This window comes from Enterobacter sp. CFEC122 (assembly GCF_052983755.1).
The window spans coordinates 1-56,813 of record NZ_JBRIQR010000029.1 but is presented as its reverse complement, the minus strand read 5'-3'; the positions used below and the strand labels follow the sequence as shown (position 1 = coordinate 56,813).

Annotated in this window: 54 protein-coding genes (1 of these 54 running past the window's edge); 34 read left to right on the top strand and 20 right to left on the bottom strand. The window is 56.1% G+C overall.

Going from position 1 to position 56,813, the window contains the following annotated elements:
- The 9 genes from ACVCAM_RS18675 to trmL form a co-directional block, all read left to right on the top strand.
- Positions 1 to 1,759, top strand: partial view of a PTS mannitol transporter subunit IICBA gene (locus ACVCAM_RS18675; protein ID WP_023294817.1) — the 3' portion only. 149 nt of this gene lie to the left of the window's left edge; only the last 1,759 of its 1,908 coding nucleotides appear in the window; the start codon falls outside the window, past its left edge; the stop codon is at positions 1,757 to 1,759.
- 100 nt (positions 1,760 to 1,859) lie between these two features.
- Positions 1,860 to 3,008, top strand: coding sequence for a mannitol-1-phosphate 5-dehydrogenase (mtlD, locus tag ACVCAM_RS18670; protein ID WP_025910554.1), 1,149 nt, complete (start codon positions 1,860 to 1,862; stop codon positions 3,006 to 3,008).
- Positions 3,005 to 3,595 carry a mannitol operon repressor MtlR gene (gene mtlR, locus ACVCAM_RS18665; protein WP_008502725.1) on the top strand — a complete coding sequence of 197 codons (591 nt, stop codon included), beginning with the start codon at positions 3,005 to 3,007 and terminating at the stop codon, positions 3,593 to 3,595. Before mtlD ends, mtlR begins: the two co-directional genes overlap by 4 nt.
- Before the next feature lie 58 nt (positions 3,596 to 3,653).
- Positions 3,654 to 4,016, top strand: a complete 363-nt coding sequence (locus tag ACVCAM_RS18660; protein WP_008502724.1) for a YibL family ribosome-associated protein — start codon at positions 3,654 to 3,656, stop codon at positions 4,014 to 4,016.
- Positions 4,017 to 4,287: 271 nt separating this feature from the next.
- The gene (lldP, locus tag ACVCAM_RS18655) at positions 4,288 to 5,943 is read left to right on the top strand and encodes an L-lactate permease (protein WP_025910565.1); all 1,656 of its coding nucleotides are present in this window, start codon (positions 4,288 to 4,290) and stop codon (positions 5,941 to 5,943) included.
- Positions 5,940 to 6,713: a transcriptional regulator LldR gene (gene lldR, locus ACVCAM_RS18650; RefSeq protein WP_407222940.1), complete on the top strand. Its 774-nt coding sequence runs from the start codon at positions 5,940 to 5,942 to the stop codon at positions 6,711 to 6,713. The genes lldP and lldR overlap by 4 nt, the downstream gene beginning before the upstream one ends.
- Complete coding sequence (gene lldD / locus ACVCAM_RS18645) at positions 6,710 to 7,897, top strand: quinone-dependent L-lactate dehydrogenase (protein WP_008502721.1); 1,188 nt, start codon at positions 6,710 to 6,712, stop codon at positions 7,895 to 7,897. Before lldR ends, lldD begins: the two co-directional genes overlap by 4 nt.
- Before the next feature lie 181 nt (positions 7,898 to 8,078).
- A complete protein-coding gene (locus ACVCAM_RS18640) occupies positions 8,079 to 9,419 on the top strand; it encodes an MFS transporter (RefSeq protein ID WP_025910569.1) in 1,341 nt (446 codons plus the stop codon).
- A 45-nt stretch (positions 9,420 to 9,464) separates the two neighbouring features.
- Positions 9,465 to 9,938, top strand: a complete 474-nt coding sequence (trmL, locus tag ACVCAM_RS18635) for a tRNA (uridine(34)/cytosine(34)/5-carboxymethylaminomethyluridine(34)-2'-O)-methyltransferase TrmL (RefSeq protein ID WP_021242431.1) — start codon at positions 9,465 to 9,467, stop codon at positions 9,936 to 9,938.
- Here trmL and cysE read toward each other — a convergent pair.
- From cysE to ACVCAM_RS18610, 5 genes are all read right to left on the bottom strand, one after another.
- Entirely contained in the window at positions 9,935 to 10,756 is an 822-nt protein-coding gene (gene cysE / locus ACVCAM_RS18630; RefSeq protein WP_008502718.1) for a serine O-acetyltransferase, read from the bottom strand. The two genes, trmL and cysE, sit on opposite strands and share 4 nt — an antisense overlap.
- A 74-nt stretch (positions 10,757 to 10,830) precedes the next feature.
- Complete coding sequence (gpsA, locus tag ACVCAM_RS18625; protein WP_025910572.1) at positions 10,831 to 11,850, bottom strand: NAD(P)H-dependent glycerol-3-phosphate dehydrogenase; 1,020 nt, start codon at positions 11,848 to 11,850, stop codon at positions 10,831 to 10,833.
- Entirely contained in the window at positions 11,850 to 12,317 is a 468-nt protein-coding gene (secB, locus tag ACVCAM_RS18620; protein ID WP_008502716.1) for a protein-export chaperone SecB, read from the bottom strand. Before secB ends, gpsA begins: the two co-directional genes overlap by 1 nt.
- Positions 12,318 to 12,349: 32 nt before the next feature.
- Entirely contained in the window at positions 12,350 to 12,601 is a 252-nt protein-coding gene (gene grxC / locus ACVCAM_RS18615; RefSeq protein ID WP_008502715.1) for a glutaredoxin 3, read from the bottom strand.
- Between the two features lie 11 nt (positions 12,602 to 12,612).
- Positions 12,613 to 13,044, bottom strand: coding sequence for a rhodanese-like domain-containing protein (locus tag ACVCAM_RS18610; protein ID WP_008502714.1), 432 nt, complete (start codon positions 13,042 to 13,044; stop codon positions 12,613 to 12,615).
- A gap of 247 nt (positions 13,045 to 13,291) precedes the next feature.
- On the opposite strand from ACVCAM_RS18610, the gene gpmM reads away from it, so the two are divergent.
- From gpmM to ACVCAM_RS18595, 3 genes are read left to right on the top strand one after another with little or no spacing between them, the layout of a single operon-like run.
- Positions 13,292 to 14,836 (top strand): 2,3-bisphosphoglycerate-independent phosphoglycerate mutase, encoded by a 1,545-nt coding sequence (gene gpmM / locus ACVCAM_RS18605; RefSeq protein WP_023294812.1) that lies wholly within the window; start codon positions 13,292 to 13,294, stop codon positions 14,834 to 14,836.
- A gap of 33 nt (positions 14,837 to 14,869) precedes the next feature.
- Entirely contained in the window at positions 14,870 to 16,129 is a 1,260-nt protein-coding gene (gene envC / locus ACVCAM_RS18600) for a murein hydrolase activator EnvC (RefSeq protein WP_025910576.1), read from the top strand.
- A 3-nt stretch (positions 16,130 to 16,132) separates the two neighbouring features.
- Positions 16,133 to 17,065 (top strand): divergent polysaccharide deacetylase family protein, encoded by a 933-nt coding sequence (locus tag ACVCAM_RS18595; RefSeq protein ID WP_025910578.1) that lies wholly within the window; start codon positions 16,133 to 16,135, stop codon positions 17,063 to 17,065.
- Positions 17,066 to 17,098: 33 nt separating this feature from the next.
- On the opposite strand, the gene ACVCAM_RS18590 is transcribed toward ACVCAM_RS18595, so the two are convergent.
- From ACVCAM_RS18590 to kbl, 6 genes are all read right to left on the bottom strand, one after another.
- Entirely contained in the window at positions 17,099 to 18,019 is a 921-nt protein-coding gene (locus ACVCAM_RS18590) for a capsular polysaccharide synthesis protein (protein ID WP_240520118.1), read from the bottom strand.
- A gap of 15 nt (positions 18,020 to 18,034) precedes the next feature.
- Complete coding sequence (locus ACVCAM_RS18585) at positions 18,035 to 18,883, bottom strand: glycosyltransferase (protein ID WP_025910583.1); 849 nt, start codon at positions 18,881 to 18,883, stop codon at positions 18,035 to 18,037.
- Between the two features lie 71 nt (positions 18,884 to 18,954).
- A complete protein-coding gene (locus tag ACVCAM_RS18580) occupies positions 18,955 to 20,217 on the bottom strand; it encodes an O-antigen ligase family protein (protein WP_309487306.1) in 1,263 nt (420 codons plus the stop codon).
- A 63-nt stretch (positions 20,218 to 20,280) separates the two neighbouring features.
- Positions 20,281 to 21,861: a sulfatase-like hydrolase/transferase gene (locus ACVCAM_RS18575; RefSeq protein ID WP_025910586.1), complete on the bottom strand. Its 1,581-nt coding sequence runs from the start codon at positions 21,859 to 21,861 to the stop codon at positions 20,281 to 20,283.
- Positions 21,862 to 22,038: 177 nt separating this feature from the next.
- Positions 22,039 to 23,064, bottom strand: coding sequence for an L-threonine 3-dehydrogenase (tdh, locus tag ACVCAM_RS18570; RefSeq protein ID WP_021242426.1), 1,026 nt, complete (start codon positions 23,062 to 23,064; stop codon positions 22,039 to 22,041).
- Positions 23,065 to 23,073: 9 nt separating this feature from the next.
- A complete protein-coding gene (gene kbl, locus ACVCAM_RS18565) occupies positions 23,074 to 24,270 on the bottom strand; it encodes a glycine C-acetyltransferase (protein WP_407222939.1) in 1,197 nt (398 codons plus the stop codon).
- 215 nt (positions 24,271 to 24,485) lie between these two features.
- Here kbl and rfaD point away from each other — a divergent pair, with 215 nt between their 5' ends.
- Genes rfaD through ACVCAM_RS18540 form a run of 5 tightly spaced genes read left to right on the top strand, consistent with a single transcriptional unit; the run spans position 24,486 to position 29,665 of the window.
- Positions 24,486 to 25,418: an ADP-glyceromanno-heptose 6-epimerase gene (gene rfaD, locus ACVCAM_RS18560; protein ID WP_008502707.1), complete on the top strand. Its 933-nt coding sequence runs from the start codon at positions 24,486 to 24,488 to the stop codon at positions 25,416 to 25,418.
- 2 nt (positions 25,419 to 25,420) lie between these two features.
- Complete coding sequence (gene rfaF / locus ACVCAM_RS18555; protein WP_045352774.1) at positions 25,421 to 26,467, top strand: ADP-heptose--LPS heptosyltransferase RfaF; 1,047 nt, start codon at positions 25,421 to 25,423, stop codon at positions 26,465 to 26,467.
- Positions 26,468 to 26,470: 3 nt separating this feature from the next.
- A complete protein-coding gene (gene rfaC, locus ACVCAM_RS18550) occupies positions 26,471 to 27,457 on the top strand; it encodes a lipopolysaccharide heptosyltransferase RfaC (protein ID WP_407222938.1) in 987 nt (328 codons plus the stop codon).
- The gene (rfaQ, locus tag ACVCAM_RS18545) at positions 27,450 to 28,559 is read left to right on the top strand and encodes a putative lipopolysaccharide heptosyltransferase III (RefSeq protein ID WP_407222937.1); all 1,110 of its coding nucleotides are present in this window, start codon (positions 27,450 to 27,452) and stop codon (positions 28,557 to 28,559) included. Before rfaC ends, rfaQ begins: the two co-directional genes overlap by 8 nt.
- A complete protein-coding gene (locus tag ACVCAM_RS18540; RefSeq protein ID WP_248261806.1) occupies positions 28,556 to 29,665 on the top strand; it encodes a glycosyltransferase family 4 protein in 1,110 nt (369 codons plus the stop codon). Before rfaQ ends, ACVCAM_RS18540 begins: the two co-directional genes overlap by 4 nt.
- Here ACVCAM_RS18540 and ACVCAM_RS18535 read toward each other — a convergent pair.
- A complete protein-coding gene (locus tag ACVCAM_RS18535; protein WP_407222936.1) occupies positions 29,644 to 30,747 on the bottom strand; it encodes a glycosyltransferase family 4 protein in 1,104 nt (367 codons plus the stop codon). The two genes, ACVCAM_RS18540 and ACVCAM_RS18535, sit on opposite strands and share 22 nt — an antisense overlap.
- Before the next feature lie 157 nt (positions 30,748 to 30,904).
- Between ACVCAM_RS18535 and ACVCAM_RS18530 the strand changes: the two genes are divergently transcribed.
- The 4 genes from ACVCAM_RS18530 (at position 30,905) to coaD (ending at position 34,482) form a co-directional block, all read left to right on the top strand.
- Positions 30,905 to 31,888: a glycosyltransferase gene (locus ACVCAM_RS18530; RefSeq protein WP_447093641.1), complete on the top strand. Its 984-nt coding sequence runs from the start codon at positions 30,905 to 30,907 to the stop codon at positions 31,886 to 31,888.
- Positions 31,889 to 31,954: 66 nt separating this feature from the next.
- Positions 31,955 to 33,229: a lipid IV(A) 3-deoxy-D-manno-octulosonic acid transferase gene (gene waaA, locus ACVCAM_RS18525; RefSeq protein WP_025910600.1), complete on the top strand. Its 1,275-nt coding sequence runs from the start codon at positions 31,955 to 31,957 to the stop codon at positions 33,227 to 33,229.
- Positions 33,229 to 33,999 (top strand): glycosyltransferase family 2 protein, encoded by a 771-nt coding sequence (locus tag ACVCAM_RS18520; RefSeq protein ID WP_025910602.1) that lies wholly within the window; start codon positions 33,229 to 33,231, stop codon positions 33,997 to 33,999. The genes waaA and ACVCAM_RS18520 overlap by 1 nt, the downstream gene beginning before the upstream one ends.
- Before the next feature lie 3 nt (positions 34,000 to 34,002).
- A complete protein-coding gene (gene coaD / locus ACVCAM_RS18515) occupies positions 34,003 to 34,482 on the top strand; it encodes a pantetheine-phosphate adenylyltransferase (protein WP_008502695.1) in 480 nt (159 codons plus the stop codon).
- A gap of 2 nt (positions 34,483 to 34,484) precedes the next feature.
- On the opposite strand, the gene mutM is transcribed toward coaD, so the two are convergent.
- The 4 genes from mutM to radC form a co-directional block, all read right to left on the bottom strand.
- Entirely contained in the window at positions 34,485 to 35,294 is an 810-nt protein-coding gene (gene mutM / locus ACVCAM_RS18510; protein WP_008502694.1) for a bifunctional DNA-formamidopyrimidine glycosylase/DNA-(apurinic or apyrimidinic site) lyase, read from the bottom strand.
- A gap of 72 nt (positions 35,295 to 35,366) precedes the next feature.
- On the bottom strand, positions 35,367 to 35,534 hold the full coding sequence (rpmG, locus tag ACVCAM_RS18505; RefSeq protein WP_003024094.1) for a 50S ribosomal protein L33: 168 nt from the start codon (positions 35,532 to 35,534) through the stop codon (positions 35,367 to 35,369).
- Between the two features lie 22 nt (positions 35,535 to 35,556).
- Positions 35,557 to 35,793 (bottom strand): 50S ribosomal protein L28, encoded by a 237-nt coding sequence (gene rpmB / locus ACVCAM_RS18500; protein WP_002436699.1) that lies wholly within the window; start codon positions 35,791 to 35,793, stop codon positions 35,557 to 35,559.
- Between the two features lie 218 nt (positions 35,794 to 36,011).
- Positions 36,012 to 36,680, bottom strand: coding sequence for a RadC family protein (gene radC / locus ACVCAM_RS18495; protein WP_008502693.1), 669 nt, complete (start codon positions 36,678 to 36,680; stop codon positions 36,012 to 36,014).
- A 172-nt stretch (positions 36,681 to 36,852) separates the two neighbouring features.
- Here radC and coaBC point away from each other — a divergent pair, with 172 nt between their 5' ends.
- From coaBC to slmA, 3 genes are all read left to right on the top strand, one after another.
- Positions 36,853 to 38,064, top strand: coding sequence for a bifunctional phosphopantothenoylcysteine decarboxylase/phosphopantothenate--cysteine ligase CoaBC (coaBC, locus tag ACVCAM_RS18490; RefSeq protein WP_025910617.1), 1,212 nt, complete (start codon positions 36,853 to 36,855; stop codon positions 38,062 to 38,064).
- On the top strand, positions 38,042 to 38,500 hold the full coding sequence (gene dut / locus ACVCAM_RS18485; protein WP_008502691.1) for a dUTP diphosphatase: 459 nt from the start codon (positions 38,042 to 38,044) through the stop codon (positions 38,498 to 38,500). The genes coaBC and dut overlap by 23 nt, the downstream gene beginning before the upstream one ends.
- A 120-nt stretch (positions 38,501 to 38,620) precedes the next feature.
- Complete coding sequence (gene slmA / locus ACVCAM_RS18480) at positions 38,621 to 39,217, top strand: nucleoid occlusion factor SlmA (protein ID WP_008502690.1); 597 nt, start codon at positions 38,621 to 38,623, stop codon at positions 39,215 to 39,217.
- Between the two features lie 82 nt (positions 39,218 to 39,299).
- On the opposite strand, the gene pyrE is transcribed toward slmA, so the two are convergent.
- Together pyrE and rph are read right to left on the bottom strand one after the other, a co-directional pair.
- Complete coding sequence (gene pyrE, locus ACVCAM_RS18475; protein ID WP_025910619.1) at positions 39,300 to 39,941, bottom strand: orotate phosphoribosyltransferase; 642 nt, start codon at positions 39,939 to 39,941, stop codon at positions 39,300 to 39,302.
- Between the two features lie 67 nt (positions 39,942 to 40,008).
- A complete protein-coding gene (rph, locus tag ACVCAM_RS18470) occupies positions 40,009 to 40,725 on the bottom strand; it encodes a ribonuclease PH (RefSeq protein ID WP_006812424.1) in 717 nt (238 codons plus the stop codon).
- A gap of 125 nt (positions 40,726 to 40,850) precedes the next feature.
- Here rph and ACVCAM_RS18465 point away from each other — a divergent pair, with 125 nt between their 5' ends.
- The 3 genes from ACVCAM_RS18465 to ACVCAM_RS18455 all read left to right on the top strand — a co-directional run bounded on the left by ACVCAM_RS18465 (position 40,851) and on the right by ACVCAM_RS18455 (position 44,304).
- Complete coding sequence (locus ACVCAM_RS18465; RefSeq protein ID WP_025910622.1) at positions 40,851 to 41,714, top strand: YicC/YloC family endoribonuclease; 864 nt, start codon at positions 40,851 to 40,853, stop codon at positions 41,712 to 41,714.
- A gap of 206 nt (positions 41,715 to 41,920) precedes the next feature.
- On the top strand, positions 41,921 to 42,538 hold the full coding sequence (locus ACVCAM_RS18460; RefSeq protein ID WP_008502677.1) for a trimeric intracellular cation channel family protein: 618 nt from the start codon (positions 41,921 to 41,923) through the stop codon (positions 42,536 to 42,538).
- A 113-nt stretch (positions 42,539 to 42,651) separates the two neighbouring features.
- Positions 42,652 to 44,304 (top strand): phosphoethanolamine transferase, encoded by a 1,653-nt coding sequence (locus ACVCAM_RS18455; RefSeq protein WP_008502676.1) that lies wholly within the window; start codon positions 42,652 to 42,654, stop codon positions 44,302 to 44,304.
- On the opposite strand, the gene ligB is transcribed toward ACVCAM_RS18455, so the two are convergent.
- Positions 44,301 to 45,971, bottom strand: a complete 1,671-nt coding sequence (gene ligB / locus ACVCAM_RS18450; RefSeq protein ID WP_025910625.1) for an NAD-dependent DNA ligase LigB — start codon at positions 45,969 to 45,971, stop codon at positions 44,301 to 44,303. The two genes, ACVCAM_RS18455 and ligB, sit on opposite strands and share 4 nt — an antisense overlap.
- Positions 45,972 to 46,222: 251 nt before the next feature.
- Between ligB and gmk the strand changes: the two genes are divergently transcribed.
- Genes gmk through recG form a run of 5 tightly spaced genes read left to right on the top strand, consistent with a single transcriptional unit; the run spans position 46,223 to position 52,089 of the window.
- Positions 46,223 to 46,846 (top strand): guanylate kinase, encoded by a 624-nt coding sequence (gene gmk, locus ACVCAM_RS18445; protein ID WP_008502674.1) that lies wholly within the window; start codon positions 46,223 to 46,225, stop codon positions 46,844 to 46,846.
- Positions 46,847 to 46,900: 54 nt separating this feature from the next.
- Positions 46,901 to 47,176, top strand: coding sequence for a DNA-directed RNA polymerase subunit omega (rpoZ, locus tag ACVCAM_RS18440; RefSeq protein WP_000135058.1), 276 nt, complete (start codon positions 46,901 to 46,903; stop codon positions 47,174 to 47,176).
- A gap of 19 nt (positions 47,177 to 47,195) precedes the next feature.
- Positions 47,196 to 49,310: a bifunctional GTP diphosphokinase/guanosine-3',5'-bis pyrophosphate 3'-pyrophosphohydrolase gene (gene spoT, locus ACVCAM_RS18435; RefSeq protein ID WP_008502673.1), complete on the top strand. Its 2,115-nt coding sequence runs from the start codon at positions 47,196 to 47,198 to the stop codon at positions 49,308 to 49,310.
- Between the two features lie 4 nt (positions 49,311 to 49,314).
- Positions 49,315 to 50,004, top strand: a complete 690-nt coding sequence (gene trmH, locus ACVCAM_RS18430; RefSeq protein ID WP_021242410.1) for a tRNA (guanosine(18)-2'-O)-methyltransferase TrmH — start codon at positions 49,315 to 49,317, stop codon at positions 50,002 to 50,004.
- Positions 50,005 to 50,007: 3 nt separating this feature from the next.
- Positions 50,008 to 52,089: an ATP-dependent DNA helicase RecG gene (recG, locus tag ACVCAM_RS18425; protein ID WP_181368073.1), complete on the top strand. Its 2,082-nt coding sequence runs from the start codon at positions 50,008 to 50,010 to the stop codon at positions 52,087 to 52,089.
- A gap of 2 nt (positions 52,090 to 52,091) precedes the next feature.
- Here recG and gltS read toward each other — a convergent pair whose 3' ends face one another.
- Positions 52,092 to 53,294 (bottom strand): sodium/glutamate symporter, encoded by a 1,203-nt coding sequence (gltS, locus tag ACVCAM_RS18420; protein ID WP_023293746.1) that lies wholly within the window; start codon positions 53,292 to 53,294, stop codon positions 52,092 to 52,094.
- Between the two features lie 225 nt (positions 53,295 to 53,519).
- On the opposite strand from gltS, the gene xanP reads away from it, so the two are divergent.
- Both xanP and ACVCAM_RS18410 read left to right on the top strand, forming a co-directional pair.
- Positions 53,520 to 54,911, top strand: a complete 1,392-nt coding sequence (gene xanP / locus ACVCAM_RS18415) for a xanthine/proton symporter XanP (protein WP_306699788.1) — start codon at positions 53,520 to 53,522, stop codon at positions 54,909 to 54,911.
- A gap of 119 nt (positions 54,912 to 55,030) precedes the next feature.
- On the top strand, positions 55,031 to 56,725 hold the full coding sequence (locus ACVCAM_RS18410; RefSeq protein WP_262158178.1) for an AsmA family protein: 1,695 nt from the start codon (positions 55,031 to 55,033) through the stop codon (positions 56,723 to 56,725).
- Positions 56,726 to 56,813: the final 88 nt, after the last annotated feature.

The following is a 56,813-nucleotide window of genomic DNA, read 5'->3' as shown; positions in this document are numbered from 1 at the left end:
ACTTGTTGGCCCAATGATTACCTATCTCCTGCCGCTGCTCATCGGTTTCACCGGGGGTCGTCTGGTGGGCGGTGACCGTGGTGGCGTCGTGGGTGCCATCACAACCATGGGTGTTATCGTCGGTGCGGATATGCCGATGTTCCTCGGGGCGATGATTGCCGGTCCTCTGGGCGGTTGGGCGATTAAGAAATTCGACGTCTGGGTTGATGGTAAGATCAAATCCGGCTTCGAAATGCTGGTGAACAACTTCTCTGCGGGCATCATCGGGATGATCCTCGCCATTCTGGCGTTCCTCGGCATTGGTCCTGCGGTTGAAGTGCTGTCTAAAATTCTGGCGGCAGGCGTTAACTTCATGGTGGCGCACGAGATGCTGCCGCTGGCGTCTATCTTTGTTGAACCGGCGAAAATCCTGTTCCTGAACAACGCCATCAACCACGGTATCTTCTCGCCGCTGGGTATTCAGCAGTCTCACGATCTCGGCAAGTCCATCTTCTTCCTGATTGAAGCCAACCCGGGTCCGGGTATGGGCGTACTGCTGGCGTACATCTTCTTTGGCCGTGGCAGCGCAAAACAGTCAGCTGGCGGTGCGGCGATCATCCACTTCCTGGGCGGTATCCATGAAATTTACTTCCCATACGTGCTGATGAACCCACGTCTGATCCTGGCCGTTATCCTCGGCGGTATGACCGGCGTGTTCACGCTGAGCGTCCTGGGCGGTGGTCTGGTTTCTCCGGCCTCTCCGGGTTCTATCCTGGCGGTACTGGCGATGACGCCAAAAGGCGCTTATTTCGCGAACCTCGCAGCTATCTTTGCGGCAATGGCCGTCTCCTTCGTGGTCTCTTCTATCCTGCTGAAAACCAGCAAAGTGAAAGAAGATGATGACATCGAAGCCGCAACCCGTCGTATGCACGATATGAAAGCCGAATCCAAAGGCGCAACGCCACTGGCAGCAGGTGATGTTTCTAACGACCTGAGCCACGTGCGTAAAATCATCGTTGCCTGTGATGCCGGTATGGGTTCCAGCGCAATGGGTGCAGGCGTGCTGCGTAAGAAAGTGCAGGATGCAGGCCTGACCAACATCTCCGTGACCAACAGCGCCATTAACAGCCTGCCGCCGGATGTTGACCTGGTGATCACGCACCGCGATCTGACCGAACGCGCCATGCGCCAGGTGCCGCAGGCACAGCACATTTCGCTGACCAACTTCCTCGACAGCGGCCTGTACACCAGCCTGACCGAACGTCTGGTTGCCGCGCAGCGTCACGAAGACAACGAAGTGAAAGTGCGCTCCAGCCTGCAGGACAGTTTTGACGAGAGCAACGCCCACCTGTTTAAGCTGGGTGCGGAAAACATCTTCCTCGGTCGTACCGCGGCCACCAAAGAAGACGCGATTCGCTTTGCCGGTGAGCAGCTGGTGAAAGGCGGCTACGTTCAGCCTGAATATGTCGACGCGATGCTGGAACGCGAAAAACTGACGCCAACCTATCTGGGCGAATCCATCGCGGTGCCGCACGGTACGGTTGAAGCGAAAGATCGCGTCCTGAAAACCGGCGTCGTATTCTGTCAGTACCCGCAGGGCGTGCGCTTCGGTGAAGAAGAAGATGACATCGCCCGTCTGGTAATTGGTATCGCCGCTCGCAACAACGAGCACATTCAGGTGATTACCAGCCTGACCAACGCGCTGGATGACGAAACGGTTATTGAGCGTCTGGCGAACACCACCAGCGTTGAAGAAGTTCTGGCTCTGCTTAACAAATAACGGTACTCCTCCCTCTCCCCCCGGGGAGAGGGCTAGGGTGAGGGGAAAACGTTCCTCACCCCAGCCCTCTCGGGTAAAAACATTGATGAAGGTTAACACTATGAAAGCATTACATTTTGGCGCAGGTAATATCGGTCGTGGTTTTATCGGTAAACTGCTGGCAGACGCGGGCATTACCCTGACATTCGCCGATGTGAATCAGGTCGTCCTGGATGCCCTGAATGCCCGTCATAGCTATCAGGTCCATGTGGTGGGCGAAAACGAGCAGGTTGAGACAGTATCTGGCGTCAACGCGGTCAGCAGCATCGGCGACGACGTTATTGATCTTATCGCCAGCGTCGATCTGGTCACCACCGCCGTGGGCCCGGTTGTGCTTGAGCGCATCGCCCCTGCGGTCGCGAAAGGCCTGGCAAAACGTAAAGCGCAGGGTATCGACACCCCGCTGAACATCATCGCCTGTGAAAACATGGTGCGCGGCACCACGCAGCTGAAAGGCCACGTTCTCAACGCTGTGGCAGATGAAGACAAAGCCTGGGTGGAAGCGCACGTCGGTTTTGTGGATTCCGCCGTGGACCGCATCGTTCCGCCGTCAGAATCTGCCACCAACGACCCGCTGGAAGTGACCGTGGAAACCTTCAGCGAGTGGATCGTTGATAAAACCCAGTTTAAAGGCGACTTGCCTACTATTCCGGGAATGGAATTAACCGATAACCTGATGGCATTTGTCGAACGCAAACTCTTCACGCTGAACACCGGGCATGCTATAACCGCGTACCTCGGAAAATTGGCCGGTCATCAGACCATTCGTGATGCGATCCTCGATGAGAAGATCCGCGCGGTGGTAAAAGGGGCAATGGAAGAGAGCGGCGCGGTGCTGATCAAACGCTACGGTTTTGATGCTGAGAAACACGCAGCATACATCCAGAAAATCCTCGGTCGCTTTGAAAACCCGTATCTGAAAGATGACGTTGAGCGCGTGGGCCGCCAGCCGCTGCGTAAGCTGAGCGCGGGCGACCGCCTGATTAAGCCGCTGCTGGGCACGCTGGAATACGGTCTGCCGCACGCCAACCTGGTGAAAGGAATTGCCGCCGCGATGCACTACCGCAGCGAGCAGGACCCGCAGGCGCAGGAACTGGCTCAGCTGATTGATACCCAGGGCGCGCAGGCTGCGCTGGCGCAGATTTCCGGTCTGGACGCCAACAGCGACGTGGTTGTGGAGGCGGTTAACGCATACAACGCAACCAAATGATGCAGAATGCGGCGCAGGTAATCCTGCGCCCTGATTACAGATTGTCAGATATGCAGGCAATAATGGAACAAACCCAGGCCTTTGAAAATCGTGTGCTTGAGCGTCTGAATGCTGGCAAAACCGTACGAAGCTTCCTGATTGCCGCCGTCGAGCTGTTAACCGAGGCGGTGAATATCCTGGTGCTTCAGGTGTTTCGCAAAGACGACTACGCGGTAAAATATGCTGTAGAACCGTTACTGGACGGAGACGGACCGCTGGGCGATCTATCCGTGCGTCTGAAGCTGATTTATGGTCTTGGCGTGCTGAACCGACAAGAGTATGAAGATGCGGAGCTGCTAATGGCGTTGCGCGAAGAACTCAACCATGACGGTAACGAATACACCTTTACCGACGATGAGATCCTGGGGCCGTTCGGCGAGCTGCACTGCGTCACCGCGCTTCCTCCGGCACCGCAGTTTGATAACAGCGACCCGGAGCTCTACGCGATGCAAAAGCTGCGTTATCAACAGGTTGTCCGTTCTACGATGGTCCTTTCCCTGACTGAGCTGATTTCCCGAATCAGCTTAAAAAAAGCGTTTCAGAAGTAAGCCTGCTCACATTGGTGTATCCTTCCCTGTAAATTCCCCGTTTTCAGAGTTATTTGTCATGAAAGAAGTCGAAAAGAACGAAATTAAACGCCTGAGCGACCGCCTGGATCTCATCCGCCACCAGATGGCGGGCCTGTCGCTGGTCGACTCCGCCGAGAAGTACGCCGAGCTTGAGAAAGAGACCGCGAAGCTGGAAGCGGAGATCGAGCGCCTGCGCGAGGTCAAAGGCCAGAAGCTGAGCAAAGAAGCGCAGAAGCTGATGAACATGCCGCACCGCCGTGCGATCACCAAAAAAGAGCAGGCCGACATGGGCAAGCTGAAGAAAAGCGTCCGTGGTCTGGTGGTGGTTCACCCGATGACCGAGCTTGGCCGCGAAATGGGCCTGAAAGAGATGACGGGTTTTTGTAAGACGGCGTTCTGATTTCATGCCGGGTGGCGCTGCGCTTACCCGGCCTACTCTTTTCCCCTTCGCGTGAATTGGTCCAACCAATAGCGCAATCAATCCTCCCCCGGTTCACAATTCCATTATTTCCGCTCACAAAACCATTGCTAGCTCATAACATCTGGTTAACCATTCATTGTCATTAACCCTACAACACAACATTGGCAGGACCACTTTTACACAGACTGTGACGCAGAGATGAGCGGAGACTCACCCGCAGCGCAGGCTGTCTGGTCCCCAGGAGACCTGCATGAGCCTCTGGCAACAAAACTACGACCCGGCCGGAAATATCTGGCTGTCGAGCCTGATCGCATCGCTGCCGATCCTGTTCTTCTTCTTTGCGCTGATTAAGCTCAAGCTGAAGGGCTACCTTGCCGCGACGTACACCGTCGCCATCGCCCTGATGGTGGCGCTGTTCTTCTACAAGATGCCGGTCGATCGCGCACTGGCCTCCGTCGTCTACGGTTTCTTCTACGGCCTGTGGCCGATTGCGTGGATCATCATCGCGGCGGTCTTCGTCTATAAAATCTCGGTGAAAACCGGGCAGTTCGACATCATCCGCTCGTCGATTCTCTCCATCACGCCGGACCAGCGCCTGCAGATGCTGATTGTCGGCTTCTCCTTCGGGGCGTTTCTGGAAGGCGCGGCAGGCTTTGGCGCACCGGTGGCGATCACCGCCGCGCTGCTGGTGGGGCTGGGCTTTAACCCGCTGTATGCCGCGGGCCTGTGCCTGATTGTGAACACCGCGCCGGTGGCGTTTGGCGCGATGGGTATTCCGATTCTGGTGGCGGGCCAGGTGACCGGTCTGGACAGCTTTGAGATTGGCCAGATGGTTGGCCGCCAGCTGCCGTTCCTGACCATTATCGTCCTCTTCTGGATCATGGCGATTATGGACGGCTGGCGCGGCGTGAAGGAGACCTGGCCTGCGGTGATGGTGGCGGGCGGTTCGTTCGCGATTGCCCAGTACCTCAGCTCGAACTTCCTTGGCCCGGAGCTGCCGGACATCATCTCTTCGCTGGTGTCGCTGGTCTGCCTGACGCTGTTCCTGAAACGCTGGCAGCCGGTTCGTATTTTCCGCTTCGCCGACATGGGCGCTTCGCAGGTCGATCAAACGCTGGCCCGCACCGGCTACACCGCAGGCCAGGTGATCCGCGCCTGGTCGCCGTTCCTGTTCCTGACCGCCACGGTTACGCTGTGGAGCATCCCGCCGTTTAAAGCCCTGTTCGCCCCGGGCGGCGCGCTGTACGACATGGTCATTAACGTTTCTGTCCCGTTCCTCGACAAGATGGTCGCCCGTATGCCGCCGGTGGTGCACGCCGCCACGCCGTATGCCGCGGTCTATAAATTCGACTGGTTCTCCGCCACCGGGACCGCCATCCTGTTTGCCGCTATTCTTTCCGTGGTGTGGCTGCGCATGAAACCTGCGGCTGCGGTACAGACCTTTGCGGCGACCGTTAAAGAGCTGATGCTGCCGATTTACTCCATCGGCATGGTGCTGGCGTTCGCGTTTATCTCGAACTACTCCGGTCTGTCATCAACGCTGGCACTGGCGCTGTCCCATACCAGCCACGCCTTCACCTTCTTCTCGCCGTTCCTCGGCTGGCTGGGGGTGTTCCTGACCGGTTCCGATACCTCGTCTAACGCCCTGTTTGCCGCACTGCAGGCAACGGCGGCCCAGCAGATTGGCGTGTCGGACGTCCTGCTGGTGGCCGCAAATACCACCGGCGGCGTGACCGGGAAAATGATCTCCCCGCAGTCCATCGCCATTGCCTGTGCGGCGGTGGGACTGGTCGGTAAAGAGTCGGATCTGTTCCGCTTTACCGTGAAACACAGCCTGATATTCACCTGCATGGTCGGGGTGATCACCACCCTGCAGGCCTATGTCTTAACCTGGATGATCCCATGATAGTGATGCCCAGACGCCTGTCCGACGAGATTGCCTCTCGCGTGCGGGCGCTGATTGAAGAACAACAGCTGGAAGCGGGCATGAAGTTGCCCGCCGAACGCCAGCTCGCCGCCCAGCTTGGCGTGTCGCGCAATTCACTGCGCGAGGCGTTGGCAACGCTGGTCAGCGAAGGGGTGCTGGTAAGCCGTCGCGGCGGCGGCACCTTTGTACGCTGGCAGCATGACGACTGGTCCGAGCAAAACATCGTTCAGCCGCTGAAAACGCTGATGGAGAACGACCCGGACTACAGCTTCGACATCCTTGAAGCGCGTCACGCCATCGAAACCAGTACCGCCTGGCACGCGGCCATGCGGGCAACCGAGGCCGACAAAGAGAAACTCATCGCCTGCTTTGAGGCCACGCAAAGCAGCGACCCGGATATCGCCTCCCAGGCGGACGTGCGCTTTCACCTGGCGATTGCCGAGGCGTCGCACAACGTGGTGCTGCTCCAGACCATGCGCGGGTTCTTCGACCTGCTGCAATCCTCCGTGAAGCAGAGCCGCCAGCGGATGTATCTGGTTCCGCCGGTGTTTGCCCGGCTGACCGAACAACACGAGGCGGTGCTCAACGCCATTCTGGCCGGCGATGCCGAGGCCGCACGCAAAGCGATGATGGCGCATCTCGGTTTCGTGCACACCACGATTAAACGATTCGATGAAGACCAGGCCCGACAGGCGCGTATTACCCGTCTGCCTGGCGACAGTGATATTTCCAGGGAGAACAAAGGATGATTATTTCAGCAGCCAGTGACTATCGCGCCGCGGCGCAGCGCATTTTGCCCCCGTTCCTGTTCCACTACATTGACGGAGGGGCGTATGCCGAATACACCCTGCGCCGCAACGTGGAAGACCTGTCGGAGGTGGCGCTGCGCCAGCGCGTGCTGAAGAATATGTCTGACCTCAGCCTTGAGACGAAACTGTTCAACGAAACGCTCTCCATGCCGGTCGCGCTCGCGCCTGTCGGCTTATGCGGCATGTACGCCCGCCGTGGTGAAGTGCAGGCCGCCGCGGCGGCGGATGCCAAAGGCATTCCGTTTACCCTCTCTACCGTCTCGGTTTGTCCGATCGAAGAGGTCGCCCCGACCATCAAGCGCCCGATGTGGTTCCAGCTGTACGTCCTGCGGGATCGCGGCTTTATGCGTAACGCGCTCGAGCGCGCCAAAGCGGCGGGCTGCTCCACGCTGGTCTTTACCGTTGATATGCCGACCCCCGGCGCGCGCTACCGCGATGCCCACTCCGGCATGAGCGGCCCAAATGCGGCGCTCCGCCGCTACTGGCAGGCGGTAACGCATCCACAGTGGGCGTGGGACGTCGGCCTGAACGGTCGTCCACACGATCTGGGGAATATCTCGGCGTATCTGGGTAAACCCACCGGGCTGGAGGATTACATCGGCTGGCTGGCGAACAACTTCGATCCGTCCATCTCCTGGAAAGACCTGGAGTGGATCCGCGAATTCTGGGACGGCCCGATGGTGATCAAGGGGATCCTCGATCCGGAAGATGCCCGCGACGCGGTCCGCTTTGGCGCAGACGGGATTGTGGTCTCTAACCACGGCGGACGCCAGCTCGACGGCGTGCTCTCTTCCGCCCGCGCCCTGCCGGCCATTGCCGATGCGGTGAAAGGCGATATTGCCATCCTGGCCGACAGCGGGATCCGCAACGGGCTGGACGTGGTGCGCATGATTGCGCTGGGTGCCGACAGCGTGCTGCTGGGCCGCGCGTATCTGTACGCCCTGGCGACGGCGGGCCAGGCGGGCGTGGCGAATCTGCTTAACCTGATCGAAAAAGAGATGAAGGTAGCGATGACGCTGACCGGTGCAAAAACGATTAGCGAAATCAGCAGGGATTCTCTGGTTCAGGAGTTAAGCAAATTACCGGCAGCGCTGGCTCCGCTTGCTCAGGGAAACGCGGCCTGAATTACCCCTCGTTAACACCTCTTCTCACGCGTCCGATCTCCCCCTCGGGCGCTTTTTTACGCCAAAAATAACATCCAGATAACATATTGGATAAGAAAATTTGACATCTACCTGTCGCCCGCAATTGTATAGACAAGCAAAGACAAGAACACAAAAACAACATCACATCAGAGGGGAGCGTATGACCTATTCAGGTAAGGTGGATATTCAGCAGGTGATCGACGTTAGCCGCTTTTCAGGGTTTCACTGGCTGCTCATTGTGCTGGGCTTTCTGGTTCTGGCGATCGATGGCTTTGATACGGCGGCGATGGGCTACATCGCGCCCACGCTGTCGGCAGAATGGGGGATCCATAAGCAGGATCTGGGGCCGGTGCTGAGCGCGGCGCTGCTGGGGCTGTCGCTGGGCGCGCTGATTGCCGGTCCGGTATCGGACCGGATGGGACGCAAGCGCGTGCTGGTCTTCTCCTGCCTGTTCTTCGGCCTCGCGAGCCTGGGGACGGCCTGGGCGCAAAGCCTGAATACCCTGACGCTGTGGCGCTTCCTGACCGGCCTGGGGCTCGGTGCCGCCATGCCGAACGCCATTACGCTGATCTCCGAGTTTGCCCCCCAGCGCTGTCGCGCGATGGCGATCAATACCATGTACTGCGGCTTCCCTCTGGGTGCGGCGGGCGGCGGCGCGATCTCGTCCTGGCTGATTCCCCACCACGGCTGGCGAAGCGTGCTGCTGACCGGGGCAATTGCGCCGCTGATTTTAACGCTGCTGCTGGCGCTGCTTTTACCGGAGTCGGTGAAGTTTCTGGTGCAGCGCGGGAAAGATGTCATGCAGATCCGCCGTATCGCCAGCCGGTTCTCGCGCAGCACGCTGGAGGGCGTCACGGGCTTTTTCCTGGCGGAGGAGAAGGTCGCGTCTAAAAAAGGGAGCGTGTCGCAGCTGTTTTCCATGCCCTGGCTACCCGGCACCCTGATGCTGTGGATCACCTACTTTATGGGACTGGTGATTTATTACGTACTGCTGAGCTGGATGCCGACGCTGATGCAGGGGATGGGCTATGCCCTGGCGGAATCCGCATGGCTGACTTCGCTGTTCACCTTCGGCGGTACCGCGGGGATCCTGCTCGCGGGCTGGATGATGGACCGCTGGGAAGCGCACAGGGTGGTTGCGTGTGGTTTCGTCCTGACGATGGGCCTTATTCTGTTACTGGGCATTGAGCATAACCATATCGCCCTGTTTGGCGGGCTGATCTTCCTGATGGGGATCGCGATGAACGGTGCGCAGTCGGGCATGCAGACCCTGGCCGCCACCTTTTACCCTACCGAGTGCCGCGCGACGGGCATCGCCTGGATGCAGGGCATCGGCCGCTTTGGCGGCGTGGCGGGAACCATGACCAGCGCCCAGCTTCTTTCCATGCAGTGGCAGGCAGACAGTATTTTAATGATCCTCAGCGTGCCCGCTCTGGTGGCCGCTGCGGCAATCGTCTACAAAATGCTGTACAGCCGCTCGCAGGAACCCGGCGTCGCGTAGTTCCTCTCTTTTCTGCTATTCTGCCCCCGCAATTAAGGGGGCAGCATGCTTAACATCGTTTTATTCGAACCAGAAATTCCGCCGAATACCGGCAATATTATCCGCCTGTGTGCCAACACCGGTTTTCGTCTGCACATTATTGAGCCGATGGGCTTTACGTGGGACGACAAACGCCTGCGTCGCGCAGGGCTGGATTATCATGAATTTACCGCCGTTATTCGTCACCATGATTACGCCGCGTTTCTGGAAGCAGAGCAGCCGCAGCGCATGTTCGCCCTGACCACTAAAGGCACGCCAGCGCACAGCGCCGTAAGCTATCAGGCAGGTGACTATCTGATGTTTGGCCCGGAAACCCGCGGCCTGCCGGCCACGATTCTGGATGCCCTGCCCGCTGAGCAGAAAATCCGTATTCCGATGATGCCGGACAGCCGCAGCATGAACCTGTCGAACGCGGTGTCGGTGGTGGTGTATGAAGCATGGCGCCAGCTGGGATATCCGGGCGCCATTCTCAGAAGTTAAATGCCGTCACCATACTCGAAGGTATGGTGAATGCCGTTGAAGTGCTGATCCATATCCATGGACGGCTTATCGCTGTCTGGCTTACCGACGATGCGCGCCGGTACGCCAGCGGCGGTGGTGTGCGGCGGCACCGGCTGGAGCACCACGGAGCCTGCGCCGATCTTCGCGCCGCGTCCGACTTCGATATTGCCGAGGATTTTAGCACCCGCGCCAATCATCACCCCTTCACGAATTTTCGGATGGCGATCGCCGCTGGTTTTCCCGGTACCGCCCAGGGTAACCGACTGCAGGATCGAGACGTCGTCTTCAATCACCGCCGTTTCCCCGACAACGATCCCGGTGGCGTGGTCGAGCATGATCCCGCGGCCAATCTTCGCCGCCGGATGAATATCAACCTGAAACGTCACGGAAACCTGGTTTTGCAGGAAGATCGCCAGCGCGCGGCGGCCTTCATTCCATAGCCAGTGGCCGATGCGGTAAGCCTGCAGGGCGTGGAAGCCTTTCAGGTACAGCAGCGGCGTAGAATATTTATCGACCGCCGGGTCACGCGTGCGCACCGCCTGGATATCACAGGCGGCAGAGGCGATCATTTCCGGGTCAGCGGCGTAAGCCTCTTCCACCACCTCACGAATCGCAATCGCGGGCATGATCGAGGACGCCAGCTTGTTGGCGAGCATATAGCTCAGCGCGCTGCCGAGGTTTTCGTGCTTGAGTAGCGTTGCGTGGTAGAAACTGGCCAGCATAGGCTCACAGTCGGCCAGCGCCCGGGCTTCGGCTTTAATGTTATTCCAGACGATATCCAGTTCTTCACACGGCATTGCTTACTCCAGACGATAGTTAATGACCAGCCAGTTCTGCGCTGGCTGGGTCATTCAGGTGACAACGGTTCCGACTAGTTACTGCTGCGCTCGTCCTTGCGCGCACGACCTAATAAGGTCAATGCTGCCTCGCGCGCATTTTTTCCGCAATACAATACCTGATAAATTTCCTCGGTTATTGGCATTTCGACACCGAAACGGTGCGCCAACTCGCGGACTTCTTTGGTATTGCGGTAGCCTTCCACCACCTGGCCAATCTTCTCCTGCGCGCTTTTTACATCGCTGCCCTGTCCGAGCATCATGCCAAAGCGGCGGTTACGAGACTGGTTGTCGGTACAGGTCAGCACCAGATCGCCCAGGCCAGCCATCCCCATAAAGGTGGCCGGATCGGCACCCAGCGCTTCGCCCAGGCGGGACATCTCGGTCAGACCGCGGGTGATCAGCGCCGTACGGGCGTTGGCACCAAAACCAATGCCGTCGGACATCCCGGCGCCAATCGCAATCACGTTCTTCACCGCGCCGCCCAGCTGCACGCCGATAAAATCGGGGTTGCTGTAAACGCGGAAGCTCTTGCCGCAGTGCAGCAACTGCTGGAGATCGTCGGAGAAGGCCCGATCGGTGGAGGCCAGTGAAATCGCCGTCGGCAGGCCAGCGGCCAGCTCTTTGGCAAAGGTCGGGCCGGAGATGACCGCCAGCGGGATCGCATCACCCAGCGCTTCGCGGGCAACGTCCTGCAGCAGGCGTCCGGTTTCGGCTTCCAGTCCTTTCGTCGCCCAGACAACGCGCGCATCCGGGCGCATCAGCGGCTTAATCTGACGCAGCACGTCGCCAAAGACATGGCTCGGGACCACAATCAGAATGTTGCGGCTGGCCGCCAGCGCGGTCGCAAGGTCGCTTTCAAGGTGCAGGGTGTCAGGGAACGGAACGTCCGGGAGAAACGCCACGTTACAGCGGTCGCGCTGTAGCGTCGCGATATGTTTTGGGTCGTGGCCCCACAGGACCACATCGTGACCATTTCTTGCCAGCGTGATGGCAAGAGCGGTGCCGTATGAGCCGGCACCGATCACAGTCATTGACGCATTAACAGTGCTCATCAGGCATCCTGATGTTGTTCAGCACCTTCGCCAGCTTGCTGCTGCAGATAGTTCATGAACAGCGCATCAAAGTTAACTGGCGCAAGGTTCAGTTGCGGGAATGTACCGCGAGAAACCAGGCTGGTGATGCATTCACGTGCATACGGGAACAGAATGTTCGGGCAGTACGCACCCAGGCAATGCGCCATCTGGTTGCCTTCGATACCGCCGATGGAGAAGATACCGCCCTGCTGTACTTCACACAGGAAAGCAGTCTCTTCGCCCAGAGAAGCGGTCACGGTCACACGCAGTACGACTTCATACACGTCATCAGCCAGTTGGGTTGATGCGGTATCCAGATCAAGTTTAACCTCTGGCTGCCAGTCTTTCTGGAAAACGTGCGGCGCATTTGGCGCTTCAAAAGAGACATCTTTGGTGTAGATGCGCTGGATCTGGAAAATCATTTCATTATTGCTTTGTTCTGACATGGAAATACCCTTTTTAATTGTCCTAAAGTCTCTTAGCTCAGCAGCGGATCGAGTCCACCACGGGCATCGAGCGCATACAAGTCATCACAGCCGCCAATGTGCTGCGCATCAATAAAAATCTGTGGAACCGTCGTACGACCACTACGTTGGATCATCTCTTCGCGTTTAATCGCGTCACCGTCAATCGGCAGTTCCTGGAACGTGACGCCTTTGCTGTTCAGCAGCGCTTTCGCACGGTGGCAGAACGGGCACGTCGCTTTGGTGTAGATCTCAATATGGGCCATGACTGAACTCCTTATTTACCGCGTACCAAAGGAAGATTTTCCCCGCTCCAGCCGGAAATGCCTTCTTTCAGCACAGATACGTTTTCGAAGCCTGCTTTATGTAGCAGGCTGGCGGATTCCTGCGCCTGCATGCCGGTACCGTCAACAACGATAATCGGCTGGGCTTTATGCTTCTCAAGCTCGCCCACGTTGTTCGCTTTGATTTCAGCAGGCAGCAGGTTAATCGCACCTGCAATGTGCCCTTTGCGGAAATCGTCACGCTGGCGCAGATCGACCACGACAGCATCTTCTTTGTTAATCAGACGCGTCGCTTCACCACGGGTGATAACCTTAATCTTAGACGTCAGGCTCTTAAATGTGGTGAACAGCACAGCAGCCAGCAGGCCAATCCACGCGATGCTCAGAACCGGATGGCGGCTAACGAATTGCATAATTTCTTGCATGGAGGGTAACTACTCCCGACTTAGTGATTAAAAAAACCAGGACAGGAGTATACCTGTGCGTTCTGGCAAATACAGCCAGCGACCCTAACCTAATCCATTTTCTGCGGCATGCCACCTAAAAAAATGCCTCAAAATGGTCTGGCGAGTACCTTGCCCCTGCGCTTTCTTTGATCTTCTGCGGCTATTTGATCGATTCAGCTGTAGTAAAATTACGCAAATTTTGACTCTTGAGCATGAGGTTGTCGCAATGTCGGTTTCTAAAAAACCTATGGTACTGGTGATTCTGGATGGCTATGGCTACCGTGAAGACAGCCAGGATAACGCTATTTTCAACGCCAAAACCCCGGTCATGGATGCCCTGTGGGCAAAACGTCCGCATACGCTGATTGACGCGTCTGGCCTGGAAGTGGGCCTGCCGGACCGCCAGATGGGCAACTCCGAAGTCGGTCACGTTAACCTGGGCGCCGGGCGTATCGTGTATCAGGACCTGACGCGTCTGGACGTTGAAATCAAAGAACGCACCTTCTTCTCCAACCCAACGTTGTGTGGCGCGGTTGATAAAGCCGTTGCTGCTGGCAAGGCCGTTCACATCATGGGTCTGCTCTCTGCTGGCGGCGTTCACAGCCACGAAGATCACATCATGGCAATGGTTGAACTGGCCGCTGAGCGCGGTGCGGAAAAAATCTATCTGCACGCCTTCCTGGACGGTCGCGACACGCCACCACGCAGTGCGGAAGGCTCCCTGAAAGCCTTCGAAGACAAATTCGCCGCGCTGGGTAAAGGCCGCGTGGCCTCCATCATTGGTCGTTACTACGCCATGGACCGCGACAACCGCTGGGATCGCGTTGAACAGGCCTATGACCTGCTGACCCTGGCAAAAGGGGAATTCCAGTTCGCGACCGCCGTTGAAGCGCTGGAAGCGGCTTATGCACGCGATGAAAACGACGAATTCGTAAAAGCGTCCGTGATTCGCGCTGAAGGCCAGGCCGATGCCGCCATGGAAGACGGCGACGCGCTGATCTTCATGAACTTCCGCGCTGACCGCGCGCGCGAAATCACCCGTGCGTTCGTCAACAGCGACTTCGACGGTTTTGCCCGTAAGAAAGTGGTAAACATCGACTTCATCCAGCTGACCGAATACGCGGCAGACATCAAAGCGCCGTGCGCATACCCACCGGCCTCGCTGGCAAATACCTTCGGTGAGTGGATGGCGAAGAACGACAAAACGCAGCTGCGTATCTCCGAAACGGAAAAATACGCGCACGTGACCTTCTTCTTTAACGGCGGCGTTGAAGAGCCGTTCAAAGGCGAAGAACGTATTCTGATCAACTCCCCGAAAGTCGCCACCTACGATCTGCAGCCAGAAATGAGCTCTGCAGAATTGACTGAAAAATTGGTTGCGGCCATCGAGAGCGGCAAATACGACACCATCATCTGTAACTACCCGAACGGCGACATGGTCGGTCATACCGGGGTGATGGAAGCGGCAGTGAAAGCGGTTGAAGCGCTGGACCACTGCGTTGAGCAGGTGGCGAAAGCGGTTGAATCCGTTGGCGGCCAGCTGCTGATCACCGCGGATCACGGTAACGCTGAACAGATGCGCGACCCGGCGACCGGACAGGCGCACACCGCCCACACCAACCTGCCGGTTCCGCTGATTTATGTGGGTGATAAATCAGTGAAAGCCGTAGAAGGCGGCAAGCTTTCTGACATCGCGCCAACCATGTTGTCGCTGATGGGGATGCCGATCCCTGAAGAGATGACTGGTAAGCCGCTGTTCATCGTGGAATAATCGCTCCCCATGAGGGGAAAGGCGATTTTTTCAATCACATGGGTCGTGAAGCCGCTTAGGTTATCAGTCAGACCTCTGTTTTACGCCAGCGCACTCAGCGCTGGCGTATTGCTGTGCGCCGCATCCGCCCACGCGGATGACCGCGACCAGTTGAAATCCATTCAGGCCGATATCGCCGCCAAAGAGCGTGCGGTACGCCAACAGCAGCAACAGCGCGCCGCCCTGCTCGCCCAGCTTAAGCAGCAGGAAGAGGCCATCTCCGCTGCCACGCGTAAACTCCGTGAAACGCAAAACACCCTTGCCCAGTTGAATAAGCAGATCGACGAGATGAACGCGTCGATTGCCAAACTGGAGCGCCAGCGCGATGCGCAGGAGCGCAACCTTGCCGCACAGCTTGATGCCGCATTCCGCCAGGGTGAACATACCGGACTCCAGCTGATCCTCAGCGGCGAAGAGAGCCAGCGCGGCCAGCGCCTGCAGGCCTACTTTGGCTATCTGAACCAGGCGCGTCAGGAGACGATCGCGCAGCTGAAGCAGACGCGCGAAGAGGTCTCCACGCAAAAAGCCGAGCTGGAAGAGAAGCAGAGCCAGCAGCAGACGCTGCTCTACGATCAGCAGGCCCAGCAGGCAAAGCTTGAGCAGGCACGCAACGAGCGTAAGAAAACCCTGGCCGGTCTCGAGTCCTCGATTCAGGAAGGGCAGAGCCAGCTGAGCGAAATGCGCGCCAACGAATCGAAACTGCGCAACAGCATCGCCCGTGCTGAAGCCGCAGCGAAAGCGCGCGCCGAAAAAGAGGCTCGCGAGGCGCAGGCCGTTCGCGACAAGCAGCAGGAAGCCTCCCGCAAAGGGACCACCTACAAGCCAAGCGAAAGCGAACGTTCCCTGATGTCGCGTACCGGCGGCCTCGGCTCTCCTCGCGGTCAGGCTTTCTGGCCCGTTCGCGGTTCAATTCTGCATCGCTATGGCGAACAGCTGCAGGGTGAGCTACGTTGGAAAGGGATCGTTATCGGTGCGTCTGAAGGTAGCGAAGTGAAAGCCATCGCCGATGGCCGCGTGATTCTGGCCGACTGGCTGCAGGGTTACGGGCTTGTGGTAGTGGTCGAGCACGGTAAAGGCGACATGAGTCTTTACGGCTACAACCAGAGCGCGCTGGTCAGCGTCGGCACGCAGGTGCGCGCTGGCCAACCCATCGCCCTTGTGGGCAGCAGTGGCGGTCAGGGCCGCCCGTCACTCTATTTCGAAATTCGTCGTCAGGGTCAGGCGGTCAATCCACAGCCGTGGTTGGGAAGATAAGTTTTGCTTCAATTTCGTCGAATCGTTTTCTCCGTCGTCAGCGCGCTGGCGCTGGCTGCACCGGTATACGCCGGTAAGCTCGCTATCGTGATTGATGACTTCGGTTATCGCCCACATTATGAAAACCAGGTGCTGGCGATGCCGTCGGCCATCTCCGTTGCCGTCCTGCCGAATGCCCCCCACGCGCGTGAGATGGCGACCAAAGCCCACAGCAGCGGGCATCAGGTTCTCATCCACCTGCCTATGGCCCCGCTCAGCAAGCAGCCGCTGGAAAAAGATACCCTGCGCCCGGATATGAGCAGCGAGGAGATCGAGCGCATCATCCGCGACGCCTACAACAAGGTGCCGTATGCCGTAGGGCTGAACAACCATATGGGCAGCGCGATGACGTCGAGCCTGTACGGGATGCTCAAAGTGATGCAGGCGCTGGAGCGCTATAACCTCTACTTCCTCGACAGCATGACCATCGGCAACAGCCAGGCAATGCGCGCCGCTCAGGGAACGGGCGTAAAGGTGATTAAGCGCAAGGTGTTCCTGGATGATACCCAGAACGAAGCCGATATTCGCGTGCAGTTTAATCGCGCGGTACAGCTGGCCCGCCGCAATGGTTCGGCCATTGCCATCGGTCACCCCCACCCGTCTACCGTCCGCGTCCTGCAGCAAATGCTGCCGACCTTACCTTCCGATATCACGCTGGTGCGCCCGAGCGATCTGCTGAATGAGCCGCAGGTGGATAGCTCTACGCCGAATTCTGCGCAGCCCACCCCGACGGCGCCGCGTAATCCGTTCCGCGGCGTGAAGCGCTGCGTACCGAAGCAGCCGCTAGAACCGGTCTACGCGACCCGCTTCTTCTCTGTCATCGGAGACAGCATCAGTAACAGTACGCTGGTGAAATACGTCCAGCAGCAGTGGCAGGGATGGGGTAAGAAAGCCTGACGATAATAAGCCACCGTCATGGTGGCTTTTTTCTCACTTTAGTTCGAAAGTGCCATCAAGGATCAGGCTATATATTGTCGGCTGGCCGTTGTTTGAAGTACGGTAAGACCCTTTATAAGACAATTTATATATGCCTATAGGGTCTTCCATAAATTGTTTTTGTATTTCCAGTGAGAAATGCTCATTCATACTATTTTTTAGTAAAAAACGATTTTCACCGAGCACAGGTTGAGATAAAATAATTTCTCTTGAGTGGCTATCGTTTTCAAAATAATAAGAAAAGATATAATCCATTAAAAAATAGTCTATGATTTTATCATGCTTTTGCCAGTATTCTAAAAGCACATTCATTACATTACCGATTAAATAGCCATTTTTCTCGGAAACCAAAAAATAAGTTGTCCAGAAACCGTTGCTAATACTCCCAGAGCAATCTGCTGGAGTGAAACGCAAAGAACAAAATGAGGAATTGGCAAGGTAGGAAGGTAAATCATGAGCCATAAATATGGTAGAGTCAAGCCATACACCGCCATATTCATACAATAAACAGCAACGTAATAAATCAGAGAAGTGAGCTTTACCGATCAATTCAGAATTATATTTCTCAATAATCACATCAGGTAGTGTGATATAATCCGAGAAATTATCTTCAGTAATAATTATAATCTCATATCCATTTGAGTGTTTATAAACAGAGTCGACACAGTGTTTAACTAACTCAGGCGCGTTATCCAGCCCCTGGAACCAGCAGATCCAGATAATGTTTGATTGCATCGGTTCCGCTGTGTGCGAATCGTCAGGTTGAACCTTGAGATCATCAATAATGCTAAAAATCGCTTCTTTTTTCTTCCGCTCAAAATGGCAAGCAGCACGCTGAAAAAGAGAAAAACCCGTTTTGTTGTGCCAGCGCCGGGTTTTCTTGATGAGCTTATTCGTTGCATTGAGATTCATCATTTCACCTAATTAAATTCAGAATAGCTCTTTTAGCGTACGGCGAAACAGTTTCATTTTTAATTTAGCGTCTTTTTTACGCCCGCGTAATAAGAAATTCATGCGCGATGATGTAAAGCCACGAAACGACATAAGTTGGAATAAATTATTACTGCGGGTCACTTCAGACATGTGCCGACGGTATTTAAAATAGAGTTTCCGATACGCATTGTATTTTTTAACCTGCGACGTAATCCGATCGCTCCCGTGTTCAGCATCCACCATCGCAGTACTGAAACTGTATTTGATTCCTGGACCATACTTCAGAATTAATTTAATCCACACATCGCGATCTTGCTGCTGTTTAATTTCAGGGGAAAATCCGCCTACGCCTAACAGTTTTTCTTTTGTGGTCAATACCTGATTGCCAACCACGTTTTCACACAGAATATCCTGCAGCTCAATGATTCGTTTGTCATCAGTTTCCGGATAGGTACGGTGGGTTTTGTCCAACCTGGCGGGCGTGTCCGTCACGAAAGCATACTTATCATCATACCGCTCAGCGAGCTTCTTCAAACGCTCTGGCAGGAAATAATCGTCGTCATCAAGCCCCGTTACAAACACGCCGTGCGAAAGCGCATAGCCCCGGTTACGGCTGAAGTTAGAACCGCTGTTCTTTTCGTTACGCTCGTAGACGAAATGTACAAAGCGCGCCTCACACTCAGCGCGCATACGCTCGATAAGTTGAGGGGTTTTCTCATTGGAGCAGTCATCAACAATAACCAATTCTACTGCGGGATATGTCTGAGCAATAACTGAACGAATTGCGCGTTCCAGCAACGCCTCTCTGTTGTAGGTGGTGATGATGACTGAAATCAGTTCGTTCATGGGATACTCGTCTGGTAAAAGGTATTTCTCCCTCGGAAGAATACCTTTTTCCCGAGGGAGAATCAAAACGGTTACTTAATGACAGTACGATGTTTGTTTTGTTCCAGGAAAACAATCGACATTATCAGCGTCAACATCCACGCAACAGGGGTTGTTTTAGAATAGAACATCACACCACCTACGCCGAACATAACAATCGAAACCAGGAACGCGAAAAGTATAATACTTTTACGTTTACGTAATGCATACCAGCCAAGCGATATCACAAACAGAATATAAAGAAGAACGCCTGAAGGTCCTTTCACTGAAAGCGTTTCGACGATTTCATTATGAAGATGACCGCGGATGTGATCCAGCGCGCCTGACAAGCTTGGGTCTTTATTAACCTCGGCAATTATCTTTGCGTTTCGCTCATCTGTCGACTGCCATAAATAATTATTTTTAGACGCAGCTAATCCCGTTTTCCACATAGCAAAACGAGCCCCAACAGAAGTGGCACTGTTCGCTTTATCATAGGAAACAATGTCATTGTTAAAGTCGTTATAACGCTTTATCAGGCTGTCTTTCATCATAAATGCACCAGCCAGCAACGCGATCAGGAAAACCACAACTCCCTTCCATGGGATATGCTTTTCCTTGTAGAACTTCACTACCAGCAATGCGAAGAAAATAATCGGATAGGTCAGAATGGCTGCTCGAGTTTCTGTCGCCACCAGTACCAGGAAAGTGATAAAAAAATGCCCGAGTACAAACAACTCTTTCCATCTACTTAAACTGTGCTGAAGCACCAGAATCGTGTAGAACGAAATAAATGAAATGGTATAAGCGGCCCCTGTCGCATCCGCCCCACCGGCAAGAGAAAACGTAACCCTTTGGTTACCAAGAAAAATATTTTGGTATCCTGCATAGACAATAATCATCACCTGCAGCGTGATGACCAGCAACATATGGATTTTATTGCTGCCGATTTTGAATTGCTCTCTGCTCACAAGCATGAAGATGGAGAATGCCCCGAAAAGGCAGATTTTCCCGACTTCCAGATAGGCGCGATACGAGTTGATCGCCTCACTGTCAACCTTATACATCCGGTACCAGGCCAAATCGCAAATTCCAATAGCCAGCAGGACCAGACAAAGCCAGAATGCATCGTTCTTTCTGAAGTTTTTAATATCCAATAAGAAAATAACGAATGCTGTCACACCCGCCAGGCCCAAAATTTTGGCGGATAAGTTAGGTGAAACAACGACGCAACCAAAAGCTAAAGCACACAGTCCGAAGAGTAGCTGCAGCAATACAAACTGGACCTTATCTCGTTCTACATTAATCATCATCATTCCATTTACTATAAAGGCAAAGCAGACTAGCACGCTGCTAAAGGCAAGTTTATCGCACCTGTGTTAACGAATATTACGCCAGTCATAGGACTTCCCGGTCGTGTCCAGCACAGTAACGTCCTTATTATAACCAGCGAGCCAGGACTGTACCGACTGAACAGTCTCCCCCTGGCGATGGATTCCAAGCCACAGCTCTGCCAGCGTATTAATATCATCAGCTGACCACACGGTATTGTAATCTCCGGTGTATTGCTTGCTAGAATCCACCTGATTTCCGTACCAGATAAACACGGGGATCTGCAACGCCTCGCGTGGAGGATTAACGTTCCCGTGCGAGTAAGCTACAGCACGTTTCGGATCGCGAATCAAGCCATGATCGGAGAAATACATGACGGATGAGCGCGAGTTCTCCAGCAGGCTAAAAACGTTGCCCATCACTGTGTCTGTGTATCGCACCGAATTGTCATAACAATCATCAGCTTCATTATCACCCTGCAGCACCGCCTGGCTGGCAGGGAAGCGTCGACAGGAAGGTTCGTGACTTCCGTACAAATGCAGAACAATCAGTTTCTTGCCCGGCGTTTTTAACGCATTCCGCAACAGCGGCAGAAGGTCTTCGTCGTAGCCCCCGTCAATCCACTCATGCTGTTTCGTGTTCAGGGCAATTCCGGTAATGACGTTATTATGCGCCCCTCCTTTACCCTGACGACTAAACCAGTACGTATCATATCCCGCTTTGTTAGCGATATTGATGACGTTATCGCCATACTTACGAGGATCTCGTGCATTCACAGTATCGGCGGTCAACGCCAGCGGAACCGCCATAATCGTGACCGGAGCAGGCGTTACAGCATTACGGAACAATAATAGCTGCGATTTTTGCTTCTCCAGCTCCGGTGTCGTATCTCGAGGATAACCATAGATACCCATATTTGCCGTGCGCTCAGACTCACCAATAATCAATACATAGTTTTCGATGCCAGTATCGGATAGCGTGATTTTATAATCAGGAATGTTATTACCGATATTGGCCACCACGGCATTATCTTCGATGGCCTGCATAAAGACTTTAGACGTGCTGACAGGTGTTGCCTGAACCACGCGCTGCGCCAGGCTTTCTACGCTGCTTTTCCTGAGTTGATGCTGCAAGGCCTGACCATAAAAACTCAGCAGCGTGACGGCAAGCGCAATGGCGGGCCAGCGACGAAAACGCGGCGCGACAGGCCATTTCCCGGTATTGGCGGTAAAAATGAAAAACGCCGAGAGGGCGATAAAAATCAGGCAATCGCGCCAGTACAAACCGAGCATCGAACTTGCTTCACCCGGTGTCGTATTAAGTACGCTTAGCGCAAACCCATAGCTAAACGCAGAATTGAAATTACTCCAGGCATATAACTGTAAAGTGATGTCTGCCGCGACTGGAATTAATAAAATAATCGCAAGTACATTTCTGAATATTTTATTGTTTATACATTTTAAAGACAGCAATATCAGTGCGAAAACCAGCGTACGGTTAATTACCGCATTATATTTAGCATGTATAATATTAACGCCAATGACTATTAGCAGGGAAATAAAGAAAGTTAAGAAAGCGGTAAATCGCGAAGGTGTCTCAACCAACTTCTGTGGAAATAGTGTGGACATAATGACCTAATTAGCCTGGCAGAATCTTTCCTGACGCAATCATTTTAACTACTTGAATGAACGTGTGGAGAAGACGGAATGGAGAAAATTTCGCCAAAAGTTAACAAGTAACCTCTGGAAAGTCAAACCGCTAAGAAAGAGCGCTGGCACCCGAAAAAGTGGTGCCAGCAGGCAGATTTAATCCCAGCTCAGAATCACTTTCCCTGACTGGCCGGAACGCATCGCGTCGAAGCCCTGCTGGAACTCATCGATGGAGAAACGGTGAGTAATAATCGGGGACAGATCCAGACCGGACTGAATCAACGCCGCCATCTTGTACCAGGTCTCAAACATCTCACGACCATAGATGCCCTTGATGAACAGCCCCTTGAAGATCACTTTGTTCCAGTCGATGGACATATCTGACGGCGGGATACCCAGCATCGCGATACGGCCACCGTGGTTCATGGTGTCGAGCATGGTGCGGAACGCCGGTGGCGCACCGGACATCTCCAGACCCACGTCAAAGCCCTCGGTCATGCCCAGCTCCTCCATCACGTCGGTCAGGCTCTCTTTCGAGACATCCACCGCGCGGGTGACGCCCATTTTGCGCGCCAGCGACAGGCGGTATTCGTTCACGTCGGTGATCACGACGTTGCGCGCACCTACATGCTTCGCCACGGCTGCCGCCATAATGCCGATGGGGCCCGCGCCGGAGACCAGCACGTCTTCACCGACCAGATCGAAGGAGAGCGCCGTGTGCACGGCGTTGCCGAACGGATCGAAGATGGAGGCCAGATCGTCAGAAATATTGTCCGGGATTTTGAAGGCGTTAAAGGCCGGGATCACCAGGTATTCCGCGAAGCAGCCCGGACGGTTCACGCCCACGCCGATGGTATTGCGGCACAGGTGCGTACGCCCGCCGCGGCAGTTACGGCAGTGGCCGCAGGTAATGTGACCTTCACCGGAGACGCGGTCGCCGATTTTGAAGCCTTTCACTTCCTGGCCGATACCCACCACTTCACCGACATATTCGTGACCGACAACCATCGGTACAGGAATGGTTTTCTGCGACCACTGGTCCCAGTTGTAGATGTGAACGTCAGTACCGCAGATAGCCGTTTTACGAATTTTGATCAGCAGATCGTTATGACCGACTTCCGGTTCCGGCACGTCGGTCATCCAAATCCCTTCTTCCGCTTTCAGTTTGGATAACGCTTTCATCACACGTCCTCAGGCAATGACGCCCAGCTGTTTACCGATGCGGGTAAAGGCTTCCACCGCACGTTCAATTTGTTCAGGCGTATGCGCCGCAGACATCTGGGTGCGGATACGCGCCTGACCTTTTGGCACCACCGGGAAGAAGAACCCGGTGACGTAAATCCCTTCTTTCTGCAGTTCGCGGGCAAAGTTCTGCGCCACGACCGCATCACCCAGCATCACCGGAATGATCGCGTGGTCAGCACCGGCAAGGGTGAACCCTGCTGCGCTCATTTTTTCACGGAACAGACGCGCGTTGGACCACAGGCGGTCGCGCAGTTCAGCGCCGGACTCCACCATCTCCAGCACTTTGATGGAGGCGGCAACAATCGCCGGTGCCAGGGAGTTGGAGAACAGATACGGACGCGAGCGCTGGCGCAGCCACTCCACCACCTCTTTACGCGCAGCGGTATAGCCGCCGGATGCGCCGCCGAGCGCTTTGCCCAGCGTGCCGGTGATGATGTCCACGCGACCCATTACGTCGCAGTATTCGTGGGAGCCGCGACCATTTTCGCCGACAAAACCGACCGCGTGAGAGTCATCGACCATCACCAGCGCGTCGTATTTATCCGCCAGGTCACACACGCCCTTCAGGTTGGCGATCACGCCGTCCATGGAGAACACGCCGTCGGTGGCGATCAGCACATGGCGAGCGCCCGCTTCACGGGCCTCTTTCAGGCGCGCTTCCAGCTCAACCATGTCGTTGTTGGCGTAGCGAAAACGCTTCGCTTTGCACAGGCGCACGCCGTCGATGATGGAGGCGTGGTTCAGGGCGTCGGAGATAATGGCATCTTCTGCGCCGAGCAGGGTCTCAAACAGGCCGCCGTTGGCGTCAAAGCAGGAGGAGTACAGAATCGCATCTTCCATTCCGAGGAAGGTTGCCAGCTTTTGCTCAAGCTGCTTGTGGCTGTTCTGGGTACCGCAGATAAAGCGTACGGAGGCCATACCAAAACCGTGGGTATCCATGCCGTTTTTTGCCGCGGCAATCAGCTCAGGGTGATTCGCAAGACCTAAGTAGTTGTTCGCACAAAAGTTGATCACATGGCTGCCGTCGGCAACGGTGATGTCCGCCTGCTGGGCAGACGTGATAATACGCTCTTCCTTGAACAACCCTTCCGCACGTGCGGTCTCGAGGTCGCTGTTTAACTGTTTGTAAAAATCACCACGCATTGCAATTCTCCAGACTCGGCAAATTTCGGGACATATTACCCAAACCTATAGTTCATGACGAGATGACACGTCATCTCTTGTCGTTTTTGCAGCATAAATCACGTGTACCCTTGCGCTATGTCGGTGAATGGCTGAAGGGCAGCCATACTAATGATATGATAGAAACATTAGCGTCCGGGATTGTCCCCGGGCTCCACACTTCAAAGGTTACAGTTATGATCATCGTTACCGGCGGCGCAGGCTTTATCGGCAGCAATATTGTTAAGGCTCTCAATGACAAAGGCATCACCGACATCCTGGTGGTTGACAACCTGAAAGACGGCACCAAGTTCGTTAACCTGGTGGATCTGAACATCGCTGACTACATGGATAAAGAAGACTTCCTTATCCAGATTATGGCGGGCGAAGAGTTCGGCGAGATCGAAGCCATCTTCCACGAAGGTGCGTGTTCTTCCACCACCGAGTGGGACGGCAAGTACATGATGGACAACAACTATCAGTACTCCAAAGAGATCCTGCACTACTGCCTGGAGCGTGAAATTCCGTTCCTGTACGCCTCCTCCGCTGCAACCTATGGCGGCCGCACCTCGGACTTCATCGAGTCCCGCGAATATGAGCAGCCGCTGAACGTCTACGGCTACTCCAAATTCCTGTTCGACGAATATGTGCGTCAGGTTCTGCCAGAAGCGAACTCGCAGATCGTCGGCTTCCGCTACTTCAACGTCTACGGACCGCGCGAAGGCCACAAAGGCAGCATGGCGAGCGTGGCGTTCCACCTGAACACCCAGCTGAATAACGGTGAAAGCCCAAAACTCTTCGAAGGCAGCGACGGCTTTAAGCGTGACTTCGTTTACGTGGGCGACGTGGCGGCCGTAAACCTGTGGTTCTGGGAAAACGGCGTGTCCGGCATCTTCAACCTGGGTACCGGCCGCGCAGAGTCCTTCCAGGCGGTGGCTGACGCCACGCTGGCGTACCACAAAAAAGGCAGCATCGAGTACATTCCGTTCCCGGACAAGCTGAAAGGCCGCTATCAGGCGTTCACCCAGGCTGACCTGACTAACCTGCGCGCAGCGGGTTATGACAAGCCGTTCAAAACCGTTGCCGAAGGCGTAACGGAGTATATGGCCTGGCTGAACCGCGACGCGTAAGTATGAAGATTCTGGTGATCGGCCCGTCATGGGTGGGCGACATGATGATGTCGCAAAGTCTCTATCGCACGCTCAAGGCGCGCTATCCCCAGGCGATAATCGACGTGATGGCACCCGCGTGGTGCCGTCCGCTGTTATCGCGTATGCCGGAAGTGAATGAAGCGATCCCGATGCCGCTCGGCCACGGGGCGCTTGAAATTGGCGAACGCCGCAAGCTCGGCCATAGCCTGCGCGAGAAGCGGTATGACCGCGCGTATGTTCTGCCCAACTCCTTTAAATCTGCCCTGGTGCCCTTCTTTGCGGGCATTCCGCATCGCACCGGCTGGCGCGGCGAAATGCGCTACGGCCTGCTGAACGATGCGCGCGTGCTGGATAAAGCGGCCTGGCCATTAATGGTGGAGCGCTACGTGGCGCTGGCCTATGACAAAGGCGTGATGCGCAGCGCGAAAGACCTGCCGCAGCCGCTGCTCTGGCCCCAGCTTCAGGTTAACGACGGTGAAAAATCCCAGACCTGCAGCGCGTTTGGCCTTTCGGCTGAACGTCCGATGATTGGCTTCTGCCCTGGCGCCGAGTTCGGCCCGGCAAAACGCTGGCCGCACTACCACTATGCAGAGCTGGCGAAACAGCTGATCGACGAAGGCTACCAGATTGTCCTGTTCGGTTCGGCAAAAGACCACGAGGCGGGCAACGAAATTCTCGCGACGCTCAGTAATGAACAGCAGGCCTGGTGCCGCAACCTGGCGGGAGAAACGCAGCTTGAGCAGGCGGTTATCCTGATTGCTGCCTGCCACGCTGTGGTTACCAACGATTCAGGCCTGATGCACGTCGCCGCTGCGCTCAACCGTCCGCTGGTGGCACTGTATGGGCCAAGCAGCCCGGACTTTACGCCTCCGCTTTCCCATAAAGCGCGCGTTATTCGCCTGATCACCGGCTACCACAAGGTGCGCAAAGGCGATGCCGCTGAAGGTTATCATCAGAGTCTGATCGACATTACCCCGCAGCGCGTTCTTGAAGAGCTTAACGCACTGCTGTTGAGCGAAGAAGGATAACGAATGCGGGTACTGATCGTTAAAACCTCGTCGATGGGCGATGTTCTGCACACGCTGCCGTCACTGACGGACGCCATGCAGGCCGTACCGGGCATTCGTTTTGACTGGGTGGTGGAAGAGGGCTTCGCGCAGATCCCCACCTGGCATGAAGCGGTTGACCGCGTGATCCCGGTGGCGATTCGCCGCTGGCGGAAAGCGTGGTTCTCTGCTCCGATTAAAGCCGAACGCAAAACCTTCCGCGAGGCGGTACAGGCGCAGCGTTATGATGCCATCATCGACGCACAGGGGCTGGTCAAAAGCGCCGCGCTGGTGACGCGACTGGCGCGCGGCGTAAAGCACGGCATGGACTGGCAAACCGCCCGCGAACCGCTGGCGAGCCTGTTTTATAACCGCCGCCATCACATCGCGAAGCAGCAGCACGCGGTGGAACGTACCCGAGAGCTGTTTGCAAAGAGTCTTGGCTATGCAAAGCCGGAAACGCAGGGCGATTACGCCATTTCGCAGCATTTTTTGCACGGTTCGCAACAAACAGACGCACCCTACCTGATTTTCCTTCATGCAACGACCCGCGACGACAAGCACTGGCCGGAAGCGCACTGGCGCGAACTGATCGGCCTGCTGGCAAGTGCGGGACTGCGTATCAAACTCCCGTGGGGCGCTCCCCATGAAGAAGCGCGCGCCAAACGCCTGGCGGCAGGATTTGATTATGTGGACGTTCTGCCGCGCATGAAGCTGGATGGCGTCGCTCAGGCGCTGGCAGGCGCGACGGCTGTGGTCTCCGTGGATACCGGTCTCAGCCACCTGACGGCGGCGCTGGATCGACCTAATATTACGCTTTACGGCCCAACGGACCCGGGCCTGATCGGCGGCTATGGAAAAAATCAATATATCTGCCGCCCGGAACACTCATCGCAGCTGAGCGATCTCAGCGCCGCTGCGGTATTTGCGCAATTAGAGCCTTTGCTGGCAGCAGAGAGAGCCTATGTCTGATTTTTTCTCAGCGGAGCGCCCGCCAAAGCGCGTGCTGATTATTAAGCTTCGTCACCACGGTGACGTTTTGCTTACCTCGCCGGTTTTTACCGTGCTGAAAAAGAACTGGCCGAACGTGGAAGTCGATGCGCTGGTTTATGACGATACCCAGGCGATGCTGACCAGCCACCCGCATATCGACCAGGTGCACACTATTGGGCGCAACTGGCGCAAGAAGGGCTGGTTTGAACAATTCCGCCTCTACCGCGCCCTGCTGAACACCCTGAAAGGCCGTCAGTATGACGTGCTGATTAACCTGACCGAACACTGGCACGGCGCGCGTCTGGCGCGTCGCATGAAACCGCGCGTCTCCGTCGGCTTTAAGCCGGATAAGCGCGGGGGCCTGGCGCGTCGCCGCTGGGTGAAATCGTTCACCACGCTCTATCCGGCGATTCAGGACAACAGCCGTCATATGGTGGAGGTTAATCTGGATGCCCTGCGCCGGATCGGCATTCATCCGCAGTCCGATGAAGACAAACATACGCTTTTTGTGCCCGGTGACGCGGCAGAAGCCTCTGTGGCCGAAAAACTGGCCGGGTTTGGGCTCACGAGTAAATCCTACATTCTGGTTCACCCGACCTCGCGCTGGATGTTTAAGGCCTGGGATATCAAAAAGCTGGCAGCGACCATTGATAACCTGGCGGCGCGCGGCCTGCCGATCGTCCTCTCCGCCGCACCGTCAAAAGAAGAGAAGGCCTATATGGACGCGCTGCGCGCAGCCCTCACCCAGCCGGTCTTTGATTTAAGCGGTCAGCTGAACCTGAAAGAGCTGGGAGCGCTCATGAAGCACGCCCGGGTGTACTTCGGCGTGGATTCCATGCCAATGCATCTTGCGAGCGCCGTCGGTACGCCAACCGTCGCCATCTTTGGCCCTACCGGCGCCATCAAATGGGCGCCGTGGGGGGTAAATTATCGTGTGATTGTGGCCGGGTTTACCTGCCAGCCGTGCGGCAAAGCGGGCTGCGGAGACAGCGGTGTCTCTGACTGCATCACGGCCATCACCCCGCAGCAGGTGCTGAGCGCCATTGATACGATGCTTCTGGAAACGGAAACACCTGCATGAAGCTGGCTATTGTCCGACAGACCTACAACCCCAACGGTGGCGCAGAGCGTTTTGTCTCACGTGCGCTAAACGTGCTGGCGCAGGATACCTCCCTTGATGTCACGCTGATTGCTCGCCAGTGGGAGGATGCCGCAGGCTGGAAAACGCTGACGGTCAATCCGCCGTTTCGCAATCGCATCGCGCGTGAATCCGGTTTTGCCCTCGAAGCCGCCGCGCATTTTGCGCAGTTTGATATTGTGCAAAGCCACGAACGCATACCGGGAGCCACCATCTTCCGGGCGGGCGACGGTGTTCACGCCACCTGGCTTGAGCAATATGGCCGCATTCTGTCGCCGCTGGCGCGCTGGGCGCAATCTCTGAGCCGCTATCACCGCTACATTCTGCAGGCCGAGGCGCAGATGTTTACCCATCCGCAGCTGCGCAAGGTGATCTGTAATTCGAAGATGGTGCGCGATGATATCGTGCGTCGCTTCGGGCTGCCGGACGACAGGCTGACGGTGATCTACAACGGCGTGGACACCGTTCAGTTTAGCCCTGAGGTCCGCGCCCTTTCGCAGCGTGATGCCCTGGGTATTCCTCCTGACGCACCGGTGCTGGCGTATGTTGGGTCAGGCTTCAGCCGCAAAGGCGTCGCCACCGCGCTGCGCGCCATTGTGGCGCATCCTGACGTCTGGCTGCTGATTGCCGGCCGCGATAAACATGCGCGGAAGTTCGAAAAGCTGGCGCAGGCGCTGGGGATTTCCTCACGAGTGAAGTTCCTGGGCCCCGTTGCCAACGTGCGTGAAGTCTATGGCACGGCGGATGCCCTTATCCTGCCGACGCTCTACGATCCCTTCCCGAACGTCTGCGTGGAAGCGCTGGCCTGTGGTTTGCCGCTGCTTACCAGCCACGGCTGCGGCGCGGCGGAGTGGATAACCGAGGGTCAAAACGGCTGGGTGCGCGATGCGCTGGACAGCGAAGGCTACCAGCAGGCCATCTCGCTGTGGCTGAAAGGCCGTGAACAGGGTGTCGATTACTCCGCCGCTGCGCGTGCAACCGCCGAGCCCTTCACCCTGGACAGAATGGCGAAAGAGCTACAGGCGCTTTATCGCGATTTGCTGCGCTGAGCGGCATCGGAGAAGACTTTCTCCATCGCGTCCAGCATACATTCGCGGGTAAAGTGCGTGCTCAGGTAGTCATATCCCTGTTGCGCGAGCGTCTCGCGAAGGGCTGAGTCGTCATAGAGTTTCATTATGGCATCGTGCAGCGCGTTTTCGTCGCGCTGCGCGACCAGCACTCCCGTCTGCCCGTTAATCACCGCATCTCCCGTTCCACCCGCATCCGTCGCAATGGTGGCAATACGGGTGGCTAACGATTGCAGCACGCCCTGCGGCACACCTTCCATATCGTGCGAAGGGCTGAGCGCAATATCAAAGGCCGGGAACCAGCGTTCCGGATCGGATTGATGTCCCGCCATGACCACGCGCTGCTGTAACCCCAGGGCGGTGATTTCCTGTTCCAGCGTCGCTTTGTGCGGACCTTCGCCGACAATCGCCAGCTTGATGTGTGGACTGTCAATTTTCGCCAGGGCGCGCAGCAGTACGCTATGGCCTTTGTTCGGGCGTAAATGCGATACCACGCCCAGCCAGAAATCGTCCTGCGACAAACCACAATGAACCCGGGCCTGGTGCTTATCTCCCGGATGGAAACGCTGCGTATCGACACCGCTTGGCACCGACGTACTCTGAGACATCGGCACGCCAATATTTGCCACCTGATGGCGCAGCGCCTCGCCGGTGGTCACGATATGCGCGCAGGCCGTGCGGAAGAGCCAGCGGGTCGTCCAGTTGTTGCGCGGTACGCCGGACGCATGACGGGTTCTCACCAGTGGTACAGGGTTGGACAGCGTCAGATTCGCCAGCGCCACCAGCCAGGTATCGGCAGAGTTATGGCTGTTGATGACGTCAATCGAGTGACGGTTATCCTTCATCCAGCGACGCAGCACCTGCAGGTTTTTAAGGTTCTTACGCTTCAACGGCATCGTGACTACCGTCAGACCGGCATTGCGTGCCAGCGCGTGGAGCGGCGCAGTTTCCGGACAAAGGAGAGTCACCTGATGGCCACGCTGAATCATCCCAAGCGATTCGTTGATAATGCGCAGAGGCTGCCCGCCTTTGCCGCCGTCTGCTTCAGTGTGAACAATATGCATATATTTCCTGTTAAAAATCTCGCCCGCGTGACGCTAATTTTCCACCTGAAACGATCTTTGTCCCTCCAGGCATATGTTTTTAGTATCCACCAGATATAATACAGCGCGAATGGTACCACCATAATGGGTGGCCTGCCCTGAACACAACGGAGAAAGCATGTCCGACAAACCTTTATTGAGCCTCGTGGTCGCCGTTTATAACGGTGAAAAATTCCTCAATGCATTTTTCGACAGCATTAAAGCTCAACATTTGGACAGTCTGGAACTGGTCGTTGTGAACGACGGGTCAAGCGACAGCTCCTCCACCATCATTGCGCAGTACGCCAGCGAATTCCCCTTCTACAAAGTTATCGATCAGGCCAATCAGGGCGTGTCGGCCGCGCGTAATACCGGCCTGGCGGTGGCAACGGGCGAATACGTCGCCTTCCCGGACATCGACGACGTGATTTATCCGGGCATGTACCCGCGCCTGCTTGAGATGGCCAAAAAGAACGATCTTGATGTCGCGACCTGCAACGGTACCTATATCTACGACGACGGACGCCCGTCGAAAAAGATCTTCCCGTCCGACAAGCTGCAGTCCACCGACGTGCTGGACGGCCCAACCTGGCTTCAGCGCGCGCTTTCATCACGAAAGTTCCTGCACGTGACCTGGCTCAATATCTACCGTCATGCTTTCATCAAGGAGCAGGGCTTCACCTTTGAACACGGTCTGCGCCACCAGGATATCACCTGGACCACTGAAGTGCTGCTGACCGCCAAACGCGTGCAGTACACCGACGAAACCTTTTACGATTACCTGATCCACTCGGCCTCGGTGTCGCACACGCCGGGAACGGACGACACGCGAATGCGCAACGCCCGCCACTACATGAAAATCCTCGAAATGCTGGATGCAATCAACCAGCGTTACCCGGATGCGGTGCGCCATGTGCCGGCCTGCCAGTGGCAGATTGCCAAAGAGGGTCTGGGCATTCTTCACGCCATTAACAACATCGGCGATCAGAGCAAAAAGCGTGAAATCATCCGCGAGCTGTTTGACCGCGGGATCTGGTCGCTAATCTGGAAAAACGCCCGTGGGCTGCGCCAGCACTGGCGCCTGGGACGCCGTTATTTCCGTCTGAAACGGTATCTGGCATAAGAGATAGCTTTACCTGGCTTAAATGCTTAGAATTTGCCCGCCGAAACTAAAAAAACGGATAATCGCTTGGAATTGTTGTATACCGCCCTGCTCTACATTATTCAGCCACTGGTGTGGCTGAGACTGTTGCTTCGTAGCCGGAAAGCGCCTGCGTATCGTAAACGCTGGGCTGAACGCTATGGCTTCTGCCGCAATAAAGTCGCACCGGACGGTATTTTGCTGCATTCCGTTTCTGTGGGTGAAACGCTGGCGGCGATCCCGCTGGTTCGCGCCCTGCGTCACCGCTACCCGTCGCTGCCGATCACCGTCACGACGATGACGCCAACCGGCTCGGAGCGCGCGTTATCCGCTTTCGGCAAAGACGTTCATCACGTCTATCTCCCTTACGATCTCCCCTGCGCCATGAATCGTTTCCTGAATACCGTTCGCCCGAAGCTGGTGATTGTGATGGAAACCGAACTGTGGCCGAACATGATTTCCGCCCTGCATGCCCGTAAAATTCCGCTGGTGATTGCCAACGCGCGGCTGTCAGAGCGCTCGGCGAAAGGTTACGGCAAGCTGGGTAAATTTATGCGCCGCCTGCTGAGCAAGATCACCCTGATTGCCGCGCAGAATGAAGAAGATGCGGCACGCTTTATCTCTCTGGGCCTCAAACGCAACCAGCTTGCGGTGACGGGCAGCCTGAAATTTGATATTTCGGTTACCCCTGAACTCGCCGCCCGCGCCATCACGCTTCGCCGCCAGTGGGCCCCGCGTCGTCAGGTCTGGATTGCGACCAGTACCCATGACGGTGAAGAAGAGATCATCCTGCAGGCGCACCGCAAGCTGCTGGAAAGCTTCCCTGATTTACTGCTAATCCTCGTGCCCCGCCATCCGGAACGTTTTAAAGATGCCCGTGAAATGGTGCAAAAAGGCGGTTTCAGCTTCACGCTGCGCAGCAGCGGGGAGATCCCGTCTGGCAGCACCCAGGTGGTGATTGGCGATACGATGGGCGAACTGATGCTGCTCTACGGCATTGCTGACCTCGCGTTTGTCGGCGGAAGCCTGGTGGAACGCGGAGGCCATAACCCGCTCGAGCCAGCAGCCCACGCGATTCCGGTGCTGATGGGGCCGCACACATTTAACTTCAAAGATATCTGCGCGAAATTACAGCAGGCCGATGGTTTAATTACCGTGACCGATGCGGATTCGGTAGTCAAAGAGGTCTCAACCCTTCTGACTGACGAAGATTATCGCCTGTGGTACGGGCGACATGCGGTCGAAGTGCTGCACCAGAACCAGGGTGCCCTGACCCGTCTGCTGCAACTTCTGCAACCTTACCTGCCCCAGCGGAGCCACTGATGTCAACGCGTCTGTCGGTCGTGATGATCGCCAAAAACGCCGCCGACCTGCTTCCGGACTGCCTGGCGTCGGTTGCCTGGGCTGACGAGACAGTCATTCTTGATTCCGGAAGTACGGACAACACGGTGGACGTTGCCCGGGCAGCGGGCGCAAAAGTCTTTATCGATACTGACTGGCAAGGCTATGGCCTCCAGCGCCAGCGCGCGCAGGGGTTTGCCACCGGAGATTATGTCCTGATGCTCGATACTGACGAACGTATTACGCCAGAACTTCAGCAGGCCATTCAGGCGGTGCTTTCCTCACCTCAACCTGGTGCTGTATACAGCATTGCCCGCCGCAACTACTTCCTTGGCCGTTTTATGCGCCACAGCGGCTGGTATCCTGACCGCGTGACGCGCCTCTACGAGCGCGAGCGGTATCAGTACAACGACAATCTGGTGCATGAATCTCTGGCCTGCGACAACGCCCAGATCATCCCCCTGACGGGCGATTTGCTGCACCTGACCTGCCGCGATTTCGCAAGCTTCCAGCGCAAACAGCTCAACTATGCCACCGCATGGGCGCAGGAGCGTTACCAGCGCGGCAAGAAGGCCTCGCTGACCGGAATCTTCACCCACACGCTGGGCGCGTTCCTGAAAACGCTGCTGCTGCGTGGTGGCGTGCTGGACGGTAAGCAGGGCTGGTTACTTGCGGTAGTCAATGCCCAGTATACTTTCAACAAATACACCGAGCTGTGGGCGCTCTGCCGCGGCTACTCAGAGAAAACGTGAGCCATGAGCACAAAAGCGATTTATCCGGGTACCTTCGATCCGATCACCAACGGTCATCTTGATATCATCACCCGTGCGGCGTGCATGTTTGACAAGGTGATCCTGGCCATTGCCGCCAGCCCCAGCAAAAAGCCGATGTTTGACCTCCACGAGCGCGTGCAGCTCGCCACCGATGCCATTTCGCACCTGCCGAATGTTGAGGTTGTCGGATTCAGCGACCTGATGGCGAACTTCGCCCGGGCCCAGCAGGCGAACATTCTGATCCGCGGTTTACGCGCGGTGGCAGACTTCGAATATGAGATGCAGCTGGCGCACATGAACCGCCACCTGATGCCGGAGCTGGAGAGCGTGTTCCTGATGCCCTCCAAAGAGTGGTCGTTTATCTCGTCCACGCTGGTAAAAGAGGTGGCGCGACATCACGGGGACGTTACCCATTTCCTGCCGGTTAACGTCCACCAGGCGTTGATGGAAAAGCTCAAGTAGCCCTATTTCTGGCACTGACGGCAGTAGAACGTGGCGCGCTGGGCGTGTTTCGTGGCAATAATGGGTGTGCCGCAGACTCTGCACGGTTCGCCCTTACGGCCATACACCTGCAGCTCCTGGGCAAAATAGCCCGGCTTGCCGTCACTTTGCAGGAAGTCCTTCAGCGTTGTCCCCCCCTGCTCAATTGAGCGCAGCAATACGGCTTTAATCACCCGGACCAGCAGCTCGCACTCCTGCGCCGACAGCGACGAGGCCAGCCGATCGGGGTGGATCCCGGCCGCAAACAGCGATTCGCTGGCGTAGATATTCCCCACGCCGACCACCAGCTTGTTATCCATCAGCCAGGGCTTAATCGGGCTTTTCTTCTTCGCGCACTTCGCCTTGAGGTATTCCGCGTTAAACGCGTCTGAGAGCGGCTCCGGGCCCAGATGCGCCAGCACGTTATGCCCTTCCAGCTCCTTCGTCCACAGCCACGCGCCAAAGCGCCGTGGATCGGTGTAACGGAGCACTTTGCCGTTGCTCATCACCAGATCCACGTGGTCGTGCTTTTCCGCAGGCAGTTCTTCGGTAAGAACGCGCAGGCTCCCGGACATCCCCAGGTGGATAATGATCCAGCCGTCGGGCAGCTCCAGCAGCAGGTATTTCGCGCGGCGCTGCACGCTAAGGACGGGTTTATCGCTCAGGGCATGGATCTCATCGGACACCGGCCAGCGCAGACGCCCGTTACGGACAACCGCGTGAAGAATCGTCGCGCCGACCAGATGGGGCTCAATGCCGCGACGGCTGGTTTCTACCTCAGGTAATTCAGGCATGGTTCCTCCGTTGAGATACAGAATGCAAAAAACCCCGCAGTTGCGGGGTTTTTCGATACAAGGAGACTAAAATTATTTGATTTTAGCTTCTTTGTACAGTACGTGCTGGCGTACAACTGGATCGAATTTTTTCAGTTCCAGTTTTTCCGGCTTAGTACGTTTGTTCTTCGTGGTGGTGTAGAAGTGACCTGTACCAGCAGAAGAAACCAGCTTGATTTTCTCGCGAATACCTTTAGCCATGATTTATTTCCTCTTTAAGTACTTAGTACTTTTCGCCACGGGCACGCAGTTCAGACAGAACTGTATCGATGCCTTTCTTATCGATTACACGCATACCTTTAGCAGATACGCGCAGGGTGACAAAACGCTTCTCGCTCTCAACCCAGAAACGGTGAGAGTGCAGGTTCGGCAGGAAACGGCGTTTAGTCGCGTTCAGTGCGTGGGAACGGTTGTTACCGGTCACCGGACGCTTGCCAGTAACTTGGCAGACTCGGGACATGTCTATTCTCCAAAAATCAAATTAGCTCGAGCTTCGTATGGGGTATCGGCGCCTCGTCAGGCTTTACAGCCCGGTCATCGCATAGTTCTAAGTGAACTCTCGATTGCCAGGCCCAAATGCCAAACCCGAGATTCTCAAAGGTGGCGTAGTATACGCTGACTCGGCGGTGTGCTCAAGTCCCGAACAGACAAAGATCCCGATGGATCGCGAGAAATAGCCTAAATCCAGCCATGTTCTGCAAAAGAAATGTACTCTCCGCGGCCAATTATCAGATGGTCCAGCACACGAATGTCCATGAATTGACAGCATTTGATAATGCGCTCGGTGATTTCTTTGTCCGCTCTGCTCGGTTCTGCACAGCCTGAGGGGTGATTATGCGCGAGGATCACGCCCGCTGCATTCACTTTTATCGCTTCCCGCACAATTTCTCGCGGATGCACCTCAACGTGGCTTAACGTACCGGCAAAGAGGCAGCTATGTTTCAGTACCCGGTTTCTGTTATCGACAAAGATCACCATAAAGATCTCGCGCTCGATATCGGTTAACTGGCTTTGCAGGTATTCACGCGTCATCGCTGGCGTCAGGATCGGATCGTCCTTCTCCATGCGGACATTGTAAAAACGGCGGGCAAGTTCAGCAATGGCCCGCAACTGGGCATATTTCGCCACACCGATCCCTTCTACGTGCTTAAACTGCGCCAGTTCGGCGGTCAGCAAACCGTGCAGAGAACCGAAATGTACGATCAGCTCTTTTGCCAGCGTAAATACCGTTTTACCGGGCGTTCCGGTACGTAAAAAGAGCGCCAGCAGTTCATCATCTTTTAACAGGGTGACGTCATAGCGCAGCAGTTTTTCGCGCGGCAGCAGCGGCTCATCCTCTTCTTCCATGCTCTTTCTCCCTTTTTTAACCGCATGCTGCCACAGGCCAGTCAGGCACTCGACGACCACGTTGCGTTCTTGCGTAGCGCCTCGCAAAGTGGTCGAAGGACAAAATCACCCCGTTTTGGGGATTGTGATAAAATGCCCGCTCTCTGGTGAACCCCAACAGGAAAGAATCATGATGAGCCTGGCCGGTAAAAAAATCGTTCTTGGCGTGAGCGGCGGTATTGCTGCCTACAAAGCGCCGGAGCTGGTGCGTCGTCTGCGCGAGCGCGGGGCAGATGTACGGGTCGCGATAACCGAAGGCGGTAAAGCCTTTATCACTCCTCTGAGCCTGCAGGCCGTTTCAGGATACCCGGTATCTGACAGCCTGCTCGATCCGGCCGCCGAAGCCGCGATGGGCCATATTGAGCTTGGGAAATGGGCAGACCTGGTTATCCTCGCGCCCGCCACGGCTGATTTAATCGCCCGGGTAGCGGCCGGTATGGCAAACGACCTGGTCTCCACCATTTGTCTGGCCACACCTGCGCCTGTTGCCGTCGTGCCTGCCATGAACCAGCAGATGTACCGTAACGCGGCTACGCAGCACAATCTTGAGACGCTGGCCTCACGCGGCCTGCTTATCTGGGGTCCGGACAGCGGCAGCCAGGCATGCGGCGATGTTGGCCCGGGCCGCATGCTTGATCCGCTGACGATTGTTGATATGGCCGCGGCCCACTTTTCGCCTGTCAACGATCTGCAACATCTCAACATCATGATAACCGCGGGCCCCACGCGCGAGCCGCTGGATCCGGTGCGCTACATTACCAACCATAGCTCCGGCAAAATGGGCTTTGCGATTGCCGCCGCCGCCGCGAAGCGTGGTGCGAACGTCACGCTGGTGAGCGGCCCGGTCTCTCTGCCTACCCCTGCGTGTGTGAAGCGAATTGACGTTACCACCGCGCTGGAGATGGAAGCCGCCGTGCAGGCACATGCGCAAAGCCAGCAGATTTTTATCGGCTGTGCGGCCGTGGCAGACTATCGTGCTGAGACGATCGCCGAGGCTAAAATTAAAAAGCAAGGCGATGAATTAACACTAAAAATGGTGAAAAACCCGGACATTGTTGCCGGTGTCGCCGCACTAAAAAGCCACCGTCCATACGTTGTTGGGTTTGCCGCAGAAACGAATAATGTGGAAGAATATGCCCGGCAAAAACGTACCCGCAAAAACCTCGATTTGATTTGCGCGAACGACGTATCGCTGGCCACACAAGGATTTAACAGCGACAGCAACGCACTGCACCTTTTCTGGCAGGATGGAGATAAAGTCTTACCGCTTGAGCGCAAGGAACTCCTGGGCCAACATTTACTCGACGAGATCGTTACCCGTTATGATGAAAAAAATCGACGTTAAGATTCTGGACCCGCGTGTTGGCGAGCAATTCCCGCTGCCAACCTATGCCACCTCCGGCTCTGCCGGTCTTGACCTGCGCGCCTGTCTCGATGACGCCGTAGAACTGGCTCCGGGTGCCACGACCCTGGTTCCGACTGGCCTGGCGATTCACATTGCTGACCCGTCGCTGGCAGCGGTTATCCTGCCGCGTTCTGGCCTGGGCCATAAGCACGGCGTTGTGCTGGGTAACCTGGTGGGCCTGATCGACTCCGACTATCAGGGTCAACTGATGGTCTCCGTCTGGAACCGTGGTCAGGACAGCTTCACCATTGAACCGGGCGAGCGTATCGCACAGATGGTCTTTGTACCGGTGGTACAGGCAGAATTTAACCTGGTGGCAGACTTTGACGCCACCGACCGTGGCGAAGGCGGCTTCGGCCATTCCGGGCGCAAATAACGGCCCGACAAACACGTATCTCACAGCGTCATAATGCAATAACAAACCGCAAACGTCCGTTTGCGGTCGCTGTGTGGATGCCAGCCTGGCAAGTGCTTATTTTCAGGGGTATTTTGTAACATGGCAGAAAAACAAACCGCGAAAAGGAATCGTCGCGAAGAAATACTTCAATCTCTGGCTCTGATGCTTGAATCCAGCGATGGCAGTCAACGCATCACCACCGCTAAACTGGCCGCCTCCGTAGGCGTGTCTGAGGCGGCGCTGTACCGTCATTTTCCGAGCAAGACCCGGATGTTCGACAGTCTGATCGAGTTTATTGAAGACAGCCTGATCACGCGCATCAACCTGATTCTGAAAGACGAAAAAGACACTACCGCGCGTCTGCGTCTGATAGTGCTGTTAATCCTGGGCTTCGGTGAACGCAATCCGGGCTTAACCCGTATCCTGACCGGCCACGCGCTGATGTTTGAGCAGGACAGACTCCAGGGCCGCATTAACCAGCTTTTCGAACGCATTGAAGCGCAGCTGCGCCAGGTTCTGCGCGAGAAGAAAATGCGTGAGGGTGAAGGATACAGCATTGATGAAACGCTGCTGGCGAGCCAGATTCTGGCGTTTTGTGAAGGGATGCTTTCCCGCTTCGTGCGCAGCGAGTTCAAATACCGCCCAACGGACGATTTTGACGCCCGCTGGCCGTTAGTGGCAGCACAATTACAGTAACGCGATCGCCGGATGGCGGCTTCGCCTTATCCGGCCTACGAACGGGTAGGCCCGGTAAGCACAACGCCACCGGGCAATGCAATTAAACCCCGAATTCTTCGCGATACGCTTTTACCGCTGCCAGATGGTCCGCCATCTCAGGCTTCTCTTCCAGATACGCAATCAGATCTTTCAGGGTGATTATTGACGTCACAGTGCAGTTGTAATCCCGCTCCACTTCCTGAATGGCGGAAATTTCTCCACGACCACGCTCCTGACGATCCAGCGAAATCAACACGCCAGCCAGCGTTGCACCGTTGGCCTGGATAATCTCCATTGATTCGCGGATCGCCGTGCCCGCGGTGATCACATCGTCCACCAGCATGACGCGGCCCTGCAGCGCGCTGCCGACCAGATTCCCGCCTTCACCGTGGGTTTTGGCTTCTTTGCGGTTAAAGCAGTACGGCACGTCGCGATCATGATGTTCCGCCAGCGCCACCGCGGTAGTGGTCGCAATCGGAATGCCTTTATAGGCCGGGCCAAATAGCAGGTCAAAATCAATCCCGGAATCCACCAGCGCTTCGGCATAGAAACGGCCTAACAGTGCCAGATCGCGCCCGGTATTAAACAGCCCGGCGTTGAAGAAATAAGGACTTTTACGCCCGGATTTCAGCGTAAATTCGCCAAACTTAAGTACCTGCTTGTTAAGCGCAAACTCAATAAACTGGCGCTGATACGATTTCATGGATTAGCTCCTTTGGTTTTTCTGTCTTACAGGCAAAAAAAAGGCGACTCATTGGTCGCCTTTAAAATCAATTTTCTAACGCCGCTTTCTGCGTCGTGACAATGGATTCGATTCCCCCTCGGGCCAACGCCAGCAGGGAGAGAAGCTCTTCGTGGGTGAACGGCTCGCCTTCTGCCGTGCCCTGCACCTCAATGATGCGACCGTCTTCGGTCATCACCACGTTCATGTCTGTCTCTGCAGCGGAATCTTCAACGTATTCCAGATCGCAAAGCGCTTCACCGTTAACGATGCCTACGGAGACCGCCGCAACCATGCCTTTCATTGGATTGGTTTTCAGCTTACCGGCTGCAACCAGCTTGTTCAGAGCATCTGCCAGCGCTACACAGGCGCCGGTAATAGAGGCCGTACGCGTGCCACCATCGGCCTGAATCACGTCGCAGTCCAGGGTAATCGTGAATTCGCCGAGGGTTTTCAGATCAACGGCGGCGCGCAGCGCACGCGCGATCAGACGCTGAATTTCCATGGTACGACCGCCCTGCTTACCCTTTGCCGCTTCACGAGCGTTACGGGTATGGGTCGCGCGCGGCAGCATGCCGTACTCGGCGGTGATCCAGCCCTGGCCCTGACCTTTCAGGAAGCGCGGAACGCCTTCTTCGATGGATGCGGTACACAGCACTTTGGTGTCACCAAACTCAACCAGCACGGAGCCTTCAGCGTGTTTTGTATAGTTACGGGTCAGGGTGACGGGACGCACCTGATTGGCGCTACGACCTGATGGACGCATGATGGATTCTCCGGCTTGAAACGAATGTGGCTGCGCATTATACGGATAAAGGACGCTTATTCCTATCCTGAGAAGCCCCCGAAAGCTATAATCCCCCCATCTCTCCTTTAAAAACGGGAATGTCTATGATCCGCAGTATGACCGCCTACGCCCGGCGTGAAATCAAGGGTAGCTGGGGTAGCGCTACATGGGAAATGCGCTCGGTAAACCAGCGTTACCTGGAAACGTATTTCCGTATACCGGAGCAGTTCCGCAGCCTTGAGCCTGTTGTTCGCGAGCGTATCCGTACGCGTCTGACGCGCGGTAAAGTGGAATGTAACCTGCGCTTTGAGCCTGATGCCAGCGCACAGGGCGAGCTGATCCTCAACGAAAAACTGGCAAAACAGCTCGTGAATGCGGCGAACTGGGTCAAAATGCAGAGCGATGAAGGCGAAATCAACCCGGTTGATATTCTGCGCTGGCCTGGCGTCATGGCCGCCGGTGAGCAGGATCTGGACACGATTGCCGCTGAAATTCTGGCCGCCCTCGACGGCACGCTGGATGACTTTATCGTTGCCCGCGAAACCGAAGGTCAGGCGCTGAAAGCGATGATTGAGCAGCGCCTTGAAGGCGTGAGTGCGGAAGTGGCTAAGGTTCGCACCCATATGCCGGAAGTGCTGCAGTGGCAGCGCGAGCGCCTGGTCGCCAAACTGGAAGAGGCAGAAGTTCAGCTGGAAAACACCCGTCTGGAACAAGAGCTGGTGCTGATGGCGCAACGTATTGATGTCGCTGAAGAGCTGGACCGTCTGGAAGCGCACGTTAAAGAGACCTACAACATTCTGAAGAAAAAGGAAGCGGTAGGCCGCCGTCTGGACTTTATGATGCAGGAGTTCAACCGCGAGTCGAACACTCTTGCGTCTAAGTCGATCAATGCAGAAGTGACGAATTCAGCGATTGAGTTGAAAGTGCTGATTGAGCAAATGCGCGAGCAGATCCAGAATATTGAGTAATGCCTTATCGGGTGGTGTCGACGGCACCACCCATTATTATTTCTAATCCACTCCGGCACCTGATTTTGCGCGTCACCGCCTTTCATCAAGCTTATTCAACATCATTTGATAAAAATTTATAGGGCAAACGCAGTCGCCTTAGAAAAACTCAATCGTGATCTTGCGCACAAATCGCTAACCTCCCCCGCGTTCACACCGGAGGAAATATGCTGCTTCACATCCTTTATCTCATTGGCATCACCGCAGAAGCCATGACCGGCGCACTTGCTGCCGGACGTCGCCGTATGGACACCTTCGGCGTGATCATTATTGCTACAGCGACCGCGCTGGGCGGCGGCTCGGTACGCGATATTCTGCTGGGACATTATCCGCTTGGCTGGGTCAAACATCCTGAGTACGTCATTATCGTGGCGACAGCTGCCGTGTTAACCACCATAGTGGCGCCCGTCATGCCCCATCTTCGCCGCCTGTTTTTAGTCCTTGACGCTTTAGGTCTGGTGGTTTTCTCGATTATCGGAGCGCAAATCGCGCTCGATATGGGGGAAGGACCTGTTATCGCTACCATTGCCGCCGTGGTCACGGGCGTATTCGGCGGTGTGCTGCGCGATATGTTCTGCAAGCGCATTCCACTGGTTTTCCAGAAAGAGCTTTACGCCGGAATATCCTTTGCGTCTGCCGTTCTGTATATTGCTTTACAACATTATGTTTCGAGCCATGATGTTGTGGTCATTGCCACGTTATTATTTGGCTTTACGGCTCGCTTGCTGGCACTGCGCTTAAAGCTGGGATTGCCTGTTTTTCATTACACGCAGGACACCCATTGAATTCTCAACAAAACCACAACAAAGTAGTAAAAAGCACTTTTTGTTATCTCATATAACCGGGCCAAACGCGATAAACTGTCGCATCTTTGTCCCCATAAACTTGCGTTAAAACAATGTCCTTTGCCAAAACGTCAGCCCTGATTATTAATAAAAAACTCAGCAGCCATTTTTTAATTTTGCTGCTCGTTTCCGTGCTGATTCAGTTATGGCCAGTATTTTTAACGCAACCTGCACGATTCGCAGTGCGCATTGCGATTTGTAATGCGCTTTTACTGGTTTGCGCCGCAGCAATCTTTCGCTCGCTTCCCGGCAAGATCCTCGCATTTTTTTTAACCGCCCTGCTCACGTTAAATTTTGCGATTGCTTACAGTACCTGGAGCGTCTACCAGAGCGAATTTAACACGGTATTCGCGATGAGTATTCTCGGCACTCACGTAGCCGAAGCGAAAAGCATGTCAGGTTTATACCTGCACTGTTTACCAGCCGCGTTTGCTTACTTTATTGTCACCTGGTTCGCAATCAAAGCAGCTAGCGAGCATGTTTCTTCCCGCGTCAAAACTATCGGCTTCGTTCTGCTTGCCGTTTATTTTGGCTGGTATTCGACGGCAAATTGGCTAAAAAAACGCCACGACCTTGAAGTTTATTATCCGCTAAGCTCCCGGATTTTAACCAATACGCCATTTTACACCGGCGCAGAGTTCATTATTGCCCATCGCGATAACGCGCTGGCGGAGAAAATTAGCCAGCACAGCGTCAATTATCCTGCGTTGCAGTATCATGAAACGGGCATCGAAAACTATGTTGTTATCGTGGGTGAATCCGCACGTCGCAGCAATATGAAGCTCTACGGTTTTCACCAGGATACCACGCCAGTGGAATCCTTGCTGGCGAAGGACTCCCTCATTTTTAGCAATGCTATTGCCCCGGCGTCAGCCACCGTGCTTTCCGTGCCGATGATATTAAGTAAAGCCGATCCAGACCACTTCACCACCGATAAGCTTGCTGACAATATCGTTAGCGTCGCTAAAAAAACGGGCTATCACACCGAATGGATTAGCGCCCAGGGTAATACAGGCAAGAGCAATAACTATATTGTGGCGATTGCTTCTATTAGCCATAAAGCCCAGTGGATTGACACCCGTTATGACACCGAACTTTTACCTGCCCTGGATGAGGCGCTTAAAGCACCCGGCAGGAAGTTAATTTTCCTGCATATCAACGGCAGTCATGAGATGGCCTGCGATCGGTATCCGCCATCCGCAAATATTCTGCATACCGGCAACAAGTATGAAGATTGCTACAATAATGCGATTCTGTTTACCGACTACTTCATTGGCGAAGTAGCTAAACGTCTGCAGGGCAGCGCATCCTCTCTGCTCTATTTTTCAGACCATGGGCTGGAAAAAAACCCGCAGCTGAACTCCATCTATATGCATGGCTCACGCAACCCAAGCAAAGAGGCTTACCAGGTCCCCCAGTTTATCTGGTATAGCCAGCAAGCCCTGAATGCTCAAAAAAGATCGGTGGGGTGGGTGCATGAAGCGTGGCCCACAGCAAGCAATTATGAGTTGATGTTGACGTGGCTTGGAATCACAACGGGTGTTGATCAATGCAGCTCGGTGCTTGCGGCGTGCTATCAGGCTCCCACACTTATCCCGGTAATTGATGGCGGCCGCCACATCTATGACTACGATCAGCTCCGCGAAACCTTCAGTTCGCCAGACAGACATACCCCCTGGCGCAAAGCTAAAGCAAGCTCGCTCTAAAATCCAGGCAGGCCCTGCTTGCCTAACCAGGATGCCAGCCCGGCAACGCCAGGATCGTGGATGAAGGCAACAATTTGTCGCGCCTTCCTCTCTCCCGTTCCCGGCAGGCTTTGCCAGTTCTTTACGTTATGTCCACTCAGCGTCTGCCACGTTACGTTCCCCATCGCCTTCAGCGAAGCCTGTGTCAGCGGAACACCCAATGCCATGAGCCAGCGAATAAATGGCTTCTCGCGCACCAGATTAAATCGATGCCAGAGCGCCAGCCCGCGCGCGGAGGAAAAGCCAGGCGTAGCCTGCATTTGCGCCTGCGTTAATAACAGCCACGAAAAGAGGTGTTCAAAATGATGTGCCTGCCAGAGGGTGCGCCAGCCTGACTCGCCTAATCCTTCAATATCAAGCACCTGCTTTGAGCTGAGCCAGGTCAGTCGGGCAAAGAACTGTTCCATACATTCCGGAGAAGCATAGAAACAGCTCAGCGCATGATAACGCGAGGCTGGAGGCTCGGGTTTATGTCTGTCCGTCCCGCGCCAGACCACCTTATCAAACCGGGGAATACCCTGCCCGGCCAGGCTGACCTGTATCTGATCCCCTGAGGCAATATCCAGCCTCTGCCAGCGCTCCACCGAGCCCAGACTCACCCGCCGTACCTGTTTATCGTCCAGTTGCACAGGTTCCAGTGCGGCTACAACGGACATTTTGCCCGTTCGCCCCACGGAAAAATGAATATCACTCACCTCGGTCACCTGGGCTGCAGGCGCATATTTCCACGCAACCAGCCAGTTGCCTTCGCCCGGTAACCAGCCTTCCCCTGCGGGCGCATCCTCCGAACGCACCACAATGCCATCCGTGGCAAAGGGTAATCCGGTTACGTGCCAGGCGGCGCGCTGTTTCTCGACGGCATCAACAGATTCGGCGGGTAGCGTATACCGTGCCGACAGCGTAAAACCGGCCTGAGACAGTTCAGCTAAAGATGTCTGCATATCTTTCGGCCCATCCGGCCAGGCCCAGATGAACACGCCGATCTTGCTCAAAACTGAGTTATCCTTTTGCCGCATCATCGCCCCCGCCACCTTTGCGCGAGCGTTCATCCCGCCCATCTGCCGCTGAATGTGATTGTCGCTTAGCCAGAAAAGCTCGCCCTGTAAGACGCTGTTCGCGAGCTTGCCGGTGAGCTTTTGCGGAATAGTCGGGATCAAACGCACCTTCCCGGTCCAGTCTTCCCCTTTCAGGCCATCACCACGACTGATGGCCTGGGTTAACGTTCCGTCACGATAGACCAGCGTTACCGCCACACCGTCAACTTTGGGCTGCATCCACAGATGCTGCCGCGCACGCATCCACTGTCTCAACTCCTCTTTGCTGGCCACTTTATGTACGCCCGTATGGGCAACAGGATGTTTTACGCTTCCCACCAGCGCAGGGAGTTTCTCCTCTGAAGGCTCACTGCCAAAACAGTGCTGCCACTGCATTAAGCGCCCGTTAAGCTGGTCGTAAACTTCGTCGTTGACCTCGCTCACGCCCTGCTTCCAGTAAGCGTCATCCCAGCGTTTGATTTGCGCGCTTAACGACGCCATCTCTTTTTCAGCTTTTGCCTGCGACCAGACCGGGCACACCGCCGCGCCATAGCCACTCCACAAGAGCATTAACCCGCTTATCCATCGCCACATCGCTACCCCTCCTTTGTGTTGCAGGAGGTATATCCCGATGCCTGAAACAACGCTAACGGCAACGACTCACAATGCGAGACGCTATCCGGTATTTCTTTGGGTTGCTGAAAACCCCATATAAAACCTGTAAACGGCACGCAAAATTCAATAATCCAAGGGAAAAAGTGTGACAAAGGCTACGTCACACGGCAGTGACGTGTATAATAAGCCCGTATGTAGGACTTCTTCGTTAACACATACAAAAGACTCTCATGGCTCAAGGCACGCTGTATATTGTTTCTGCCCCTAGTGGCGCGGGTAAATCCAGCCTTATTCAGGCACTGTTAAAAACCCAACCGTTGTACGACACACAGGTTTCTGTTTCTCACACCACGCGTCAACCGCGTCCGGGTGAAGTGCACGGCGAACACTATTTCTTTGTGGATCACGACGAGTTCAGAGCGATGATCGGCAGAGACGCGTTTCTTGAACACGCGGAAGTATTCGGTAATTACTACGGTACCTCGCGTGAAACCATTGAGCAGGTTCTGGCCACGGGCGTGAATGTGTTCCTGGATATCGACTGGCAGGGTGCACAGCAAATTCGCAAGAAAATGCCTGACTCGCGCAGTATCTTTATTTTACCGCCATCGAAAGATGAGCTGGATCGCCGCCTGCGTGGGCGCGGTCAGGACAGCGAAGAAGTCATCGCAAAGCGTATGGAACAGGCTGTTGCAGAAATGAGCCATTACGCGGAATATGATTACCTTATTGTGAATGATGATTTTGATGCCGCACTGAGCGATCTCAAAACCATTCTTCGTGCAGAACGTCTGCGTATGAGCCGCCAGAAGCAGCGACATGACGCATTAATCACCAAACTGTTGGCAGACTGAACCCACTTTCAGTATCATGCCCAGTCATTTCTTCACCTGTGGAGCATTTTAAGTATGGCACGCGTAACTGTTCAGGACGCTGTAGAGAAAATTGGTAACCGTTTTGACCTGGTGCTGGTCGCCGCGCGTCGCGCTCGTCAGATGCAGGTAGGCGGTAAAGATCCGCTGGTACCGGAAGAAAACGATAAAACCACCGTTATTGCACTTCGCGAAATCGAAGAAGGTCTGATCAACAACCAGATCCTCGACGTGCGTGAGCGCCAGGAGCAGCAAGAGCAGGAAGCCGCAGAACTGCAGGCCGTAACCGCTATTGCTGAAGGTCGTCGTTAATTAAACCTGCGGGTCGCCCTTGTATCTGTTTGAAAGCCTGAATCAACTGATTCAAATCTACCTGCCTGAAGACCAGATTAAGCGTCTTCAGCAGGCGTATCTCGTTGCACGTGACGCTCACGAGGGCCAGACACGTTCAAGCGGTGAACCCTACATCACGCACCCGGTAGCGGTGGCCTGTATTCTGGCCGAGATGAAACTCGACTACGAAACGCTGATGGCCGCGCTGCTGCACGACGTGATTGAAGATACCCCTGCCACTTACCAGGACATGGAACAGCTGTTTGGCAAAAGCGTTGCCGAACTGGTGGAAGGGGTCTCTAAGCTTGATAAGCTGAATTTCCGCGACAAGAAAGAGGCGCAAGCCGAAAACTTCCGCAAGATGATTATGGCGATGGTGCAGGATATCCGCGTCATTCTCATCAAACTCGCTGACCGCACCCACAACATGCGCACGCTGGGCTCACTTCGCCCGGATAAACGTCGCCGCATTGCCCGTGAAACCCTCGAAATCTACAGTCCGCTGGCGCACCGTTTAGGTATTCACCACATTAAAACCGAGCTGGAAGAGCTGGGTTTTGAAGCGTTGTACCCGAACCGCTATCGCGTGATTAAAGAGGTGGTGAAAGCCGCACGCGGCAACCGTAAGGAGATGATTCAAAAGATCCTCTCTGAAATCGAAGGGCGCTTGCAGGAAGCGGGAATTCCGTGCCGCGTCAGCGGTCGCGAGAAACACCTGTACTCCATCTACTGCAAAATGGTGCTCAAAGAGCAGCGTTTTCACTCGATCATGGATATCTACGCCTTCCGCGTCATTGTCCACGACTCGGACACCTGTTATCGCGTGCTGGGGCAGATGCACAGCCTCTACAAGCCGCGTCCGGGGCGGATGAAAGATTACATCGCCATTCCAAAAGCGAACGGCTATCAATCTTTGCACACCTCGATGATCGGGCCGCACGGCGTGCCTGTTGAGGTGCAAATTCGCACCGAAGACATGGACCAGATGGCAGAGATGGGTGTTGCCGCGCACTGGGCCTATAAAGAGCACGGTGGCGAAAGCAGCACGACCGCACAAATCCGCGCCCAGCGCTGGATGCAGAGCCTGCTGGAACTTCAGCAGAGTGCGGGCAGCTCGTTTGAATTTATCGAGAGCGTGAAATCCGATCTCTTCCCGGATGAGATTTACGTTTTCACCCCCGAAGGTCGCATTGTCGAACTCCCTGCGGGTGCAACGCCGGTCGACTTCGCTTACGCCGTGCATACCGATATCGGCCATGCCTGCGTGGGCGCGCGCGTCGACAGACAACCTTACCCGCTGTCTCAGCCGCTCGCCAGCGGCCAGACGGTGGAAATTATTACCGCGCCGGGCGCACGTCCGAACGCGGCCTGGCTGAACTTTGTCGTGAGCTCCAAAGCGCGCGCTAAAATCCGCCAGCTGCTGAAAAACCTCAAGCGTGATGATTCCGTCAGCCTGGGGCGTCGTCTGCTCAACCACGCGTTGGGCGGCAGCCGCAAGCTGGCTGAGATCCCACCGGAGCATATCCAGCGCGAGCTCGACCGTATGAAGCTCACGTCTCTTGACGATCTGCTGGCGGAAATTGGTCTGGGCAACGCCATGAGCGTCGTGGTGGCGAAGAACCTGCAGCAGGGCGAAGCAATACCTTCTGCGCCAGGCGCATCCGGCCATGCTCATCTGCCAATCAAAGGCGCGGACGGGGTGCTGATCACCTTCGCAAAATGTTGCCGTCCAATTCCAGGCGACCCGATTATTGCGCACGTCAGCCCAGGTAAAGGGCTGGTTATCCACCACGAATCCTGTCGTAACATTCGCGGCTACCAGAAAGAAGCCGAGAAGTTTATGGCGGTCGAGTGGGATAAAGAGACGGCGCAGGAATTTATCACCGAGATTAAGGTGGATATGTTCAACCACCAGGGTGCCCTGGCGAACCTGACGGCAGCGATCAACACGGCCTCTTCCAATATTCAAAGCCTGAATACGGAAGAAAAAGATGGCCGCGTGTACAGCGCCTTTATTCGTCTGACCGCCCGCGACCGCGTGCATCTGGCGAATATCATGCGCAAGATCCGCGTCATGCCGGACGTGATTAAAGTCACCCGTAACCGAAACTAGTGGTATGAATTCACAACGTTACGCGCGGATATGCGAAATGCTCGCCAGGCGTCAGCCTGACCTGACGGTCTGCATGGAGCAGGTCCATAAACCGCATAACGTCTCTGCTATCGTCCGTACCGCCGATGCCGTCGGTGTGCATGAAGTGCACGCCGTCTGGCCGGGTCACCGGATGCGCACCATGGTCTCGGCGGCGGCAGGCAGTAACAGCTGGGTTTCCGTCAAATCTCACCAGACAATTGGCGATGCCGTTTCGCACCTGAAAGGGCGCGGGATGCAAATCCTTGCCACTAACCTGTCCGCTAAAGCCGTGGATTTTCGCGAGATCGACTACACTCGCCCGACCTGCATTTTGATGGGTCAGGAGAAAACCGGGATCTCACAGGAAGCGCTGGATCTGGCGGATCGGGACATCATCATTCCAATGATCGGCATGGTCCAGTCTCTCAATGTCTCCGTGGCGTCCGCGCTCATTCTGTATGAAGCGCAGCGCCAGCGTCAGAACGCCGGCATGTACGAGCGTAGCAACAGCATGCTGCCGGAAGATGAACAGCAGCGCCTGCTGTTTGAAGGTGGTTATCCGGTGCTGGCTCGCGTTGCGAAGCAGAAAAAATTGCCTTACCCCCACGTCAACGCGCAGGGCGAAATTGAAGCCGATGCCGAGTGGTGGGCCACCATGCAGTACGCCGGGTAAGCGATGAAAGGCCGCCTGCTGGATGCTATCCCGCTCAACAGCCTGACGGGCGTGGGCGCGGCGCAAAGCAGTAAGTTGGCCAAAATTGGCCTGCACACCGTGCAGGATCTCCTGCTTCACCTCCCCCTGCGTTATGAAGACCGCACCCAGCTTTATAAGATTGGCGATCTCCTTCCCGGCATTTACGCCACCGTTGAAGGCGAAGTCCTGAACTGCAACATCACCTTCGGCGGACGCCGGATGATGACCTGCCAGATCAGCGACGGCACCGGCATTCTCACCATGCGTTTCTTCAACTTCAGCGCGGCGATGAAAAACAGCCTGGCGACAGGCCGCAGGGTGCTGGCCTATGGCGAAGCCAAACGCGGGAAGTACGGCGCAGAGATGATCCACCCCGAGTACCGCGTGCAGGGCGATCTCAGCACGCCGGAACTGCAGGAGACACTTACCCCGGTTTACCCGACGACCGAAGGTATCAAGCAGGCGACGCTGCGTAAGCTTACCGATCAGGCGCTGGAGCTGCTGGACACCTGCGCGATTACCGAGCTGCTGCCACCCGAGCTGGCGCAGGGCATGATGAGCCTTCCCGAAGCGCTGCGAACCCTGCACCGTCCGCCACCCACGCTGCAGCTCAGCGACTTAGAAAGCGGGAAACACCCCGCCCAACGGCGTCTTATCCTTGAGGAATTGCTGGCGCATAACCTGAGCATGCTGGCGCTTCGTGCGGGCGCGCAGCGTTTCCACGCTCAGCCGTTAAGCCAGAATGATGCGCTCAAAGATAAGCTGCTGGCCTCTCTGCCGTTTAAACCCACCGGTGCGCAGGCGCGCGTCACCGCCGAGATTGAACGCGATATGGCGCTCGACGTGCCGATGATGCGCCTGGTACAGGGCGATGTAGGCTCCGGTAAAACGCTGGTTGCCGCCCTTGCAGCCCTGCGCGCCATTGCCCACGGTAAACAGGTCGCGTTAATGGCGCCGACCGAGCTGCTGGCGGAACAACACGCCAACAATTTCCGCGCCTGGTTCGCGCCGCTGGGGATTGAAGTGGGCTGGCTGGCAGGAAAACAAAAGGGCAAAGCGCGCCTTGCGCAGCAGGAAGCCATCGCCAGCGGGCAGGTGCAGATGATTGTCGGCACGCACGCTATCTTCCAGGAGCAGGTGCAGTTCAACGGCCTTGCGCTGGTGATTATCGATGAACAGCACCGCTTCGGCGTGCATCAGCGTCTGGCGCTGTGGGAAAAGGGACTGCAGCAGGGCTTCCACCCGCATCAGCTGATCATGACCGCCACGCCGATCCCGCGCACGCTCGCGATGACGGCTTACGCCGATCTGGATACCTCCACCATCGACGAACTCCCCCCGGGCCGTACGCCGGTCACGACGGTTGCCATTCCTGACACGCGTCGCAGCGATATCATCGACCGCGTGCGCAACGCCTGCACCCACGAAGGGCGTCAGGCCTACTGGGTTTGTACCCTGATTGAAGAGTCGGAACTGCTGGAAGCGCAGGCTGCCGAAGCCACGTGGGAAGAGTTAAAGCTCGCCCTGCCGGAGCTGAACGTGGGTCTGGTTCACGGACGCATGAAGCCCGCTGAAAAGCAGGCGGTGATGCAGTCGTTCAAACAGGGCGAGCTGCATTTGCTGGTCGCGACCACGGTCATCGAAGTGGGCGTGGATGTGCCGAACTCCAGCCTGATGATTATCGAAAACCCGGAGCGCCTGGGCCTTGCCCAGCTCCACCAGCTTCGCGGGCGCGTCGGCCGTGGCGCGGTAGCGTCCCACTGCGTCCTGCTCTACAAAGCGCCGCTCTCGAAAACCGCCCAGATGCGTTTGCAGGTGCTGCGCGACAGCAACGACGGTTTTGTGATTGCGCAAAAAGACCTGGAGATCCGCGGACCCGGTGAACTGCTGGGCACGCGTCAGACGGGGAATGCAGAATTCAAAGTCGCGGATTTGCTGCGCGATCAGGCCATGATCCCCGAGGTTCAGCGCCTCGCCCGCCACATTCATGAACGCTACCCCGAACAGGCGGCAGCGTTAATTGAGCGCTGGATGCCGGAAACCGAACGCTATTCCAACGCCTGATTTCAGGCGAACATCGGCAGCATCAGGTACAGCTTAATCACCAGCGCGTTGACGATATCAATAAAGAACGCCCCGACCATCGGCACCACCAGAAACGCCATGTGCGATGGCCCGAAGCGTTCGGTGATCGCCTGCATGTTGGCGATAGCCGTTGGGGTTGCCCCCAGACCAAACCCGCAGTGACCCGCCGCCAGCACCGCCGCATCGTAGTTTTTGCCCATCATGCGCCAGGTCACAAACATGGCGTACAGCGCCATAAACAGGGCCTGCACCGCCAGAATCGCCACCATTGGCAGCGCCAGCGAGGCCAGCTCCCACAGCTTGAGGCTCATCAGCGCCATCGCCAGGAACAGCGACAGGCAGACGTTGCCGAGCACCGACACCGCCCGTTCAAACACGCGGTAGAAGCCCATCAGCGCCAGGCCGTTGCTCAGAATCACCCCGATAAACAGCACGCAGACAAACGTCGGCAGCTCAAACGCGGAGCCCGCCAGCCATTGCGCAACCACTTTGCCCACGGTGAGGCAGATGGCGATCATCGCGATGGTTTCAATCAGCACCAGCGAGGTAATACTGCGCCCAACGTCAGGCTTTTCAAAGGCGGTCGGTACCAGCTCGTCGTCCGGCCTGCCGTTCGGCGTGGTGGAATGCTTCACCAGATAACGCGCCACCGGGCCGCCAATCAGGCCACCCAGCACCAGGCCAAAGGTGGCACAGGCCATCGCCACTTCCGTTGCATTTTCAAAACCGTAGCGCTCGACGAACAATTTACTCCACGCCGCCCCGGTACCGTGACCGCCTGACAGCGTAATCGACCCCGCCAGCAGCCCCATCAGCGGGTCCAGCCCCAGCAAGGTTGCCATGCCGATGCCAATCGCGTTTTGCATCAGCAGCAGCCCCACCACCACAATCAAAAATACGCCGAGCACCTTACCGCCCGCCCGCAGGCTTGCCAGGTTGGCGTTCAGGCCGATGGTGGCAAAGAAGGCCAGCATCAGCGGGTCTTTCAGGGACATGTCAAAATCGATTTCCCAGCCCATGCTTTTTTTGAGCACCAGCAGGGCCAGCGCCACCAACAGGCCGCCAGCGACAGGTTCAGGAATGGTGTATTTTTTCAGAAGGGAAACGCTATGTACCAGCTTACGGCCAAGCAGTAACACCAGCGTTGCGGCAACAAGGGTCGACAACGTATCGAGATGAATCATAGAAGGCTCCTTTTTTGCGCGTGTTCCATACACACGCGGCGTTATCCTGGGCCGGTTTGCGCTCTTCATGAGCTTCCGGCGCAAAAAGTGTAATTTTTTTTCCTCATCGGATGTAGAAAACCTGCTCACAGCGGCAGATTTTCTTGTCTTTTTTTGCTGGCAATCGTTTGCTTTTACCAGGTGGTCAGATAAAATGCCCGCTTTTCCACCGTGGGATTGCCGCCGATGTCCGTTAACACCATAGAGTCGCCTGATGCGCAACCGATTGCGCAGAAGCAAAATAGCGAACTGATTTACCGCCTTGAAGACCGCCCGCCGCTGCCGCAGACGCTTTTCGCCGCCTGCCAGCATCTTCTGGCGATGTTTGTTGCGGTGATCACCCCGGCGCTGCTGATCTGTCAGGCGCTCGGTTTACCGGCGCAGGACACGCAGCACATTATCAGCATGTCTCTCTTCGCCTCCGGCGTGGCCTCGATTATCCAGATTAAAGCGTGGGGTCCGGTGGGATCGGGTCTACTGTCGATTCAGGGCACCAGCTTTAACTTTGTGGCGCCGCTGATCATGGGCGGTACGGCCCTGAAAACCGGCGGCGTGGATGTCCCGACCATGATGGCGGCGCTGTTCGGCACGCTGATGCTGGCCAGCTGCACGGAGATGGTGATCTCCCGCGTTCTGCATCTGGCTCGCCGCGTTATCACCCCGCTGGTTTCCGGCGTCGTCGTGATGATTATCGGCCTGTCGCTGATTCAGGTGGGCCTCACCTCCATCGGCGGCGGCTATGCCGCCATGAGCGACCACACCTTCGGCGCGCCGAAAAACCTGCTGCTGGCAGGCGTCGTGCTGGCCATCATTATTCTGCTTAACCGTCAGCGTAACCCTTACCTGCGCGTCGCCTCGCTGGTGATCGCCATGGCGGCAGGCTACCTGCTGGCGTGGGCGCTGGGCATGCTGCCGGAGAACACCGCGCCAGCCAACAGCGCGCTGATCGCTGTCCCTACGCCGCTGTATTACGGTCTGGGCATTGACTGGGGCCTGCTCCTGCCGCTGATGCTGGTCTTTATGATCACCTCTCTGGAGACCATCGGCGACATCACCGCCACCTCCGACGTCTCCGAGCAGCCCGTTTCCGGCCCGCTGTACATGAAGCGCCTGAAAGGCGGCGTGCTGGCGAACGGTCTGAATTCGTTTGTCTCTGCGGTCTTCAATACTTTCCCGAACTCCTGCTTCGGTCAGAACAACGGCGTGATCCAGCTGACCGGCGTGGCCAGCCGCTATGTCGGCTTCGTGGTGGCGCTGATGCTGATCGTCCTCGGCCTGTTCCCGGCGGTGAGCGGCTTTGTGCAGCACATCCCTGAGCCGGTGCTGGGCGGCGCAACGCTGGTGATGTTCGGGACGATCGCGGCCTCCGGCGTGCGTATCGTCTCCCGCGAGCCGCTGAACCGCCGCGCAATCATGATTATTGCGCTGTCGCTGGCCGTCGGTCTGGGCGTTTCTCAGCAGCCGCTGATCCTGCAGTTTGCCCCGGACTGGGTGAAAAACCTGCTCTCTTCCGGCATTGCCGCGGGCGGTATCACCGCTATCGTGCTGAACCTCGTTTTCCCGCCTGAAAAGAACTGATCCCCTTCACGGCAGGCAGTCAATGTCTGCCGTGACATCTATTTACACCATTCCCGCCTTGAGGATTGCGCATAAATCGTGCATAACTCCCTTATGTGCGTTTTGCGGGATGGAAGACCATGAAATTTATTGGAAAGCTACTCGTCTATCTTCTGGTAGCCCTGCTCATTGTGATACTGGCGCTCTATATTCTGCTCCAGACCCGCTGGGGCGCGACTCAGGTCAGCAGCTGGGTAACGGTGAATACCGACTACGAGCTCAGTTTCGACAAGATGAATCACCGCTTTTCGTCACCATCCCACATCATTCTGGAAAACGTCACCTTCGGCCGGGACGGTAAACCCGCCACGCTGGTGGCCAAAAAAGTGGATATCGGCCTCAGCAGCCGCCAGATAACCGATCCGCTGCACATGGACACCATCACCCTGTTCGACGGCACGCTGAATCTCTCCCCGCAGACCGCGCCGCTGCCCTTCCAGGCGGATCGCCTGCAGCTGAACAATATGGCCTTTAACAGCCCGAATACCGAATGGGATCTGAGCGCGCAGAAGGTGACGGGCGGCGTCAGCCCGTGGCAGCCGGAAGCGGGCAACGTGCTGGGTAATCACGCGCAGATCCAGATGAGCGCAGGCTCGCTGACCCTCAACGGCGTACCGGCCACCAACGTGCTGATCGAGGGCCAGCTTAACGGCAAGGAAGTGGTGCTGAATACGATTGGCGCCGATATGGCCCGGGGCTCGCTCACCGGCTCGGCCCTGCGCAACGCCGACGGGAGCTGGATTATCGACACCATGCGCCTGAACGAGATCCGCCTGCAGAGCGATAAAACGCTGACGGCGTTCTTCGCACCGCTGGCCACTATCCCCTCTCTGCAGATTGGTCGTCTGGACGTGACCGACGCCCGGCTTCAGGGCCCGGACTGGGCGGTGACCGACCTCGATTTAAGCCTGCGCAACCTGACGCTGAGCAAAGGTGACTGGCAGAGCCAGGAAGGCCGCCTGTCGATGAACGCCAGCGAGTTTATCTACGGCTCGCTGCATCTTTTTGATCCGATCCTGAATGCGGAGTTTTCCCCGCAGGGCATGGCGCTGCGCCAGTTCACCTCCCGCTGGGAAGGCGGTATGGTGCGCACGTCCGGTAACTGGCTGCGCGACGGTAAAGCGCTGGTGCTGGACGATGTCGCCATTGCCGGGCTGGAGTATACCCTGCCGCAGAACTGGAAAACGCTGTGGATGGCGCCTCTGCCGGAATGGCTGAACAGCGTCACGCTGCAAAAATTTGGCCTGAGCCGCAACCTGGTGATCGACATCGATCCCGCCTTCCCGTGGCAGATCACCTCTCTGGACGGCTATGGCGCAAACCTGCAGCTGGTGAAAGATCGCCAGTGGGGCGTCTGGGGCGGAAGCGCAACCCTGAACGGCGCGGCGGCGACCTTTAACCGCGTGGACGTGCGCCGTCCGTCGCTGGCGCTGAATGCTAACGCCGCGACGGTGAACATTACCGACCTGAGCGCGTTTACCGAGAAAGGTATTCTGGAAGCCACGGCGACCGTTTCCCAGCTGCCGCAGCGGCAGACCGCGGTGAGCCTCAACGGGCGCGGCGTGCCGCTCAGCGTGCTGCAGCAGTGGGGCTGGCCTGCGCTGCCGATTGCAGGTGACGGCAATATTCAGCTCACCGCCAGCGGCAGCGTGCAGGCCAGTGCGCCGCTGAAGCCAACGGTGAATGGGAAGCTGAGCGCGGTGAATATGGATAAGCAGCAGGTAGAGCAGACGATGACGGGCGGCGTGGTGTCGGCGATGGCGCCGGCACAGTAAAAAGCCGGGTTGCGGCTTCGCCTTACCCGGCCTACGAGGTTTTGGTTCCCTCTCCCTGTGGGTGAAGGCATCAGACCGCATAATTACC

What these genes read in the sequence shown, in the direction of transcription:
- lldR (WP_407222940.1), top strand. Translation starts at nt 5,940, where the DNA reads ATGATAGTGATGCCCAGACGCCTGTCCGACGAGATTGCCTCTCGCGTG.
- ACVCAM_RS18575 (WP_025910586.1), bottom strand. Translation starts at nt 21,861, where the DNA reads ATGTCCACACTATTTCCACAGAAGTTGGTTGAGACACCTTCGCGATTT.
- rfaF (WP_045352774.1), top strand. Translation starts at nt 25,421, where the DNA reads ATGAAGATTCTGGTGATCGGCCCGTCATGGGTGGGCGACATGATGATG.
- ACVCAM_RS18590 (WP_240520118.1), bottom strand. Translation starts at nt 18,019, where the DNA reads ATGATGAATCTCAATGCAACGAATAAGCTCATCAAGAAAACCCGGCGC.
- ACVCAM_RS18540 (WP_248261806.1), top strand. Translation starts at nt 28,556, where the DNA reads ATGAAGCTGGCTATTGTCCGACAGACCTACAACCCCAACGGTGGCGCA.
- gltS (WP_023293746.1), bottom strand. Translation starts at nt 53,294, where the DNA reads ATGATTCATCTCGATACGTTGTCGACCCTTGTTGCCGCAACGCTGGTG.
- ACVCAM_RS18455 (WP_008502676.1), top strand. Translation starts at nt 42,652, where the DNA reads ATGTCCTTTGCCAAAACGTCAGCCCTGATTATTAATAAAAAACTCAGC.
- trmH (WP_021242410.1), top strand. Translation starts at nt 49,315, where the DNA reads ATGAATTCACAACGTTACGCGCGGATATGCGAAATGCTCGCCAGGCGT.
- ACVCAM_RS18530 (WP_447093641.1), top strand. Translation starts at nt 30,905, where the DNA reads ATGTCCGACAAACCTTTATTGAGCCTCGTGGTCGCCGTTTATAACGGT.
- mtlD (WP_025910554.1), top strand. Translation starts at nt 1,860, where the DNA reads ATGAAAGCATTACATTTTGGCGCAGGTAATATCGGTCGTGGTTTTATC.
- grxC (WP_008502715.1), bottom strand. Translation starts at nt 12,601, where the DNA reads ATGGCCCATATTGAGATCTACACCAAAGCGACGTGCCCGTTCTGCCAC.
- ACVCAM_RS18580 (WP_309487306.1), bottom strand. Translation starts at nt 20,217, where the DNA reads ATGATGATGATTAATGTAGAACGAGATAAGGTCCAGTTTGTATTGCTG.
- gpsA (WP_025910572.1), bottom strand. Translation starts at nt 11,850, where the DNA reads ATGAGCACTGTTAATGCGTCAATGACTGTGATCGGTGCCGGCTCATAC.
- ACVCAM_RS18660 (WP_008502724.1), top strand. Translation starts at nt 3,654, where the DNA reads ATGAAAGAAGTCGAAAAGAACGAAATTAAACGCCTGAGCGACCGCCTG.
- ACVCAM_RS18520 (WP_025910602.1), top strand. Translation starts at nt 33,229, where the DNA reads ATGTCAACGCGTCTGTCGGTCGTGATGATCGCCAAAAACGCCGCCGAC.
- mtlR (WP_008502725.1), top strand. Translation starts at nt 3,005, where the DNA reads ATGATGCAGAATGCGGCGCAGGTAATCCTGCGCCCTGATTACAGATTG.
- cysE (WP_008502718.1), bottom strand. Translation starts at nt 10,756, where the DNA reads ATGCCGTGTGAAGAACTGGATATCGTCTGGAATAACATTAAAGCCGAA.
- gmk (WP_008502674.1), top strand. Translation starts at nt 46,223, where the DNA reads ATGGCTCAAGGCACGCTGTATATTGTTTCTGCCCCTAGTGGCGCGGGT.
- gpmM (WP_023294812.1), top strand. Translation starts at nt 13,292, where the DNA reads ATGTCGGTTTCTAAAAAACCTATGGTACTGGTGATTCTGGATGGCTAT.
- tdh (WP_021242426.1), bottom strand. Translation starts at nt 23,064, where the DNA reads ATGAAAGCGTTATCCAAACTGAAAGCGGAAGAAGGGATTTGGATGACC.
- secB (WP_008502716.1), bottom strand. Translation starts at nt 12,317, where the DNA reads ATGTCAGAACAAAGCAATAATGAAATGATTTTCCAGATCCAGCGCATC.
- slmA (WP_008502690.1), top strand. Translation starts at nt 38,621, where the DNA reads ATGGCAGAAAAACAAACCGCGAAAAGGAATCGTCGCGAAGAAATACTT.
- coaBC (WP_025910617.1), top strand. Translation starts at nt 36,853, where the DNA reads ATGAGCCTGGCCGGTAAAAAAATCGTTCTTGGCGTGAGCGGCGGTATT.
- radC (WP_008502693.1), bottom strand. Translation starts at nt 36,680, where the DNA reads ATGGAAGAAGAGGATGAGCCGCTGCTGCCGCGCGAAAAACTGCTGCGC.
- ACVCAM_RS18610 (WP_008502714.1), bottom strand. Translation starts at nt 13,044, where the DNA reads ATGCAAGAAATTATGCAATTCGTTAGCCGCCATCCGGTTCTGAGCATC.
- ACVCAM_RS18640 (WP_025910569.1), top strand. Translation starts at nt 8,079, where the DNA reads ATGACCTATTCAGGTAAGGTGGATATTCAGCAGGTGATCGACGTTAGC.
- recG (WP_181368073.1), top strand. Translation starts at nt 50,008, where the DNA reads ATGAAAGGCCGCCTGCTGGATGCTATCCCGCTCAACAGCCTGACGGGC.
- trmL (WP_021242431.1), top strand. Translation starts at nt 9,465, where the DNA reads ATGCTTAACATCGTTTTATTCGAACCAGAAATTCCGCCGAATACCGGC.
- ligB (WP_025910625.1), bottom strand. Translation starts at nt 45,971, where the DNA reads ATGTGGCGATGGATAAGCGGGTTAATGCTCTTGTGGAGTGGCTATGGC.
- kbl (WP_407222939.1), bottom strand. Translation starts at nt 24,270, where the DNA reads ATGCGTGGTGATTTTTACAAACAGTTAAACAGCGACCTCGAGACCGCA.
- rfaQ (WP_407222937.1), top strand. Translation starts at nt 27,450, where the DNA reads ATGTCTGATTTTTTCTCAGCGGAGCGCCCGCCAAAGCGCGTGCTGATT.
- ACVCAM_RS18410 (WP_262158178.1), top strand. Translation starts at nt 55,031, where the DNA reads ATGAAATTTATTGGAAAGCTACTCGTCTATCTTCTGGTAGCCCTGCTC.
- rpoZ (WP_000135058.1), top strand. Translation starts at nt 46,901, where the DNA reads ATGGCACGCGTAACTGTTCAGGACGCTGTAGAGAAAATTGGTAACCGT.
- lldD (WP_008502721.1), top strand. Translation starts at nt 6,710, where the DNA reads ATGATTATTTCAGCAGCCAGTGACTATCGCGCCGCGGCGCAGCGCATT.
- ACVCAM_RS18585 (WP_025910583.1), bottom strand. Translation starts at nt 18,883, where the DNA reads ATGAACGAACTGATTTCAGTCATCATCACCACCTACAACAGAGAGGCG.
- rfaC (WP_407222938.1), top strand. Translation starts at nt 26,471, where the DNA reads ATGCGGGTACTGATCGTTAAAACCTCGTCGATGGGCGATGTTCTGCAC.
- rpmG (WP_003024094.1), bottom strand. Translation starts at nt 35,534, where the DNA reads ATGGCTAAAGGTATTCGCGAGAAAATCAAGCTGGTTTCTTCTGCTGGT.
- pyrE (WP_025910619.1), bottom strand. Translation starts at nt 39,941, where the DNA reads ATGAAATCGTATCAGCGCCAGTTTATTGAGTTTGCGCTTAACAAGCAG.
- dut (WP_008502691.1), top strand. Translation starts at nt 38,042, where the DNA reads ATGATGAAAAAAATCGACGTTAAGATTCTGGACCCGCGTGTTGGCGAG.
- coaD (WP_008502695.1), top strand. Translation starts at nt 34,003, where the DNA reads ATGAGCACAAAAGCGATTTATCCGGGTACCTTCGATCCGATCACCAAC.
- mutM (WP_008502694.1), bottom strand. Translation starts at nt 35,294, where the DNA reads ATGCCTGAATTACCTGAGGTAGAAACCAGCCGTCGCGGCATTGAGCCC.
- ACVCAM_RS18535 (WP_407222936.1), bottom strand. Translation starts at nt 30,747, where the DNA reads ATGCATATTGTTCACACTGAAGCAGACGGCGGCAAAGGCGGGCAGCCT.
- rfaD (WP_008502707.1), top strand. Translation starts at nt 24,486, where the DNA reads ATGATCATCGTTACCGGCGGCGCAGGCTTTATCGGCAGCAATATTGTT.
- ACVCAM_RS18465 (WP_025910622.1), top strand. Translation starts at nt 40,851, where the DNA reads ATGATCCGCAGTATGACCGCCTACGCCCGGCGTGAAATCAAGGGTAGC.
- ACVCAM_RS18460 (WP_008502677.1), top strand. Translation starts at nt 41,921, where the DNA reads ATGCTGCTTCACATCCTTTATCTCATTGGCATCACCGCAGAAGCCATG.
- rph (WP_006812424.1), bottom strand. Translation starts at nt 40,725, where the DNA reads ATGCGTCCATCAGGTCGTAGCGCCAATCAGGTGCGTCCCGTCACCCTG.
- xanP (WP_306699788.1), top strand. Translation starts at nt 53,520, where the DNA reads ATGTCCGTTAACACCATAGAGTCGCCTGATGCGCAACCGATTGCGCAG.
- lldP (WP_025910565.1), top strand. Translation starts at nt 4,288, where the DNA reads ATGAGCCTCTGGCAACAAAACTACGACCCGGCCGGAAATATCTGGCTG.
- rpmB (WP_002436699.1), bottom strand. Translation starts at nt 35,793, where the DNA reads ATGTCCCGAGTCTGCCAAGTTACTGGCAAGCGTCCGGTGACCGGTAAC.